Source organism: Streptomyces shenzhenensis (assembly GCF_003688995.1).
GTDB lineage: Bacteria > Actinomycetota > Actinomycetes > Streptomycetales > Streptomycetaceae > Streptomyces > Streptomyces shenzhenensis_A.
In genome coordinates this window covers 1-57671 of the sequence record NZ_PENI01000020.1, presented here as the reverse complement: position 1 = coordinate 57671, position 57671 = coordinate 1, and the positions used below count along the sequence as shown (strand labels likewise).

Sequence of the window (57671 nt, the reverse complement as noted above, 5' to 3'; positions counted from 1 at the left end):
GACCAGCTTGCCGTGCGTGTACGGCACCAGGGCCTCGATCTCGACGGACGGCCTGGGCAGCTCGTTGTCGATGAGCGCGAGCAGTTCGTCGATGCCCCGGCCGGTGCGGGCCGAGACGGCGATGGACCGCTTCTCGACGCGCAGCAGCCGCTGGAGCACCAGCGGGTCGGCCGCGTCCGCCTTGTTGATCACGACGATCTCGGGCACGTCGGTGGCGCCGACGTCCCTGATCACCTCGCGCACGGCGGCCAGCTGCTCCTCCGGGATCGGGTGCGAGCCGTCCACCACGTGCAGGATCAGGTCGGAGTCGCCGACCTCCTCCATGGTGGAGCGGAACGCCTCGACCAGGTGGTGCGGCAGGTGCCGGACAAAGCCGACCGTGTCGGCGAGCGTGTACACCCGGCCGCCCGGGGTCTCGGCCCGGCGGACGGTCGGGTCCAGGGTCGCGAACAGCGCGTTCTCGACCAGGACGCCCGCGCCCGTGAGGCGGTTGAGCAGGGAGGACTTGCCGGCGTTGGTGTAGCCCGCGATGGCGACGGACGGCACCTTGTTCCGCCTGCGCTCCTGGCGCTTGATCTCGCGGCCGGTCTTCATCTCCGCGATCTCCCGGCGCATCTTCGCCATCTTCTCGCGGATCCGCCGCCGGTCCGTCTCGATCTTGGTCTCACCGGGGCCACGGGTGGCCAGGCCGCCGCCCTTGCCGCCGCCCATCTGGCGGGACAGCGACTGACCCCAGCCGCGGAGCCTGGGCAGCATGTACTGCATCTGCGCGAGCGCGACCTGCGCCTTGCCCTCTCGGGACTTGGCGTGCTGGGCGAAGATGTCGAGGATCAGGGCCGTACGGTCGATGACCTTGACCTTGACGACGTCCTCGAGGTGGATCAGCTGGCCCGGGCTGAGCTCACCGTCGCAGATGACGGTGTCCGCGCCCGTTTCGAGGACGATGTCGCGCAGTTCCTCGGCCTTGCCGGAGCCGATGTAGGTGGCCGCGTCGGGCTTGTCGCGGCGCTGGACCACCCCGTCGAGCACGAGCGCGCCCGCGGTCTCCGCGAGGGCGGCCAGCTCGGCGAGGGAGTTGTCGGCGTCCTGCACGGTCCCGGACGTCCACACCCCGACGAGCACGACCCGCTCCAGGCGGAGCTGTCGGTACTCGACCTCGGTGACGTCCTCGAGCTCGGTGGAGAGGCCGATCACGCGGCGCAGTGCCGCGCGCTCGGAGCGGTCGAACTGGTCGCCGTCCCGCTCTCCGTCGATCTCGTGGCTCCAGGCGACGTCCTCTTCCATCAGGGCATCGGCCCGAAGACCTTCGGGGTAGTCGTGCGCAAGGCGCTTGGTGTCCTGGGAAGGGGAAGAAGAGGAGGTCATTGGGTCCTTACGTCGGAAGGGATTCCGTTACGGCGGTCAATATGGAGAACGCACGAGGACGGCGGGAGATTCCCGAGTTCCGTGCCGCGCCGACCTGACGATGGTCGCACGGCACGGCCCGTCTCGTCACCGGCTTATTCCGGGCCTTAGCCCACGGCCCCGTGCGCCGGCGGCGCGGCGCCCTCCTTCGCGGACGATGCCGCAGGCTCCTTCGCGGACGATCCCTGGACGCCCTTCGCGGGGGATTTCCCGGCCTTCTCCTCGGGCGGCGCGGACTTCCAGTCCGAGTGTCCGGGCATCGGCGGGGTCTTCTCGCCGTACAGCCAGCCCTTGAAGAATCCGCCCAGGTCGCGTCCGGCGACGGCCGCGGCGAGGCGTTCGAAGTCGGCCGTGGTCGCGGTGGCGTCCCGGTGCGTCTGCACCCAGGCCCGCTCCAGCCGCTCGAAGGCGGACTGCCCGATCTCCTGGCGCAGGGCGTAGAGGACCAGCACGGCGCCGTCGTAGACGTTCGGCCGGAAGATCCCGATCTTCTGGCCCCGGTTCGGGGGCTTGGGGGCGGCGGGCGGACCGCCGGAGGCGCGCCAGCGGTCGGAGGCCTCGTAGGCGGCCTTGATCCGGTCGACCATGGGCCGGTCGGCCTTCTCCTCCGCGTAGAGGGCCTCGTACCAGGTGGCGTGGCCTTCGTTGAGCCACAGGTCGGACCAGGTGCGCGGGCTGACGCTGTTGCCGAACCACTGGTGCGACAGCTCGTGCACCATGACCGACTCGACGTACCACTTGGGGTAGGCGGGCTCGGTGAACAGTTCCTTCTCGAAGAGGGAGAGGGTCTGCGTCTCGAGTTCGAAGCCGGTGGCGGCCTGGGCCATGAGCACGCCGTATGTCTCGAAGGGGTAGGGCCCGACCTTGCCCTCCATCCAGGCGATCTGGTCGGGGGTCTTCGCCAGCCAGGGTTCGAGGGCCTTGCGGTCGGCGGTCGGCACGACGTCGCGGACCGGCAGTCCGTGCGGTCCGGTGCGGCGCAGCACGGTGGAGCGGCCGATGGAGACCTGGGCGAGCTCGGTGGCCATGGGGTGCTGGGTGCGGTACGTCCAGGTGGTGGAGGGGCCGACCCGGTCCACGCCGGTCGACAGTCCGTTGGCGACGGCTGTGTAGTCGTTCGGGGCGGTGATCCGGAAGGTGAACATCGCCTTGTCGGACGGGTGGTCGTTGCACGGGAACACCAGGTGCGCGGCGTCGGCCTGGTTGGCCATGGCGAGGCCGTCCTTGGTGCGCACCCAGCCGCCGTCCCGGTCCTTGGCGGGCATCGGGTCACTGGTGTGCCGGACGGTGATCCGCAGCCAACTGCCCTGGGGCAGCGGCCGGTCCGGGGTGATGACAAGGTCGTCGCCGGCCCTGGCGAAACCGGCCGGCCTCCCGTCGACCTCCACGGACTTGACAGTGCCGTGCGCGAAGTCGAGGTTGAGCCGGTCCAGTGCGGTCGTGGTCCAGGCGTTGATGGTGGTGACGGCCTTGAGGGGTTTGTCGTTGCTGCCGGGATAGGTGAGGTCGACGTCGTACGACGCCACGTCGTATCCGGGGTTGCCGAGGTACGGGAAGAGCCGGTCGCCGACGCCCAGCGGGGCGGCGGGGGCGCTCGCGGACAGGAGGCACACGGAGACGGCGGCGGCCAGGAGGGCGCCCTTCCGGCGCCGGGCGGCCCGGCGCGGCCGGGTGCGGGGGTTGAGCAGCATGCACCACCGCTACCAGCGCGCGCGTGCCCCGCTGCGGCGACGCGCGCCCGGCCCACTCGAACGGGTTGGTCCTGCGGGCGCCCTGGGAGTCGTGGACCCGGTGCTCGACGCCGACTAGGGGGCCGGCGCCCGGTGCTGACGGTCACTCAAGGAGCAACGCTGCCCTGACGATCACTTCAAGAAGCGACGCCCGTCCCGACGGCCGTTCAAAGAAGCGACGTCCCGTTCTGACGCCATTCAGGAGGCCCAGGGCCAGTGCTGAGGAACGCCCGGGAGGCCAAGGTCCGGTGCCGGGCCCCACTCGGGGCGCATGGCCTCGTGCCGGGCGCCGCTCAGGAGTCCGCGGCCTCGTGTTGTGCGCGGCTCACGTCGTACACGCCGGGCACATTGCGCATGGCCCGCATCAGGGCGAGGAGGCGGGTCGCGTCGGGGAGTTGGAGGGTGTACGTGTGGCGGACCCGCTGCTGGCTGGGCGGTTCGACGATGGCGGAGACGATCTCGGCGCCCTCCAGGGCGATCGCCTCGGTGAGATCGGCGAGCAGATGGGGCCGCCCGAACGATTCCGCGACGAGCGTGACCCGGCAGGCGGAGCTGTCCCCCCAGCGCACATCGACCTCCGCGCGCCCCCCGCGCTTCATGCGCGCCACCGCGGCGCACCGCACGCGGTGCACGGTCACGACACCGCCGCGCACGGAGAAACCGGTGATCTCGTCGGGAGGCACGGGCGTACAGCATCCGGCGAGGCGTACGACGGCGCCCGGACGCTCGACGACGAGGTCGGCGCCCGCGCGCCCGGTGCCGCCGTCGGAGGTCGTGCGGGCGGCGGCCGCGGGCGCGGCCGGGTCGCTCACGCCCGGGTCGCTCACGGCCGTGCGGGTCCGCGGGCCGGGAGCGGCCCCGGCGGCGCTCTCGATGTCGTCGAGGCGCTCGCCGAACCGCGCGCGCTCCCCCGCCGGTCCCTCCACGGGATCCTCCGCCAGTCCCGCTGCCGGTCCCTCCGCCGGATCCTCCGGATGCGCCGCGAGCCACCGCTGGATGGCGATGCGCGCCGCCGGTGTGTGGGCGTGCTCCAGCCACTCCCGCGACGGCTCGGAGGCCAGGTCCTGGCCCATGAGGAGCTGGACGGAGTCGCCGTCCCTCAGGACCGTGCTGAGGGTGGCCAGGCGGCCGTTGACGCGGGCCCCGATGCAGGCGTGCGCGTCCTCGCCGTACTGGGCGTAGGCGGCGTCCACGCAGGTGGCGCCCTCGGGCAGCCCCAGCGTGCCGCCGTCGGGCCGGAAGACGGTGATCTCGCGGTCCTGGGCGAGGTCCTCGCGCAGCGTCGACCAGAAGGTGTCGGGGTCGGGGGCGCCCCGCTGCCATTCGAGGAGCCGGGAGAGCCAGCCGGGGCGGGTCGGGTCGGCGCGCTCGCCGTCGGCCGTCGACGCGTGCTCGTCCGTGGGCGGGGCGTAGGGGTTGCCGAGGGCGACCACGCCCGCCTCGGCGACACGGTGCATCTGGTGGGTGCGGATGAGGACTTCGACGACCTGGCGGTCCGCGCGGGCGACGGCGGTGTGCAGCGACTGGTACAGGTTGAACTTGGGTACGGCGATGAAGTCCTTGAACTCCGAGACGACGGGCGTCATGCAGGTGTGCAGCTCGCCCAGGACGCCGTAGCAGTCCGCGTCCTCGTTGACCAGCACGAGCAGTCGCCCGAAGTCGGCGCCGCGCAGCCGTCCGCGCTTGCGGGCCACGCGGTGCACGGAGACGAAGTGCCGTGAACGGATGAGGACTTCGGCCTGGATGCCGGCGTCGCGCAGGACCGTGCGGGCCTCGTCGGCGATCTCGGTGAGGGGGTCGTCGGGGCGGGCCGCGTTGGCGGCGATCAACTGCCGCGTGTGCGCGTACTCCTCGGGGTGGAGGATGGCGAAGACCAGGTCCTCCAGCTCGGTCTTGAGTGCCTGGACGCCCAGCCGTTCGGCGAGCGGGATCAGGACGTCGCGGGTCACCTTCGCGATCCGGGCCTGTTTCTCGGGGCGCATCACGCCGAGGGTGCGCATGTTGTGCAGCCGGTCGGCGAGCTTGATCGACATCACCCGGACGTCGTTGCCGGTGGCGACGAGCATCTTGCGGAAGGTCTCGGGCTCGGCAGCGGCGCCGTAGTCGACCTTCTCCAGCTTGGTGACCCCGTCGACGAGGTAGCGGACCTCCTCGCCGAACTGGTCCCGCACCTGGTCCAGCGTCACATCGGTGTCCTCGACGGTGTCGTGGAGCAGGGAGGCCGTCAACGTCGTCGTCTCGGCCCCGAGTTCGGCGAGGATCAGGGTCACGGCGAGCGGATGCGTGATGTACGGCTCGCCGCTCTTGCGCATCTGGCCGCGGTGCGAGGACTCCGCCAGGACATAGGCGCGGCGCAGCGGTTCGAGGTCGGCGTCGGGGTGGTGGGCGCGGTGGGCTTCGACGACGTGGCCGATGGCGTCGGGCAGCCGGTCACGGGCGGCCGGGCCGAGCAGCGCGGCCCGGCCGAGCCGGCGCAGGTCGATCCGGGGACGGGCCTTCCTGCGGGGCGCTGTAGGGGCTACAGGACCAGGGGTCGCGGGGTTCGTGGCCTCCGCACTCATGGGCACCTCCGGCTCGTGGACCGGCGGACGGAGCCCCAGGGCATACGCGGCTCAGGGATGGCGACGTTCCCCCGTCCGTGCCGGTGCTTGATGCTATCGAGCCCATCACGCCCGACTGACCCGCTCTCGCCGAGCGTGAAACGGATCACCCATTCGAGCGACGATCTGAAGGTTTACGGTTTTGCGCCAGGCGCTCCGCGGTCGGCCGTGGTTTCGAACCGGCGCGGACCCGGATACCCACGGATCCATGTGTCCAGGGCGGCCGGGGCCGCGATTCGCGTGGTCAGCGGGCCGCGTTTTCCAGCCAGTCGGCCTCGAACTCGCCCTCGGCCACGATCACCGCGGGGCCGGTCATCTCGATCTCACCGTCCGGCCGCTCGGTGATCACGAGGCGCCCGCCGGGCACGTCCACGGTGTAGGTCGCCGGGGCTCCGGTGACGGCCGGGTCGGTGCCGTCGCGGCGGGCGGCGGCCACGGCGACGGCGCACGCGCCCGTGCCGCACGAGCGGGTCTCGCCGGCGCCGCGCTCGTGCACCCGCAGGGCGACGTGCCGGGGGCCGCGGTCGACGACGAACTCGATGTTGACCCCGTCGGGGTAGGCGGCGGCCGGGCTGAACGGGGGCTGGGCGAGCAGGTCGCCCGCGTGCGCGAGGTCGTCGACGAAGGCGACGGCGTGCGGGTTGCCCATGTTCACGTTCCGCGCGGGCCAGCTGCGCTCGCCGACGCTCACCGTCACGGCGCCCTCGGGCAGGCGCGCGCTGCCCATGCCGACCGTGACGTCACCGTCCTTGGCGATGTGCACGGTCTTCACGCCCGCGCGCGTGGCGATCGCGAGGTCGCCTCCGTCCACATGTCCGGCGTGCTGGAGGTAGCGGGCGAACACCCGGACTCCGTTGCCGCACATCTCGGCGACCGAACCGTCGCCGTTGCGGTAGTCCATGAACCACTCCGCTCGGGACGCCATCCCCGCGGCCTCGGGGTGCGCGGCGGAGCGCACCACGTGCAGCACGCCGTCGCCGCCGATGCCGGCGCGGCGGTCGCACAGGGCGGCGACGGCGGCCGGGGTGAGGTCCAGGGCGTTCTCCGGGTCGGGGACGATCACGAAGTCGTTCTCGGTGCCGTGACCCTTGAGGAAGGCGATCCGCGTGCTCATTCCTCGATCGTACGGGGTCGCTACGACATCCCCGCGGGGCCGGTGACCGGTGCGACGGTTCCGCACCCCGCTGCCCGCTCCGGCCCGTCGGCGTGGCCGGGCGGCGGACGCGGCCGGGCGGCCTTCGGTGACCGGCGCGGCCCGGCTCAGTGACGCAGTCGGGCCACGCGCCACACGGCGAGGACCGCGACCACGGCCACGATCAGGACGTAGGCCAGGACGACCCGCCAGTCGGGGCGGCGTCCGGAGCCCCGCGGGGGCAGCCCCGGCAGGGTGTGGCCGACGCGGCGGGCGGCCATCATGCCCCAGCCCGCGGAGCAGGAGCAGATCAGCAGGCCGAGCATCGCGATCACCGCGCCGCTGTCGCCGAAGTCGAAGGCGAGCGGGAAGGCGAACATCAGGGAGCCGACCGCGGCCAGCGCCACGATGGGGGCGAGCTGCCAGATGCGCAGCCGGCGCTGCGGGCGCAGCTCGACCTCGACCTCAGGCCCGCCGGCGAACATCTCCTCGGGCTCGGGGCCGTCGGCGGTCACGCCGCCCGGCGTCTCGTCGGGTCCGTCGGGGCTCAGGCGGTCCTCGCCCTGCTCCGCTTCGCCGCCGTCGGCGGTGACGTGCTCGGTGCCTTGTGCGGTGTCGCGAGGGCCGGCCTCCATCGCCACGCGCCCTCCCAACTCGGACTCCACTTGGTCGATCGAAGCTCGATGATGGCATGGCGCCGGAGGCCCCGATGACCGGCGGCGCATCCCGATGCCATCACGTGATCAGGCTGTGACCGGTCGTTCGAGCAACGCCAGTGCGAGGCGCGGAAGTTCCTGACGGTCCGCCTCGGCCCCACTCAACCAGTGCACCCGCGGGTCACGCCTGAACCATGAATCCTGGCGGCGCGCGAAGCGTTTGGTGGCGCGTACGGTCTCCGACCGCGCCTCCTGTTCGGTGCAGTCACCGGACAGCGCCGCGAGGACCTGCTGGTAGCCGAGCGCGCGCGACGCCGTACGCCCCTCGCGCAGGCCCCGCGCCTCCAGGGCGCGCACCTCGGCCACGAGGCCCGCCTCCCACATGCGGTCGACGCGGTGCGCGATGCGCTCGTCGAGTTCGGGGCGGGCCACGTCGACGCCGATCTGGACGGTGTCGTACACCGAGTCGTGGCCGGGAAGGTTGGCGGTGAAGGGGCGGCCGGTGATCTCGATCACTTCCAGGGCGCGGACGATACGGCGGCCGTTGCTGGGCAGGATCGCGCGGGCGGCCTCGGGGTCGGCGGCGGCGAGGCGCGCGTGCAGCGCTCCGGAGCCACGCAGCGCGAGTTCGTCCTCCAGCCGGTTCCTGACCTCGGGGTCGGTGCCGGGGAACTCCAGGTTGTCCACCGCGCCGCGGACGTACAGGCCGGAGCCGCCGACCAGGATCGGCCAGCGTCCCTCGGCGAGCAGTGCCTCGATCCGGGCGCGGGCCAGTCTCTGGTACTCGGCGACGGAGGCGGTGACCGTGACGTCCCAGATGTCCAGCAGGTGGTGCGGGACGCCGCCGCGCTCCTCGGGTGTCAGCTTGGCGGTACCGATGTCCATGCCTCGGTAGAGCTGCATGGAGTCGGCGTTGATCACCTCGCCGCCGAGCCGCTGGGCGAGGAAGACGCCCAGGTCTGATTTGCCCGCGGCGGTGGGTCCGACGACGGCGATGACTCGGGGGGTGGAGGGTGCACTGCTCACCGCATCAGTCTCCCAAACCCCGCGGCCACGCCTCGAACGGGTTGTGCGACGGTCTGTGCACGGCCCGCCCGGGAGGCTGCACGGCCCGCCCGGGAGGCCGGGGGTCACGCCCGGGAGGCATTCGGTCACGCGGGATCGCGCCCGCGCGGGTACCGTATGGAACGGATGTGGGCACTTCGGCCCGCCTTCTCGCGACTCGGCACAGGGGCCGCGGCGAGGGAGCCGCGGGGGCGGCGGGGGGCGGTGCGGGTGCCCGCAGGCAACCGTCCCGCAAGGAAGGTGGACCATGGGTCTTTTCGACAATGTGAAGGCCAAGCTGGGCCCGGCCAAGGACAAGGTGTCCGACCTCGCGCAGCAGCACGGGGGCAAGATCCAGGACGGCATCGACAAGGCCGCCAAGGTGGTCGACGAGAAGACCAAGGGCAAGTACAGCGACAAGATCCACGCGGGCACCGACAAGGCCAAGGGCGCCATGGACCGGCTCGCGCACAAGGGCGGTTCCGAGACGGACGGCGGCCCGAGCGGAACCGCGGGAACCACGGGGACAACGGAAACGAAGGGGACGACGGGCACGGCAGACACGCCGCCGGAGACGCCTCCGCCGTCCTCCTGATCACGCGGGTCCGCGTCCGGGACGCGGACCCGCCGGCCGTGGACCCAGGACGCCCCGCCCGGGAGACCGGACCCCCGCGGACCGGGAACCGGGCCGCCTCTGGCCGTGAAATCGGGTCGCCGCGGACCGGGTAACCGGGCCGCCGCGGGCCCCGGTCCTAGGACCAGGCAGCCACCAGGTACCCCACGCCGTAGGGGGCGTCGTCGTAGAGCAGTGCGCCCGTCAGGTCCGCGCCCTCGGCGGCGCCCGCGAGGATCTGCCAGGGCACGCGGCCCGACGCCTTCAGCTCCCGCGCCAGCTCGGCGTCCAGTGCCGTGAGTGCCGCCAGGTCCGCCGCCCCCAGCGCACGCGCGACCTCCGCGTCGAACGGTGCCGCCCGCTCGTCCAGATAGCCCGGCGCCTTGAGCGTGCGGCACGCGCTGGCGTCGCCCATCACCAGCAGTGCCGTCCGCCCGGCCCGCGCAGCGATGTCCCTTCCCGCTTCGATACACCGCTCGGGGGCCAGCGGTTCCCCCACGCCGAGCCCCTCGATCGGCGCGCCCGCCCAGCCGGCCCGCTCCAGCAGCCAGGCGGCGACGGCGAGCGACGGCGGCAGCGCCCGCTCGGCGTCCGCGTCGCCGCCCGGCCCCAGCCGGACGTCGAGATCCACGCCGAAGCCGCGGAAGGAGCCCCGGGCGCCCTGTGGGTGGGCGCCGCGCCCGTCCGGCCCGGCGGGTCCGACGACCACCAGGCGCTCGGGGCGGGCGGCGGCGAGCACGCCGAGCGCGTCCGCGCACGCGGCACGCGCGACGTCCAGTTCCGCCGCGGCACCCGCCGCGACCGCGGGCACGAGGAGCGGAGGACAGGGGCAGACTGCGGCGGCGACAAGCATGATCGGCAGCGTACGTCAGTCGCAGCCGCAGGCACCCGTGGCGGCCGGCAGGGGCTCCGGTACACCGATCCGGGGCAGCCCCAGCATGACGCCCGCCGGCTTGGCCGACTCGGCCTGGGTCCGCTTCTCCCAGGCGTCACCCGCGCGCGTGCGGCGCACGGCGAGGGCAGGTCCCTCGGCGAGGAGGTGGTGCGGGGCGGCGTACGTCACCTCGACGGTGACCACGTCGCCGGGGCGCACCGGCTGCTCGGGCTTGGTGAAGTGGACCAGGCGGTTGTCGGGGGCGCGGCCGGAGAGGCGGTGCGTCGCGCCGTCCTTGCGGCCCTCGCCCTCCGCGACCATCAGCTCCAGAGTGCGACCGACCTGCTTCTTGTTCTCCTCCCAGGAGATCTCCTCCTGGAGGGCGACCAGCCGCTCGTAGCGCGCCTGGACGACCTCCTTGGGGATCTGGTCGTCCATGGTGGCCGCCGGGGTGCCGGGGCGCTTGGAGTACTGGAAGGTGAACGCCTGCGCGAAGCGCGCCTCCCGGACGACGTGGAGGGTCTGCTCGAAGTCCTCCTCCGTCTCCCCGGGGAAGCCCACGATGATGTCGGTGGTGATCGCCGCGTGCGGGATCGCGGCGCGCACCTTCTCGATGATGCCGAGGTAACGCTCCTGCCGGTAGGAGCGGCGCATCGCCTTCAGGACGGTGTCCGAGCCGGACTGGAGGGGCATGTGCAGCTGCGGCATGGCGTTCGGCGTCTCGGCCATGGCGGCGATCACGTCGTCGGTGAAGTCGCGGGGGTGCGGCGAGGTGAAGCGCACCCGCTCCAGACCCTCGACGGCGCCGCAGGCTCGCAGCAGCTTGCTGAACGCCTCACGGTCGCCGATGTCGGAGCCGTAGGCGTTGACGTTCTGGCCGAGCAGCGTGATCTCGGAGACGCCCTCGGCGACCAGGGCCTCGACCTCGGCGAGGATGTCGCCGAGGCGACGGTCCTTCTCCTTGCCGCGCAGCGCGGGCACGATGCAGAAGGTGCAGGTGTTGTTGCAGCCGACGGAGATCGACACCCAGGCCGCGTACGCGCTCTCGCGCCGGGTCGGCAGCGTCGAGGGGAACGCCTCCAGGGACTCGGCGATCTCGACCTGGGCCTCCTCCTGCACGCGGGCGCGCTCCAGCAGGACGGGCAGCTTGCCGATGTTGTGCGTGCCGAAGACGACGTCCACCCAGGGCGCCTTCTTCACGATCGTGTCCCGGTCCTTCTGGGCCAGGCAGCCGCCGACCGCGATCTGCATGCCGGGGCGCCGGGCCTTCTGTGGCGCGAGCCGGCCGAGGTTGCCGTACAGCCGGTTGTCGGCGTTCTCGCGCACGGCGCATGTGTTGAAGACGACGACGTCCGCGTCGCCGTCGGACCCCTCGGGGGCGCGTACGTAACCGGCTTCTTCGAGCAGCCCGGACAATCGCTCGGAGTCGTGAACGTTCATCTGGCACCCGTAGGTCCGGATTTCGTAGCTCTTAGATCCTCGAACGTCCACTGCGGGGCTCCGGTCGCTGCTGCTGGTCATTCCTCAAGGGTAGGCGCTCCCGGGAAGGCCCCTGCCGCCATGCCCCGGGAGGCCGGGCCCGGCACGGCGGGGGCGCCGTCAGGCGCCGCCCGGGAGCCAGCCCTGGCGGCGCAGGACCGCGGACACGTCCGGCGCCTCGTAGTGCTCGCCCTTGAGCACCTTGCCGTCGGACCGGCGGGCGACCTGGCCGTCGGGTCCCAGCTTGCTCATGTTGGAGCGGTGCACCTCGGCCAGCACCGCGTCGAGGTCGATCCCGTGGACCAGCGCGGTGCCGTACGCCACATAGACCACGTCGGCCAGTTCGTGCGCGAGCCGGTCGAGGGGGCCGGCCACCGAGACCTCGGCCACCTCCGCGGCCTCCTCGGCGAGCAGCTCCCCGCGGTGCGCGGCCAGTTCGGGGGACACCTCGGCCGGTGTGCTGCGGGCGTCGAGGCCGAGGGCCAGATGGAACTCACGGACGAGGTGGGCGGGCGTGGAGGTCATACGGCGACTGTAACGGCCACCTGTGACAACGCCCGCGGCCTGCCGACCGGGCCGTGACATCGCCCGCGACCTGCCCGACCGGGCGGGTGGCATCGCCCGCGCCCCCGGTATCACCGGGCGGTGGCAGCGCCCGCGCCCCGGCCTGACCGCGACGCCCGACGTGCCCCGCCCGACGTGGCCACAGCACCGAACACGCGCCGCCCTGCCCGGGCATGACATCAGCCGCGCCCCGCCCGACCCGGCTGTGGCCGCCGTCACCCCGCCCGGCCCCGGTCTCGCTCACCACCGCCCGCCCTGGTCAGGACCGTGGCCGGGCTGGCAGGATCGCGCGCATGTCCAAGGTGTTCCCCCGTATCGGCAAGCGCCGGGCGTTGCAGGGCGCGGCCGTCGGTGTCGTCGCCCTCGCCCTGTTGGCGTGGTGGCTGCTGCCCCTGGGCGAGCACCCGCCGACCGGGACGATCGTCTTCAGCACCGGGACCCAGCGCGGGGTGTACCAGGAGTACGGCGAGCGGCTGCGCACCGAACTCGACAAGGACATGCCGGGGTTGGAGGTGAAGCTGCTGAACAGCGCCGGCTCGCAGGAGAACGTGCAGCGGGTGGCGACCGGTGAGGCCGACTTCACCATCGCGGCGGCCGACGCGGTGGAGACGTATGTGCTCGACCACCGTCCCGGCGCAGCGGACCTGCGCGGCGTGGCCCGGCTGTACGACGACTATGTGCAGCTGATCGTCCCGCGCGACTCCGAGGTGCGGACGGTCGCGGACCTGAAGCACAAGCGGGTGGCCATAGGTCCGGTCGACTCCGGGGTGCGGCTGATCGCCGACCGGGTGCTCAGGGCCGCGGGGGTCGATCCCGGCAAGGACATCACGCCCCTGGCCGACGGCATCGACACCGGGCCCGACCGGCTGAGGCGGGGCGACATCGACGCGTTCTTCTGGTCGGGCGGACTGCCCACGAAGGGGCTGTCCGAGGTGGCCCGGACCTTCGGCCTCCGGTTCGTCCCGATCGGGGCGGACCTGGTGGCCCAGTTGCGCGGCCAGGGTGACGTCACCCGCTACTACCGCACCACCAACATGCCCGAGTCCGCCTATCCGTCCGCCCAGCACGGCATGACGGTGGCGACGATCGCGGTCTCCAATCTGCTGATGACCCGCAAGGACGTGGACCCGAGGCTCACCGAGTGGCTGACCCGCACGGTGATCAAGAGCCGTGACGACATCGGCAGCCACGTCCACTCCGCGCAGCTCGTCGACCTGCGCACCGCGATCTACACCGACCCGCTGACCCTGCACGAGGGCGCGCGGCGGTACTACCGGTCGGTCAAACCGTAGGCACGCTCGACGCCACCGGCCCGTGCCTGGGCACGGTCACCGTCACCGTCAGGCCGCGCGGCGCGTGGTGCCCGTACGCGATCGAGCCGCGGCCCGCCGCGAGCAGGGCCCGGGTGATGGACAGGCCCAGGCCGGAGCCCTTGATGTTCTGGTGCCGGCCGCTGCGCCAGAACCGGTCGCCGATGCGGGCCAGTTCCTCGTCGGACAGGCCGGGCCCGGTGTCCGTGACCACCACCGTCGAGGCGTCGCCGTTGGAGGCGACGGCCACCTCCACGGTGCCGTCCTCGGGCGTGAACTTCACCGCGTTGTCGATCACGGCGTCGAGAGCGCTGGACAGCGTGATCGGGTCGGCCCAGGCGGTGGTGGGCGGGCAGTCTCCGACCAGCCGGACGCCCTTGGCCGCGGCGGCCGGCGCCCAGGCCGCCACCCGCTCCGCCGCGACCTGACCGATGTCGGTCAGTCGCAGGTCCGCCTCGGCGTGCTCGGCCAGGGCCAGGTCCAGCAGGTCGTCCAGGACCTCGGCGAGCCGTCTGCCCTCGGTCTGGACGGAGGCGATCTCCTCGTTGCCCTCGGGCAGTTCGAGCGCGAGCAGTTCGATGCGCAGCAGCAGCGCGGAGAGCGGGTTGCGCAACTGGTGCGAGGCGTCCGCGACGAAGGCGCGCTGCTGCTCCAGCACGCTCTCGACGTTGTCCGCCATCTCGTTGAACGAACGGGCCAGCCTGCGCAGTTCCGGCGGGCCGCCGGCCTCCGCCACCCGCGACTTCAGGCGTCCGGTCGCGATGTCGTGGGTGGTGGCGTCCAGGACGCGCACGGGCCGCAGCACCCAACCGGTCAGCCGGAGGGCGGCGCCGACGGCGAGCAGCATCGCGGCGATCTCACCGGCGCCGACGAGCAGCCAGCCGCGCAGCGTCCGCGAACGCATCGCCCCGGTCGGCGAGTCGGTGACCACCACGGCGGCCACGTCACCGTCGCGGATCACCGGCGACGCCACGACGAGCCGGCTGCGCTGCCAGGGCCACACCTGCTCCGGGTCGTGGCTGCGCCGGCTGAGCAGCGCCTCCTCGAAGGCGTCGCGCACCTCGCCCTCCTCGGGCAGCAGCCAGTCACCGGGCGCGTTCGCCATCGGCGAGGCGTTGCGGTAGAAGACGCCCGCGCGGATGCCGTAGACCTCGTAGTAGCTGGTGAGTTCGCGGCGCAGGGTCTCCTTGCGCTCGTCCTCGGTCGAGCGGCGCGCCCCGACGGGCGCGTCGGTGACGAACTGGGCCAGCGCGGCGAACCGGGCCGTGTCGTCGATCCGGTCGACGACCACGGTCTGCTGCTCGGCCGCCGCGCTGCTGACGGCGAGCGGGACGCCGAGCGCGAGCAGCACGGCCGCCATCAGGACGATGAGCAGCGGAAGGAGACGTGTGCGCACCCGTGCCCGCTAGGCGCCCGGGGCGACGAGCCGGTAGCCCACGCCGCGTACGGTCTCGATCAGTGCGGGCATGCGCAGTTTGGCGCGCAGGGAGGCGACGTGCACCTCCAGCGTGCGCCCCGTGCCCTCCCAACTGGTGCGCCAGACCTCGCTGATGATCTGTTCCCGGCGGAACACCACGCCCGGCCGCTGGGCGAGCAGCGCGAGCAGGTCGAACTCCTTGCGGGTCAGCTGGATCACCGTGCCGTCCACCGTGACCTGACGGGTGGGCAGTTCGATGTGCACGGCGCCGAGCCGCAGCGCACTGTCGCCGCTGGTCACGGCGTCCTCGTGGGCGGTGCGCCGGCTGACGGCGTGGATCCGGGCGAGCAGTTCCCCGGTGTCGTACGGCTTCACCACGTAGTCGTCGGCGCCGAGGTTGAGGCCGTGGATGCGGGAGCGGACGTCGGAGCGCGCGGTGACCATGATCACCGGGGTGCCGGTGCGCTTGCGGATCTTGCCGCACACCTCGTAGCCGTCCTGGTCGGGCAGGCCCAGGTCGAGCAGGACCACGCCGAAGCCGGGGCCTTCGGGGACGAGCGCCTGGAGCGCCTCCTCGCCGCTGCGCGCGTGCGTGACGTCGAAGCCGTGCCGTGCCAGGATCGCGGACAGTGCCGCCGCGACGTGGTTGTCGTCCTCGACGAGCAGCAGTCTCATCCCCGCCCCCTCCGGTTCAGCGTTCGTACCGTCGCGGTTCGCAATCGGCCATTAGGAAGGTGCCCGCGCACAAAAAGGTTGCCCCCGCGCGCGTGCACCATGGCAGTGACGCCGATGGATAAGGACGGCGTCAAGAGGGTTCTGGTTACCCACCGCATCCGTTACGCGGCCGATACGTGACCAGGTCGCCACTGCTACGACACGTGTCCGATTGCTATCGGATCGTGATGCTCAGATTCCCCTCAGATGTGATGACGCTTGTCGCATGGGCTCACTACTGTCCTCCGAAACCGAGGAGGACGGAGCCTGAGAGCGATGACCGAAGTATCGGTGGCCAAGGAAGACGTGGCCGCGACCGGCGATCTGGTCGTCCTGAAGAGCGTCAACAAGCACTTCGGCGCGTTGCACGTGCTCCAGGACATCGATCTGACGATCGCTCGCGGCGAGGTCGTCGTGGTCATCGGACCCTCCGGGTCCGGTAAATCGACCCTGTGCCGCACCATCAACCGCCTGGAGAGCATTGATTCGGGCGCCATCACGATCGACGGCAAGCCGCTGCCCGACGAGGGCAGGGAACTGGCCCGGCTGCGGGCGGACGTCGGGATGGTGTTCCAGTCCTTCAATCTCTTCGCGCACAAGACCGTGCTCGAGAACGTGATGCTGGGGCAGGTCAAGGTCCGCAAGGCGGACAAGAAGCAGGCCGAGGAGAAGGCCCGGGCGCTGCTCGACCGGGTCGGCGTGGGCACCCAGGCCGACAAGTACCCCGCGCAGCTCTCCGGCGGGCAGCAGCAGCGCGTGGCCATCGCACGGGCCCTGGCGATGGACCCGAAGGTGATGCTCTTCGACGAGCCGACCTCCGCCCTCGACCCCGAGATGATCAACGAGGTCCTGGAGGTCATGCAGCAACTCGCCCGCGACGGCATGACCATGATCGTCGTCACCCATGAGATGGGCTTCGCGCGCTCGGCCGCGAACCGCGTGGTCTTCATGGCGGACGGCCGCATCGTCGAACAGTCCGCACCGGACCAGTTCTTCAGCAACCCGCGCAGCGACCGGGCCAAGGACTTCCTGTCGAAGATCCTGCACCACTGACGGCGCCTCACCCGCATCCCGGACGACCCGGGCACCCGCATCGACGCCCGCTTCCTCACCACACGAAGGATGTTCACCATGAAGCTCCGCAAGGTCACCGCAGCCTCGGCCGCCGTGCTCGCCCTCTCCCTGGCTGCCACCGCGTGCGGTTCCGACGACAAGAAGGACGACAGCGGTTCCTCCGGCGGCAGCAAGAAGATCACCATCGGCATCAAGTTCGACCAGCCCGGCATCGGCCAGAAGACCCCGCAGGGCTACACGGGCTTCGACGTCGACGTGGCCACGTACGTCGCCGGGAAGCTCGGCTACAGCGAGGACCAGATCGAGTGGAAGGAGTCGAAGAGCGCCGACCGCGAGACGATGCTCAAGCGCGGTGACGTCGACTTCATCGCCGCCTCCTACTCGATCACCCCGGAGCGCGAGCAGCTGGTCGACTTCGCCGGCCCGTACCTGCTGGCCCACCAGGACGTGCTGATCCGCGCGGACGACAACAGCATCAAGGCGCCCGCGGACCTCAACAGCAAGAAGCTGTGTTCGGTGACCGGTTCGACCTCGGCGCAGAACGTCAAGGACAAGCTGGCCCCCAAGGCCCAGCTCCAGGAGTACCCGACGTACTCCGCCTGTCTGACCGGTCTCCAGAACGCGGCCATCGACGCGCTCACCACGGACGACTCGATCCTCGCCGGCTACGCCGCGCAGTCCCAGTTCAAGGGCAAGTTCAAGCTCGCCGGCCTCAAGATGACCAACGAGAACTACGGCATCGGGGTCAAGAAGGGCAGCGACCTCAAGGACAAGATCAACAAGGCCCTCGAGGAGATGGTCTCCGACGGTTCCTGGCAGAAGGTCGTGGACAGCAACTTCGGTCCGGCCAACTACAAGAACGAGCCCGCCCCGAAGATCGGTGACATCAAGAGCTGAGGCAGCGCCCGACTGGTGCGCCGACCTCGCGGCGGCGCACCAGGGCATCCCTACACGCGGAAGCGCGGGAGATCGTGTTCGACTTTCTTGAGGGTTACGACCTGCTGGGCGCCTTCTGGACGACGGTGCAGCTGACGCTGCTGTCGGCCGTGGGCTCCCTGATCTGGGGCACCCTGCTGGCCGCCATGCGGGTGGGCCCGGTGCCGCTGATGCGCGGTTTCGCAACCGCCTACGTGAACATCGTGCGGAACATCCCGCTCACGGTGATCATCCTGTTCAGTTCGCTCGGCCTGTACTCGACGCTGAACATCACCATGGGTTCGGAGGTCGTCAAGACGAGCAACTTCCGGCTGGCCGTGCTCGGCCTGATGCTGTACACGGCCGCCTTCGTGTGCGAGGCGCTGCGGTCCGGCATCAACACGGTGCCGGTCGGGCAGGCCGAGGCGGCTCGGGCGCTCGGCCTCAACTTCACCCAGGTGCTGGGCCTGGTGGTGCTGCCGCAGGCCTTCCGGGCGGCCGTCGGCCCGCTGACGAACGTCCTGATCGCGCTGACCAAGAACACCACGGTGGCGGCCGCGATCGGCGTGGCGGAGGCCGCGTACCTGATGAAGGAAATGGTCGAGAACGAGGCGCAGCTGGTACTGATCTCAGCCATCATCGCCGTCGGCTTCTGCTGTCTGACGCTGCCGACCGGTCTGTTCCTCGGCTGGGTGGCCAAGAAGGTGGCGGTGAAACGATGAGTTCGGTCCTCTACGATGCCCAGGGCCCGCACGCCAAGCGGCGCAACGTCCTGTACACGGCGGTCTTCACCGTCGCCGCGGTCGCCGTCCTGTGGTGGGTGTTCAGCACCCTCGCCGACAAGGACCAACTGGCCTGGGAGAAGTGGAAGCCCTTCCTGGGCGGCACCGAGGCCTACACGGCCTACATCTGGCCCGGTCTGGAGAACACGCTCAAGGCCGCGGCACTCTCCATGATCATCGCGCTGCCGCTGGGCGCGGTCCTCGGCATCGCCCGGCTCTCGGACCACGCGTGGGTGCGCGTCCCGGCCTCGGTCGTGGTCGAGTTCTTCCGGGCGATCCCGGTCCTGGTCCTGATGATCTTCGGGATGGCCTGGTACTCCGAGTACACCGACATCAGCTCGGACAGCCGTCCGCTGTACGCGGTCGTCACCGGCCTCGTGCTGTACAACGCGTCCGTCCTGGCCGAGATCGTCCGGGCCGGCATCCTGTCCCTGCCGCGGGGTCAGTCCGAGGCCGCGATGGCGATCGGTCTGCGCAAGAACCAGACGATGCGGCTGGTTCTGCTGCCGCAGGCGGTCACCGCGATGCTCCCGGCGATCGTCAGCCAGCTCGTGGTGATCGTGAAGGACACGGCGCTCGGCGGCGCGGTCATGACCTTCCCCGAACTGCTCGCCTCGGCCAACACGATGAGCGCCTACTACGGGGCCAACACGATCGCCTCCTTCACCGTGGTGGCCGTGATCTTCGTGGCGATCAACTTCTCGCTCACGTCCTTCGCCGGCTGGCTGGAGCGACGGTTGCGGCAGGGCAAGAAGTCCACCGGTGCGGTGCTCGGCGTGGACGCGGTCGCCGAACTGGCCGCCCCGGGCGAGCACGAAGAGGTGACGAAGGTCGGGTGAGGCCCGCGGGCCCATGAGCACGACGGGCCGGCGGGCACCGCGTTCTTGACGAGCCTCATGTGTCCGAATGTGTCCGATGAGCCTGATGAGCCGATGATCTGACGAGGCGACAACTCCCCGGGGGCAGTGGCATGATCGCCACTGCCCCCGGTCACTTGACGCAAACACCGCCAATGGGTTGCATACGTTCTGTGATCGTGCACCCTGCTTCACCTTCCTGTTCACACGCGTCCGTCCAGGCACAGCTGCGGGCAGGGGGCGCCACGCCGTGGACCCGGTGATCATCGTCGGAGCGGGGCCCGTCGGGCTCACGCTCGCCCTGGCGCTGGCCCGCCAGGACGTGCCGTCCGTCGTCCTGGACGAGGGTCCCGGCACGGACGAACCCCGCGCCGCACGCACCGTCGTGCTGCGCGAGGACACCGCCGCACTCGTGACCCGGCTCACCGGCGTCCCACTCACCGAGCGGGGACTGCGCTGGGCCGGATGGCGGTCGCTGCGGCGCAAGCAGGTGATGGGCGAGATCGAGTTCGACGACGAGGAGCCCGGCCCGCTGCACATCGCGCAGCACGTGCTGACCGGCACCCTGCGCGCCGCGCTCGCCGACGAGCCACTGACCAGGCTGGTCGTGGACAGCCGTCTCGACACGATCGAGCAGGAACGCTCCGGCGTCACCGCCCACACCCGGGGCCCGGACGGCACCTGGTGGCGCGGCAGCTATCTCGTCGGGTGCGACGGACCCCGCTCCACCGTGCGCAAGCTCCAGGACATCCGCTTCCCCGGCCGTACGGCGGTGGAGCGGCATGCCGTCGCCGCGCTGCGCGTCGAACTGCCCCGGCCCGACTGGGCGTTGCTGCACCGGCTGCCGCCGTGGCGGGCGTCCGGGCCGTTCGCCGGGGAGGTGACCGCCCGCCCCCTGCCGGACGGCGTGTGGCGCCTGGACTGGCTGCTGCCGGCGGGCAAGGACCTGATCACGCCCGAGCTCCTGGTGGCCCGGGTCCGCGAGACCCTGGCCGGCTGGACGGGCGGCACCACACCCCCGTACGAACTCCTCGACACCGGCGTCCACACGGTCCACCACCGGCTCGCCCGGCGGTGGCGCGTGGGGCGGGTGTTCCTCGCCGGGGATGCCGCTCATCTGCTCGGCGCGCTCGGCACCCAGGGGCTCGACGAGGGGCTCAGGGACGCCGACAACCTCGCCTGGAAGCTGGCGCCGGCCTGGCACCAGGGCCCGCGCGAGGCGCTGCTCGACTCCTACCAGACGGAGCGGCGCGCCGTGGTCGCCGCGCGGCTGCGCGCCGCCGACCAGGCACTTCCGGTGCTGCGCGGCGGCGGCGGGCTGCGCACCTACGTCCCCGGCTCCGCCCGCGGACACGACACGCTGCTCACGGACGGTCATCTGGGACGGGGGCAGCTCGGCGCCCCGGGGATGTACGCCGACTCGCCGCTCGCGCCCGGCCCCCTCGACGCGGAGGTCCCGGTCGGCACGCCACCGGGCGCGCAGGTCAGCGACGTGCGGGTCACGGCGGAGGACGGCAGCTTCGTCCGGCTGCGGGACCGTCTCGGCCGCGGGGCGCTGCTGGCCGTCCTGATCGCGCCGGGCACGGGCGTGTGGGACCGCAAGCACTGGGTGACCGCCGGGATCATGCCCCGTCTGGCGGCGGCGGTGACCGCACTGCCGCATCCGGCCGAACTGCTGGTCGCCGAGGCATACCCGGGAGCACCCGCGCACACCGTGCTGCTCGTCCGCCCCGACGGGCACCTGGTCACCGCGCTGGGCGGCGTCCGTCCGGCCGACCTGTACACGGCCGCGGCGGCCGCGCTGGGCGGCGCGGCCGAGGAGGAGACCGAGGCGGCGGCAGGGGCGGGCTCCGGCGCGCGCTGACCCTTCCCCGCCCCGTGGCCCGGTCCACATTCCGACGACGAGTTGACCACCGCACTTCCGCAGTGGTGTACTCCGCTTCGTGATCGACACCTGTGTGCGCCTGTGGCGGAGGGTCCATATGGACCTGGTCCGCTATGCGGGCTGCGTGTGTCGCCGCACCTGCTGAATTCGCACCCCTCTCTCCTCCGCGCGCCGCATCTGACCTGCGGCGCGCTCTCGGCGAACGCTCAACAGGACGGTGTACGTGTCTGTCTCTCCCTCCGCATCTGCTCCCTCCGCCGACCCGGCCACCGGCTCCGCCCCGGCCGCGCCCACCCAGGCGGACCTCCTCGACTTCGTCCGGCGGACCGCCGCCGACGCAGAACTGATCGCCTCGCTTCCGCTCGACCCTGAGGGACGCACCTGGGTGCACCTCGACGGTCCCGGCGGCAGTGAGGCCTGGCTGATCGGCTGGCCTCCCGGTACCGGTACCGGCTGGCACGACCACGCCGAGTCGATCGGCGCCTTCCTGACCGCGGTGGGCGAACTGAAGGAGAACTCGTTCGCCGCCCGGCTGCCCACCGACGGCTGGAAGACGCTGGAACTCACCGAGGGCGTGGACCGCGAACGGCGGCTGCCGGCCGGGCGGGGCCGTTCCTTCGGTCAGCACCATGTCCACGAGGTGCTCAACGAGTCCACCGAGCGCCATGCGGTCTCCGTCCACGCCTACTACCCGCCCCTGCCGCAGATCCGCCGCTACAGCCGCAGCGGTCAGGTACTGCGTCTGGAGCAGGTCGAGCGTCCCGAGGACTGGCAGTGAGCCAGCCGTCGGGCGTAGGCGGGGCCGAACGACCGCTGGGCATCGACGAGTTGCTGGCACAGGTGCGTGCGGGCTACCGACGGTTCGAACCCCGTGAGGCGTATGACGCGGCGCAGGGCGGCGAGGCCCTGCTGGTCGACATCCGGTACGCGGCGCTGCGTGAGCGCGACGGGCTGATCCCCGGCGCGCTCGTCATCGAGCGCAACGAACTGGAGTGGCGCCTCGATCCCCGGGGCAGCCATCGCGCACCCGAGGCCATCAGCCACGACCTGCGCGTCGTGGTGATCTGCAACGAGGGCTACGCGTCCAGTCTGGCGGTCTCCTCCCTGCACCGGCTGGGCCTGCGCCGGGCCACGGACCTGATCGGCGGCTTCCAGGCGTGGAAGGCGGCGGGACTGCCGGTGGCGTTCTGACCCGCGGCCTCCACTCCGCGGGGCCATGTTCCTCCCCGGTGCTCCACGTTCCCCCGGTACTTCCCCGGTCCGGTCCCCGTGTCCGGTCCTCCGGGTCCGGGGAGCGGCCGGACCGGGACGGCGCCGGCACCGCTCCTCGGTGACGAGACGGCCCGACGGCGCTACCGTGCTGACCGGCCTCGCCCCGCCCCCGGCGGATCAGAGTTCCTCGCCGCCGAGGAACTCCGTGTCCTCACCCTCTTCCTCCAGCGCCTGCCGGACCACCCGGAGGGCCATGCCCTCGGGGTAGCCCTTGCGGGCGAGCATCCCGGCCAGGCGGCGTATGCGTTTGTCCCGGTCGAGGCCTCGGGTGGAGCGCAGCTTACGGGCGACGAGCTCGCGGGCGGTCGACTCCTCCTGTTCGGCGTCGAGTTGGGCCACGGCCTCGTCGATCAGTGCCGAGTCGACTCCCTTGGTGCGCAGTTCCCTGGCGAGCGCGCGACGGGCCAGCCCCCGCCCGTGGTGCCGGGACTCCACCCAGGCGTCGGCGAACGCGCTGTCGTCGATCAGGCCGACCTCCTCGAACCGCGACAGCACCTCCTCGGCGACGTCCTCCGGGATCTCCTTCTTGCGCAGGGCGTCCGCCAGTTGCTTGCGCGTGCGCGGGGTCCCGGTGAGCAGGCGCAGACAGATCGCCCGCGCCCGCTCAGCCGGGTCCCCCGGAGACTCCTCCTGCTCAGCCCTCGACGAGGAGAACGAGCCTCCGTCTTCGTCGGCGGGTCCCCCGAAGCCACGCCGACGACGCCCGCGCGGGCCGCCGCCACGACGCCCGCCACCGGGCGGTCCGTCCCCCTGTGGTTCCTCGCTGTGGGGCCCACCCCCGTGGGGCCCCACGCCGCGTGGTCCCTCGCCGTGACGGCCGTCCCCGTGCCGCCCCGCCCCGCGGAGCCGGCCGCTGAAGGGCTCGTCACCGTACGAGTCCTGCGGACCGTCGGGGCCGAAACCGTCGGCCCCGACGCGGGATCCGCCCCTGAACAGCCGGTCGTCGTCGCACGCCCCCTCGCCGTCCGTGCCGTCGTTCGCCCGGGCAGGACCGACGCCACCTCTCCCCGTCCGCTCCCGGTGAGCGTCGAGGTGCGCGTAATCGGCCCAGTCGGTTCGTCGTGTCACGGGTCAGCTCTTGGCTGTGGCGGCCTTGGGCTTGGTGGCCTTGGCGGCTGCCGGGGCGGGCACCGACTTGGCCGCGTCGCCCGGAGCTGCGGCGACCGCGGCATCCGCCCCCGGCTCGGCGGCGGGCTCCTCCGGCCGCACGCCGACGCCCAGCTTCTCCTTGATCTTCTTCTCGATCTCGTTGGCCAGGTCGGGGTTGTCCTTGAGGAAGTTGCGCGCGTTCTCCTTGCCCTGGCCGAGCTGGTCGCCCTCGTACGTGTACCAGGCGCCGGCCTTGCGGACGAAGCCGTGCTCCACGCCCATGTCGATCAGGCCGCCCTCGCGGCTGATGCCCTGGCCGTAGAGGATGTCGAACTCGGCCTGCTTGAAGGGCGGCGCGACCTTGTTCTTGACGACCTTGCAGCGGGTGCGGTTGCCGACCGCTTCCGTGCCGTCCTTCAGCGTCTCGATACGGCGGATGTCGATGCGCACCGAGGCATAGAACTTCAGTGCCCGGCCGCCGGTCGTGGTCTCCGGGGAGCCGAACATGACGCCGATCTTCTCGCGGAGCTGGTTGATGAAGATGGCGGTGGTCTTGGACTGGTTGAGCGCGCTGGTGATCTTCCGCAGCGCCTGGCTCATCAGCCGGGCCTGCAGACCCACATGGCTGTCGCCCATCTCGCCCTCGATCTCCGCGCGCGGGACGAGCGCGGCGACGGAGTCGATGACGATCAGGTCGAGCGCGCCGGAGCGGACCAGCATGTCCACGATCTCCAGCGCCTGCTCGCCGTTGTCCGGCTGGGACAGGATCAGGTTGTCGATGTCGACGCCCAGCTTGCGCGCGTACTCGGGGTCGAGGGCGTGCTCCGCGTCCACGAACGCGACCTGGCCGCCCGCCTTCTGCGCGTTCGCCACGGCGTGCAGTGTCAGGGTCGTCTTACCGGAGGACTCCGGTCCATAGATCTCGACGACACGGCCGCGCGGCAGGCCGCCGACGCCGAGGGCCACGTCGAGCGCGGTCGACCCGGTCGGGATGACCTCGATGGGCTCCCTCGACCGCTCGCCCATGCGCATGACCGCGCCCTTGCCGAACTGCCGTTCAATCTGTGCGAGCGCGGCGTCGAGCGCCTTCTCGCGGTCGGTACCTGCCATGGGTTCCACCCGGTTTGCTTGAGTCGATCGCTTCACGTCAAAGACGCTAACGCCTGCCACTGACAATGCGTCCCGACGCCGACCCGGCCTGTGGATAACTCCGGCACTTCTCCACTCGAACCGGGTCGAAGCCCCCGTCGAGAACCTCGCCTGGACCTCCATGAGAATGGATGTTCGATTTTCATGTCAAGCGCACCACGCGGCACTTCCGCACCCTGTCGTCCTGTGCCGTCGAAGCTGGACGGCACAGGGGCGATGTCAGGGCCGGGCCCCAGCGCGAGGAATGCCAGGACGACACAGAGCCCCAGTTGGACCGCCCCGATATATCGATGTCCGAGTCGCAGCAGCATGACGCCCGTCACGCAGACCGCCAGGGCCGATGCGCCGAAGCACAGCGCCGGCGTCCAGTCCGCGGGCGGTGCGCCGGCCGGTGCCGGTCCGGAGCCGGCTCAGCCCCCGCACCGCGAGCACGATGAGGACCAGCGATCCGGCCGCCGTCCCCCTTCTTCCACCGCCGCTTGCACCCCTACTTCCCGCGGCTACTTCCCGCGGCGTACGGCGGGTGTCTCCGGCCGGACGACGACCTCGGGGGACCCGCCCGGGAGTCTTGGCGCATGGATGATCCGCGCCCCGTCGAGCGCCTCTGTCATGCGATCGGCCTGCTCCTCGTCGTCTCCGGCCTCGTGCACCTGGTCGTGTTCGCCATCGACGGCGGCCCCTGGTACGGCCCCGTCTCCTGGCGCAAACCCGTCACGTTCGGGCTCTCCTTCGGCGTGACGCTGATCGCCATCACCTGGGTGACCGCTTATCTGCGCATCGGGGCGCGGCTGCGCGCCGGACTGCTCGCCGTGTTCGCCGCCGACTGCGTGGTGGAGGTCGGCGGCATCACCCTGCAGGCCTGGCGCCGGGTGCCCTCGCATCTCGACATGGAGACGCCCTTCGACACGGCGGTGTCCATGACGCTCGCGGTCGGCGGCGGCGTCCTCGTGGTGCTGCTCACCGTGTTCGCGGTCGCGTCTTTCCTGCACCGGCCGACCGGTCCCGCGGGCATGGCGCCGGCGGTGCGGTCCGGATTCGCCGTCCTGCTCGTGGCGCTCGCCTCGGGTGCCGCGATGATCGCGCGCGGGGTGGTGCTCACCCGGACCGGCCACCAGGAGGCCGCCTACCACTCGACGGCACCGCTCAAGCCGCTGCACGGGGTCAGCCTGCACGCCGTGCTGGTGCTGCCGGCGCTGGCCTGGCTACTGTCCCGCACGTCCTGGAGCGAGCGATCCCGGCGGCGCGTCGTGGCCGCCGCGATCGGCTGCTACGCGGCCGCGGTCACCGCGGCCGGTGTCTGGGCGGTGCTCACGTACTGAGCGCGGCGCCGCCCCCGGTCATCAGGCGGAGCCCTCCTCCGGGGCCTCGGACTCGCCCGGTCGCGGACGCCGCGTCCACTGCGTCCACGCGCGCGTGAAGAGTCCGGGCCCGCTCGTGCCGCGTGTCCGGTGGCCCTGCACCCGGGGGTCGTCCGTCACGTCGTACCGCTTCACGTACGCGCCCAGGAATGCCTGCAGCGTGGCGACCGCGGGGATGGCGATGAGCGCGCCGACGGCGCCGAGCAGCGCGGTGCCCGCGATGACCGACCCGAAGGCGACCGCGGGATGGATGTCGACGGTCTTCGAGGTGAGTTTGGGCTGCAGCCCGTAGTTCTCGAACTGCTGGTAGATCACGACGAAGACCAGCACCCACACCGCGTACCAGGGGTCGACCGTGAACGCGATCAGCATGGGCAGCGCACCCGCGAGATACGTGCCGATGGTCGGGATGAACTGTGAGACCAGGCCCACCCAGACGCCCAGGACGGGCGCGTAGGGCACGCCCAGGGCCTGGAGCAGGATGTAGTGCGCGATCCCGGAGACGAGCGCCATGAGCCCGCGGGAGTACAGGTAGCCGCCGGTCTTGTCCACGGCGATCTCCCAGGCGCGCAGCACCTCCGCCTGGCGCGATGGCGGCAGCACGGAGCACAGGGCGCGGCGCAGGCGCGGCCCGTCGGCGGCGAAGTAGAACGAGAACAGCCCGATCGTCAGCAGCTGGAACAGGCCGCCGAGCACCTGGGCGGACACGTCGAGCACTCCGGCGGCGCTGGTCTGCGCGTACCTGCGCAGCCAGTCGGAGTGGAGCAGCCCCTCCTGGACGTCGACCCGCCTGAGTTCGGTGCGGAACGACTCGTTGATCCAGTTGATGACCGAGTCGAGGTAGTCGGGGAAGCCCTCGACCATCTTGACGATCTGGCCCGCGAGCATCGAACCGAGCAGTGTGACGAACCCCGCCGTGACGATCACCAGGCCGAGGAAGACCAGGAAGGTGGCGAACCCGCGGCGCATGCCGCGCGCGGCCATCCAGCTCACCGCGGGCTCGATGGCGAGGGCCAGGAAGAAGGCGATGAGGATGTTGATCAACAGGCCGGTCAGCTGGTGGAAGGCCCAGCTGCCCAGCTGGAACGAGGCGATGAGGGCGAGCGCGAGCACCATGGCGCGCGGCAGCCAGCGCGGCATACGGGCGCCCGGCGCGGCGCTGTCGGCCGGGGGCCGGGCGGGCGGCGTCGTGCCGGGCTGGGATGCGTGCCGGGTGATCTGCCCGGTGTCGTCAGTGGAGGCCACGGAGCAAGTCTCGCCCACGGCACCGACAACCCGCTGCCCCCTCCGGTCTTCGTGACCGATCAGCGCCTTTCCCCCGGCACGTCCATGACGGTGCAGACCACGCGCCACACGTCCTTGGCGTCCCAGCCGGCGTCCAGCGCCTGGTGCACCGTGCGTCCGCCGAGTTCCGCCATGACGTGATCACGCGCGAACGTGTCGGCGTTGCCCGGACCGAAATGGTCCGCCATTCGCTGCCAGAAGACCGTCAACCGCATGATTCCAGTATCCCGCCCCTGAGAGTGGGCCCTGCCCGGGACCACGTGCCGTGACCGCTTTCCGCCCTACGGTCTGTCGCATGGCCGAAACCGGAGCTTCCGCACTCCCCCCGACGCCGGCGCACTCCCCGCTCTTCCGCGCCGAGCACTTCGTCTGGCTCACCGCGCGCGTGCTGGAGCAGCGCCTGTTCGCGTACCACTTCCTGAACGGCGCCGCCGATCCGGTGGAGACGGCACTGGACGCCTACCGCAACGAGGACGGCGGGTACGGTCACGCGCTGGAGCCCGATCTGCGCGGCCCGGTCAGCCAGCCCCTGCACACCGGTCACGCGCTGGCCGTCCTGGACGCCATCGGGCGGTGCGGCGGACAGCGGGTGGAGCGCGTGTGCCGCTATCTGACGTCGGTGTCCACAGCGGACGGGGCCCTGCCTTCGGTCGGTCCCGGCCGGCGCGGCTACCCGACGGCTCCGTCCGTCCCGGTCGTGGCCGACCCGCCGAGCGATCTCCTCGCCACCGGCCCGGTGGTCGGCCTGCTGCACCGCAACGAGGTGTGGCACGCCTGGCTGTTCCGGGCCACGGACTTCTGCTGGCAGGCCGTGGAGTCGCTGGAGAAGTCCCACCCCCGTGAGATCGCTGCGGCGGTGGCCTTCCTGGACGCCGTGCCCGACCGCCCGCGCGCGCAGGCGCTCGCCGACCGGCTGGGCCGCCTGGTGCGGGCGCAGCGGCTCGCGGCGCTGGATGCGGGCCGCTCGGCGGACCGCCCCGTCGCGCCGGACCAGCCCTTCGCGTCCGGCCCCGCCCCGGGGGAGCCCCACTTCCCGCACGACTTCGCCCGGACTCCGCGTTCGCTCGCGCGCGCGTGGTTCACCGAGGACGAGATGGCGCGCTCGCTGGACTTCCTCGCCGCGCAACAGCAGGAGGACGGCGGCTGGCCGACCCGCCATCCCCGGTGGGCACCCGGCACCGCCCTGGAGACCCGCCCCATGGCCACGATCGAGGCCCTGCGCACTCTGAGGGCACACGGCCGGCACGTGGGTTGAACGACGCGAGCAAGCCACGCGCGGGCGGGGTGCGCGGCCGATCGGGCAAGGCCGGAGTCCGGCGCCCTGTGGTTCCCGGCGTACCGGCATTCTCCACGTGCCCGGCGCCCCGTCGTGCCCGGCGCCCAGCGCCCCGCGCCCCGCGCCGTCAGCCGCCCATGGCGCGCACTCCCGCCGTCACCAGCACGGCCGCGGCGACGACGAGCAGGAACGGGGCCCGCAGCATCAGCACCACGGCGGCCGCCGCGAGCCCCGCCGCGCGGGCGTCCAGCACGAGCGCGTGGCCGTCGGCGAACGTCTGCTGCGCCGTGAGGGCGGCGAGGAGGGCGACGGGCAGCAGGGCGGCGAGCCGCTTGACGAGCGGCCGCTCCAGGGCGCCCGCGGGCACCATCAGCCCGGCGAGCTTGACCGCGTAGCAGCCGAGGGCGGTGGCCCCGATGGCGATCCAGGTGTTCAACGTACTTCCTCTGTCGAGCGGTTCGGTGTCGTCTGATCTGGTGCGCGCGACAGGGCCTAGGGACGAGGGGCGTCGCCACGGGCCCGTCCGCCGCGGCGGCCCTCCACGAACAGGGCGAGCGGCGCCGCGAGCGCGGCCACGAGCACCGGCACGCCGGCCGGCAGGACGGGCAGCAGGCCGAGCCCCAGGAGCACCGCGAGGCTTGCCACGGCTCGCTCGGTCACGGACTTCAGCATGGGCGCGAGCAGCGCCAGGAATACGGCGGGTCCGGCCGCGTCGAGACCCCACGCGTCGGTGTCCCCGATGGCCTCGGCGCCCAACGCGCCGAGCAGCGTCGTGAGGTTCCACAGCACGTAGAGGCTGACCCCGGTGACCAGGAACCCGAGGCGGGCAGCGCGCCGGGTCGGCTGTGCCAGCGACACGGCGGTGGTCTCGTCGATCACCCACTGGGCCGCGAACGGCCGCGCCACGCGCGAGAGGGCCAGCACCTGGGACAGGCGCAGCCCGTAGAACGCGTTGCGCACGCCCAGGAAGAAGGCGCCCGCCGCGGCCGCGACCGGGCCGCCGCCAGCCGCCAGCGCTCCCACGAGCGCGAACTGGGAGGCGCCGGTGAACACCAGGAGGCTGAGCGCACAGGTCTGCAGCACACTCAGTCCACTGCCGGCCGAGGTCACCCCGAAGGCGAAGCCGGACAGTCCTACGGCGACTCCGACTCCGAGGGCGTCCCGGACGACGGCGGAATCGGCTTTCCCTCCGCCTTCGGCGCGTATGTCAGCGAGAGCTGTCTGTTCTGCCACACCTCGGACAGTACGAGCGGCCGCCGTCGTGGGTCTTGTACGTTCTTGCGCTCACGCTGGTACGCCCCGGGAGGCACGCCGACGATCCGGGCGAAGTGGCGGTTGAGGTGCGGCTGGTCGGTGAACCCGACGGTGACGGCGGCCTGGGCCGGTGTCGTACCCGCGTCCAGCAGGCGCCGCGCCCGGCGCACCCGGGCATCGGTCAGCCAGGCGTGCGGCGGCATGCCGTAGGCGTCGCGGAACGCCCGCAGCAGGGCGAAGGGGCCGGTCCCGAGGTCGGTGGCGAGCCGTTCCAGCGTGGGCGGCTCGGTCATCCGTTCCTCCAGCACGGCACGCGCGCGTGCGGCGATCCGGGCTCCGGCCGTTCGCACCTCGTGCCGGGGCATCGGCCCGCCGTTCAGCCGCAGCAGCCGGGTCACCGCCACCCGCAGCAGGGTGTCGGCGGCGAGCGCGTTGCCCTCGTCGGCGGCACGCAGCACCCGGTGGACGAGGCCGACCGCGTACGGGTCGTCAAGGACGGGGCTGACGAAGCCGGGGGTGCCCCGGATCCCGGTGGTCTCGGCGGCTATCGCGGCCATCACGTCGGGCGACGGGTAGACCGCGCCGTACCGCCAGCCCTCGGGGACGCCCGCCCGGCCGGTGTGCGCGGTGTCCGGGTTGACCAGCGCCAGCGCTCCCGCTCCGGCGCGGACGTCCGACCCGCGGTGGTGGAAGACCTCGACGCCGTCGGCGATGGCCGCGATCACGAAGTGCTCGTGGGTGTGCCGGACGAAGGTCTTGCTGATGTAGCGGGCGCGCAGCAGGTCGACACCGGGCAGTTCCTCGTACCGCCAGTGCCGCGCCAGTTCACCCGAACCCGCCATGCGGTCATTGTCCGTCACGCCGCCGTCGGTGCGGTCGCGGCGGCCGCGTACCCGCCGAAGCCCGGCGCAGCTGCGCCCCGCTGCACCATTTGCCCAGGTCAGGACGATTGTCAGTGGTCGGGTGCAGGATGGACGCATGGTCAGCTCCGCACATCGAGCCCTCGGCGGCTTCTCCCCCGCGACCCGCGGCTGGTTCACGGGAGCGTTCTCCGCGCCCACCGCGGCCCAGGCGGGCGCGTGGCAGGCCATCCGGGAGGGCTCCGACGTGCTGGTGGTCGCCCCGACCGGCTCCGGCAAGACGCTGGCCGCGTTCCTCGCCGCCCTGGACCAGCTGGCCTCGACCCCGCCGCCGGCCGATCCGAAGAAGCGCTGCCGCGTGCTGTACGTCTCACCGCTCAAGGCCCTCGCGGTCGACGTCGAGCGCAACCTGCGCAGCCCGCTGACCGGCATCCGGCACGAGTCCGCGCGCCTGGGCCTGCCCGAGCCCGAGGTCAAGGTGGGCATCCGCTCCGGCGACACCCCGGCGGCCGAGCGCCGTGCCCTGTCCACGCGCCCGCCGGACATTCTGATCACCACTCCCGAGTCCCTGTTCCTGATGCTGACCTCGGCCACGCGCGACGCGCTGACCGGCATCGAGACGGTGATCCTGGACGAGGTGCACGCGGTCGCGGGCACCAAGCGCGGCGCGCATCTCGCGCTCTCCCTGGAGCGGCTGGACGAGCTGCTGCCCCGGCCGGCCCGCCGCATCGGCCTGTCGGCGACCGTCCGCCCGGTCGACGAGGTGGCCCGGTACCTCTCGCCGCGCCGCAAGGTGGAGATCGTCCAGCCGGAGTCCGGCAAGGAGTTCGACCTCTCCGTCGTCGTCCCGGTGGAGGACCTGGGCGAACTGGTCGGCTCCCCGGTCGCCGACGGCGCCGAGGGCGCGGAGCGGCCGTCGATCTGGCCGCATGTGGAGGAGCGGATCACCGACCTGGTGCAGGCCCACCGGTCGACGATCGTGTTCGCGAACTCCCGGCGCCTCGCCGAGCGCCTGTGCAACCGGCTCAACGAGATCGCCTACGAGCGGGCGACCGGCGAGCCCCTGGAGGAGCACCACTCCCCCGCCCAGCTGATGGGCGGCTCGGGCGCGGCCCAGGGCGCGCCCCCGGTCATCGCCCGCGCCCACCACGGCTCGGTCTCCAAGGAGCAGCGCGCTCTGGTCGAGGAGGACCTGAAGGCGGGCCGGCTGCCCGCCGTGGTGGCGACCTCCAGCCTCGAACTGGGCATCGACATGGGCGCGGTCGACCTTGTCGTCCAGGTGGAGTCGCCGCCCTCCGTCGCCTCCGGTCTGCAGCGCGTCGGCCGCGCGGGCCACCAGGTGGGCGCCGTCTCCACCGGCGTGGTCTTCCCGAAGTACCGCGGCGACCTGGTGCAGGCCGCCGTCGTCACCGAGCGGATGCGCACCGGCGCCATCGAGTCGCTGAGGGTCCCCGCGAACCCGCTGGACGTCCTTGCGCAGCAGCTGGTCGCCATGACGGCGCTGGACACCTGGCAGGTCGACGACCTGCTGGCCACCGTGCGCCGCGCCGCCCCCTTCGCCTCGCTCCCGGAGTCGGCGTTCACGGCCGTCCTGGACATGCTCGCCGGCCGCTATCCGTCCGATGCCTTCGCCGAGCTGCGCCCGCGCGTGGTGTGGGACCGGGTCGCCGGGACGGTCACCGGCCGCCCCGGCGCGCAGCGGCTCGCCGTCACCTCCGGGGGCACGATCCCCGACCGGGGGCTCTTCGGGGTCTTCCTCGCCGGCGCGGACCCGAAGAAGGGCGGCGGCCGGGTCGGCGAACTCGACGAGGAGATGGTCTACGAGTCACGCGTGGGGGACGTCTTCACGCTGGGCACGAGCTCCTGGCGCATCGAGGACATCACCCGCGACCGCGTCCTGGTCTCCCCGGCGCCCGGCGTGCCGGGCAGGCTGCCCTTCTGGAAGGGCGACCAGCTGGGCCGCCCGCTCGAACTGGGCCGCGCCGTGGGCGCGTTCCTGCGCGAGGTCGGCTCGCTCCCGAAGGACGACGCCCGGCTGCGGCTGCTCGCCGCGGGCCTCGACGCCTGGGCCGCGGACAACGTCCTGTCCTACCTGGACGAGCAGCGCGAGGCGTGCGGTCACGTCCCCGACGACCGGACGATCGTCGTGGAGCGCTTCCGCGACGAGCTGGGCGACTGGCGCGTCGTCGTCCACTCCCCCTTCGGGGCGCAGGTGCACGCCCCGTGGGCGCTCGCGCTCGGCGCCCGCCTGTCCGAGCGGTACGGCATGGACGCGCAGGTCATGCACGCCGACGACGGCATCGTGCTGCGCCTGCCCGACGCCGATCTGATGGGCCTCGACCTGCTCGACCAGGAACCCATGAAGGCGTCCACGGCGTACGACGCCGAGCAGGCGCCGGTCGGCGCGGCGGACGTCGCCTTCGACAGGGGCGAGGTCGACCAGATCGTCACCGACCAGGTCGGCGGTTCGGCCCTGTTCGCCTCCCGCTTCCGCGAGTGCGCCGCCCGCGCGCTGCTGCTGCCGCGCCGCAACCCCGGCCGCCGCACCCCGCTGTGGCAGCAGCGCCAGCGCGCCGCCCAACTGCTTCAGGTGGCGAGCGAGTTCGGCTCGTTCCCGATCGTCCTGGAGGCGGTCCGCGAGTGCCTCCAGGACGTCTTCGACGTCCCCGGGCTCGCCGAGCTGATGGGCGACATCGAGTCCCGCAGGGTCCGCCTGGTGGAGGTCACGACCCCCGAACCGTCGCCGTTCGCACGCTCCCTGCTGTTCGGCTACGTCGCCCAGTTCCTGTACGAGGGCGACTCCCCGCTGGCCGAGCGGCGCGCCGCCGCCCTGTCCCTGGACTCGCGGCTGCTGGCCGAGCTGCTGGGCCAGGCGGAGCTGCGCGAACTGCTCGACGCGGAGGTGCTGACCGAGCTGGAGCGGGAGCTCCAGTGGCTCACCGAGGACCGCCGCGTCAAGGACGTCGAGGGCGTGGCCGACCTGTTGCGGCTGCTCGGACCGCTCACCGAGGCCGAGTTGGCCGAGCGCGGCGCCGACCCGGGGTGGGCCCGGGAGCTGGCCGCCGCCCGCCGCGCCATCCGGGTCCGGATCGCCGGCGCCGACCACTGGGCGGCGGTCGAGGACGCGGGCCGGCTGCGCGACGCCCTCGGCACGGCGCTGCCGGTGGGAGTGCCCGAGGCGTTCACCGAGCCGGTCAAGGACCCGCTCGGCGACCTCCTCGCGCGGTACGCCCGCACGCACGGTCCGTTCACCTCGGCCACCGCCGCGGCCCGCTTCGGTCTGGGCGTGGCGGTCACCGAGGGGGCCCTGCAGCGGCTCGCGGCGGGCGGCCGGGTCGTCCAGGGCGAGTTCCACCCCGCGGGGATCGGCCAGGAGTGGTGCGACGCGGCCGTGCTGCGCCGGCTGCGCCGCCGCTCGCTGGCCGCGCTGCGGCACGAGCTGGAGCCGGTGCCGCCGCCCGCGCTCGCACAGTTCCTGCCGCAGTGGCAGCACATCGGGAAGGGACACGGCCTGCGCGGCGCAGACGGACTGGTGCGCGCCGTCGAGCAGTTGCAGGGCGCGTCCGTCCCGGCGTCCGCCCTGGAGAAGCTGGTCCTGCCGTCGCGGGTGGCGAACTACAGCGCGTCGGTGCTCGACGAACTCACCTCGGCCGGCGAGATCGTCTGGGCGGGAGCGGGGGCGCTGCCCGGCAAGGACGGGTGGGTGTCGCTGTATCTGGCGGACGCGGCCCCGCTGCTCCTGCCGCCGCCCCACCCCCTGGAGCTGACCGCGCTGCACCAGTCGGTGCTGGACGCCCTCTCCGGCGGCTACGGCCTGTTCTTCCGGCAGATCGGCGACCAGGTCCGTGCCACCACCCACCCCGATGTCACGGATCCCCAACTGGCCGACGCCGTCTGGGACCTGGCCTGGTCCGGGCGGCTGACGAACGACACGCTCGCCCCGATGCGCTCCCTGCTGGGCTCGGGCCGCACGGCCGGCTCCACCGCCCACCGGGCCAGGCGCACCGTCCCGCGCGGTCGCTACGGCTCCCTGACGGCCGCCGCCCGTCCCGTCTCCCGCACCGGCCCGCCGACCGTCGCGGGCCGCTGGTCCCTGCTTCCCGAGCGCGAGCCCGACACCACGGTGCGGGCCCACGCCCTGGCCCGCACGCTGCTCGACCGGCACGGTGTGGTCACCCGCGGAGCGGTGGCCGCCGAGGGCGTGGAGGGCGGCTTCTCGGCGGTCTACCGGATCCTGTCCGCCTTCGAGGAGAGCGGCCAGGCCCGGCGCGGCTATGTCGTCGAAGGGCTGGGCGCCGCGCAGTTCGCGATGGACGGGGCCGTCGACCGGCTGCGGGCGGTCGCCAACGCCCGCGAGCGGGGCGACGGCCTGCCCGGCCCCGGCGCGGCGAACGGCGGCCTCCATGGCTTCGCGGGGAGCGGCGCCCCGGGATCCGCCGGTGACGGCACCCCCGGCTTCGGGCACGAGGACTTCCGGGACTTCGGCGCCCCCGGCGGCACCTCGGCCACCGGCTTCGACCCGGCCGCCGCGTTCGACGGGACGGACGGAACCGACTGGGCTGACGGGGGAGACGTCCCCTGGCCGCCCGGCAACCGCACCGCACCGGGCGACTACGTCTCCCCCAAGGACCTCGGAGACCTCGCCTCCCCCGGGCACGGCGGCCCCCGGGGTGGCCCGGCCTCGCCGTACGGCGCGGGATACGGCGACCGCCGCACCCGCGGCTCCGCCGCCGACACCCGGGCGGTCGTCCTCGCAGCGGCCGACCCGGCGAACGCCTACGGCTCGGCCCTCTCCTGGCCCGAGCCGCCGACCGGGGCCGGGCACAAGCCGGGCCGCAAGGCGGGTTCGCTGGTGGTGCTGGTGGACGGCGAGCTGACGCTCTATATGGAGCGCGGCGGCAAGACACTGCTGGCCTGGCCCGCCGCCGCGGACACCGAACCCGCCGACGACCCGCGCCTCCGGGCCGCCGCGGACGCCCTGGCCGCCGCAGCCCGCGCGGGCGCCCTCGGCACGGTCACGGTGGAGCGCGTGAACGGCGCCGCGGCACTCACCTCCCCCGTCGGCGCTCTCCTGGAAGGAGCCGGCTTCGTGGCGACCCCGCGCGGCCTGCGCCTCAGAGCGTGATCCCCACGCACACCGCAGGCGCGCAGCCCGATCCGCGCACACGGTGGGCACCCAGCGTGGTCCACGCAGACGGCACGCCCGCCGCATGCTCCGCGTACGGACGGCCGCCGGCAGCCGCGCCGACGCCGGCAGGACCGTCGTGCCACCCTTGACCCATGCCCGAAGGTGACACGGTCTGGCAGGCCGCGAGACGGCTGCACAGCGCGCTCGCGGGCCGGGTGCTGACCCGCAGCGACCTGCGGGTGCCCAGGTACGCCACGGTCGATCTCACCGGACGCACGGTGCTGGACGTCACCCCGCGCGGCAAACACCTGCTCACCCGCGTCGAGGGCGGTCTCACGCTGCACACGCATCTGCGCATGGACGGAGCCTGGAAGGTGTACGGCGACGGCGAACGCTGGAACGGCGGCCCGGCGCACCAGATCCGCGTCATCCTGGGCACCGGGGAGCACACCGCGGTGGGCTACCGCCTGCCGGTCCTGGAACTGCTGCGCACCACCGACGAGTCCCGCGCCGTGGGCCACCTCGGCCCCGACCTGCTCGGTCCCGACTGGGACCCGGAAGCGGCCCTCGCCAACCTGCTCGCGGACCCCGCCAGGCCCCTCGGCGAGGCCCTGCTCGACCAGCGCAACCTGGCGGGCATCGGCAATGTCTACAAGAGCGAGCTCTGCTTCCTGCTCGGCGTCACCCCGTGGCTGCCGGTGGGCGCCCTGCCCGAGGACCGCGCCGCGCAGCTGCCCGTCCTCGCCAAGAAGCTCCTGGAGGCCAACCGCGACCGGCTGATCCGCACCACCACGGGCCGACGCGGCCAGGACCTGTTCGTCTACGGCCGCGTACCCCGCCCCTGCCTGCGCTGTCGCACCCAGGTCCGGGTGGCCGACCAGGGCGACGGGTCACGGGAGCGGCCCACGTACTGGTGCCCGAACTGCCAGCAGGGCCCCGCCCCGGCACCTGCCTCCGCGCAGGCCCGCGGAATCCGCCCCCGCGGCGGCAATTGACGACCCGTCAGAAACGCTCGTACGGTCCTTTCATGACCGTCGACGCGTACGACCTCACCGGCCGCACCGCATTCGTCACCGGCGCCGCGAGCGGCATCGGCCGGGCCTGTGCCGTGCTGCTCGCCGAGGCGGGGGCGACCGTGCACTGCGCCGACCGGGACGAGGCCGGCCTGCGCGAGACGGCGGCCCTCGCCGAGGCCCGGGGCGGCAGGGCCCGCACCCATCCGCTGGACGTCACCGACCGGGCCCGGCTGCGGGATGCCGTACGGTCCTGCGAGCGCCTGGACGTGCTGGCGGCGATCGCCGGGATCATGCACAGCAGCCCGGTCCTGGAGACCCGCGAAGAGGACCTGGACCGGGTCCTGAACGTCAACTTCAAGGGCGTGCTGTACGCCTGCCAGGAGGCGGCACGGCTGATGCTCGACCGCGGCTCGAAGGGCAGCATCGTCACCATGGCCTCGGGTGCCGTGGACACCGGCGGCCCCGGGCTGCTCTGCTACGGCGCGGCGAAGGCGGCCGTGGTCCAGCTCACGAAGACGCTGGCGACGGAGGTCGGCCGGCACGGCATCCGGGTCAACGCGGTCGCCCCGGGCTGGATCCGCACACCGATGACCACCCGCCACGACGAAGCGGCGCAGGCGCACACGGAGGCCCTGATGACCCGCATGTCGCCGCTGGGCCGGGTCGGCGAGGCGGAGAACGTCGCGCACGCCGTGCTGTACCTGGCGTCCGACGCGTCGTCGTTCACGACGGGCCAGATCCTGCGTCCGAACGGGGGGGTCGCGATGCCCTGGTGACGGCGCCCGCCCGCCAGGCGGCCACCCATCGCTCCGGCCCGACGGCGCCCGCGGCACCCGCCTTCGGCATGCAGTGCACGGGCAGCAGGCTCAATCCCCACCCACCGGCCGCGACGGCGCCCTCCAGCGCCCCCGTGTCCGCCCCCAGCACGATCCGCGCGACGGCCCACGACCACACCGCCCCGAGCCCCAGAGCCGTCCCCCATCGCACTGCCCGCCGCACCATGGCCGTCACCTCCCAGCCGGACGCTAGAACGCCGCCCGACCCGCTGTGGAGGCGCATGGACGGCTCACCGATGCAGCACCGGACCACACCCGGTCGGCCTCCGGGCGGACGAGCCCCCCTGAGCGGCCCGTCACCCGTTCTCCGCCCGGAACATCCGGCGGTGAAGTCTCGGATCACGCATTGACCTGCACCAGAGCACCTTTCCGGGAACGGGATTGCGGTTTCCTTCCGGCCGACGCCGAAAATTCGCCGTCCCTCTGGTGAGTGTCCCCCGACTGGTCCCACGCCGCATCCAGAACGGAACGCGTCCGCCGCATGAGGTTCTTCTTGGCCGAGAACCGAGGGGCCTCACCCACGAGATCGGCATGTGAGCCCGGATGCCCTGCCCAAGTCGACGGTCGGATGTGCCGACGCCAGCATGAGCATGGGTACCGTGCTGGGCCTCGGCGCCTCTCAGGCCCTGGCACGGCTGGCCCATGCCGGGTGTGCCCCTCGCCCGCCGCACGACGCCATGCGGGGGGCACATCCCTCGCCACTGGGCCGAATTCACCTCTGCCTCCCGGCGACACGCGCGTTTGCGCATGCCCGAGATCGAAGTCGCGATACCGAACGATCACAGCCATCCTGGCGGGGAGACATGGCTGGCTTCGCGTGGTCATTGTGCGTCGCGACCGCGCTGCGCAGAGAGGCGGTGGCCATGGCAGCGATACCCGACAAGACACACCGAGAGGACAGCAGCGCCACACTCGGCGGCGCGTCCTTGGCCGCCGGGGCCCTGATGACGCTCAGCGGATCGCTCAGCATCCTCATGGGTGTGTCCGGCGTCGCGCAGGACACCCTGTTCTCCACCTCGTCCCAGTACGCCTACTGGTTCGACCTCACCACCTGGGGCGTGATTCACCTCGCCGTCGGTGTGGTGCTCATCGTCACCGGCCTAGGGGTCCTGGCAGACAAGAGCTGGGGACGCGGGGCCGGCGCAGCGGCGGCGGCAATCAGTCTGATCACCCAGTTCATGTTCGTGCCGCACTATCCGGCGTGGGCGATTCCCATGATGACGCTCGATCTCCTGATCCTGTTCACGCTGACGAGGTTCCCCATCGAAACCAGCAGCGGCCGGTGAACCGAAGGACCATTACCAGACGGGCCGCATGTCGCTGACCTGATCACCCGTTCTCCGCCTGGAACATCCAGTGGTGCTTCTCGAGATCCGCCGTGATGCCGATGAGGATGTCCTGGGTCACCGGGTCCGGCTTCCCGGTCGCGGCGACCCGCTCCCGCATGCGGGTGATCACCGCGGCCAGCGCGTCCACGATCGTCCCCACCGCGTCCGCGTCCCTGACCCAGCCCTCGGGCGTCACGCCGATGCCGCTGCCGGTGGCCACCGTCGCGGCGCGCCCGTCCGGCGGGACGCCCAGCGTGGCCGCCCGCTCGGCCACGGTGTCCGAGTGGGTGCGCGCGGTGGCGACGACATCGTCGAGCTGGAGATGGATCGACCGAAAGCGTGGACCGACGATGTTCCAGTGGATCTGCTTGGCGACCAGTGAGAGATCCAGCAGGTCGACAAGGGCCCCCTGCAGCGCCTCGGCCACGATCTTGAGGTCCGCATCGTCGGACAGCGGACTCTTGACGACGTACATCCACAGCCTCCGTTGGTTCACCCGGTCTTGTCCCTCCACCATGACCGCCCCGCCCGGTACCGGCAAATGGACGCAAAGTGAACCCCGACGGCCCAGGGGGCGTAACACGCGCACAGCACGAAGGCCCCGGCCACGCCCCGCCGGGTCTCCCCGGAGGAGCCCCGGCCGGGGCCTCTCACGTGTCGCGTTACAGGGCCAAGCGCGTGACGGTCACGCGGCGACCACATCCACCGCCTCGGCGGGCGCCTTGATGGTCACCCGTTCCGGTGGCACACCGGTCACCGAGACGGAACCCAGCATCGGCCGAACCGGCGTGGGCACGGACTCGGTGGCGGCGGCAGACTGGGCCAGCTCGGCGAGGGCGAGTTCGTCGCTCACTTCCCGCATGAGCTCGGACATCCGTACGTCCAGCGCGTCGCAGATGGCGGAGAGCAGCTCGGAGGACGCCTCCTTCTGCCCCCGCTCCACCTCGGAGAGATAGCCGAGTGAGACTCGGGCGGACGAGGAGACTTCGCGCAGAGTACGGCCCTGGCGTTGGCGCTGCCGACGCAGCACGTCACCAAGCAGGCGACGGAGCAGAATCATCGGTGGCTCCCTCCTCGGACCGCGTAGCCGCATCCTTCTCGCCCCACCGTACCGCCTAGCGCCGCGGCCGTGCGGGGAGCGATGTCGTGTTCACTAAGGGCTGGAAACATCAAAACCCCCCGTTCTGTTCCGTATCCTGTGCCCGCTCATTCCCGGTCTGTTCGCCCACAAGCTCCTTCAGGAGCAGTGCGAGTACGCTCCGTACACTCTCCATACGGATTTCCGCACGCAGACCGTTCAACCGCAGGGCCTCCACTTTTCCGCCACCGGCAGAACCAGGCCCCGGCCCGAGGGGGCCGTCGACGGCGACGAACACCGTGCCCACGGGCCGGCCGTCCTGCGGTTCGGGCCCGGCCACACCGGTCGTCGCGATGCCCCAGTCGGCGCCGAGTGCTGTGCGCACTCCGGCCGCCATCTGGGCCGCGACCTGCGGGTCCACCGCTCCGTTGCGGGCCAGCAGGGCGGCGTCGACGTCCAGCAGACGGTGCTTCAGGTCGGTGGCGTAGGCGGTGACCGAGCCCCGGAAGACCTTCGAGGCCCCGGCGACCGCGGTGATCTCCGCCGCGACCAGACCGCCCGTGAGTGATTCCGCGACGGCGAGCGTCTCGCCCCTCACGGTGAGTAGTCGCACCACATCCGCAGCCGCGGAATTCACGCTTCCGAGTCCTCCAGCACCGCCGCTCGCTCGGCCATTCCCCGCCTGCGCAGCACAATGGCCTGTCTCACATAGTCGAGGCCGGTCACGACGGTCAGCACGACCGCCGCCGCCATCACCCAGAACCTCAGCGTGGCCAGCCAGCCCGTCAGCGCCAGCACATACATTCCCACGGCCACCCCCTGGGTGAGCGTCTTGAGCTTGCCGCCGCGGCTCGCGGGAATGACGCCGTACCGGATGACGAGGAAACGCAGCAGGGTGATGCCCAGTTCCCGGCCCATGATGACGACCGTCACCCACCATGGCAGGTCGCCGAGGGCCGAGAGACAGATCAGTGCCGCCCCCATGATCGCCTTGTCGGCTATGGGGTCGGCGATCTTCCCGAAGTCGGTGACCAGGTCGTAGGTGCGGGCCAGATGGCCGTCGAACAGGTCCGTGATCATGGCGATGGCGAAGGCGGCCCAGGCGAGGGAGCGCCACACCGGGTCATAGCCGCCGTCGGCCAGCATGAGCGCCACAAAACCGGGGACGAGGAGCAGCCGGAGCATCGTCAGCAGATTGGCGACGTTCCAGACGCTGGCCTGGTTGACGGCCGCCGCTGCCAGCTTCCCGCCGCGCGCGGGCCTCGTCGCGCCCTGCGCGCCGGAGACCGCCGCGCCCGCAGGTCCTTCGGCGGCGGAGCCCGGGGCCCCCTGCGCGCCGGAGGAGCCGCCCGCAGCGGATGCCGGGACTCCCGTCATCTGCCCGCCTCCTCACTCCACGCGAGCGAGCCCTGGAGCGGCTCGGCCACCAGGTCGACACCTTCCGTACCGACCACCTTCGCCTCGACCATACGGCCGACGCTCAGGCCCGCGCCGCTCGTGAGCAGCACCTGGCCGTCGGTCTCCGGGGCCTGGTGCGCGCCCCGGCCGTACACCCCGTCCTCGGTGTCGTCGCCGTCCTCGCCGTCCGGTCCGACGGACTCGACCAGCACGTGCACGGTCTCGCCCACGCGCTCCTCGGCCCGCTGCGAGACGAGCTCCTCGGCCAGCCGGGACACGTGCGCGAGCCGCTCGGCCACGACGTCCTCGTCGAGCTTGCCGTCGTACGTCGCCGCCTCCGTGCCCTCCTCGTCGGAGTAGCCGAAGACGCCGATGGCGTCCAGCCGGGCGTGGTTCAGGAAGCGTTCGAGCTCGGCGAGGTCGGCCTCCGTCTCGCCGGGGAAACCGACGATGAAGTTGGAGCGCGCGCCGGCCTGCGGGGCCTTGGACCGGATGGTGTCGAGCAGTTCCAGGAAGCGGTCGGTGTCGCCGAAGCGGCGCATCGCGCGCAGCACGCCGGGCGCGGAGTGCTGGAAGGACAGATCGAAGTAGGGGGCGATCTTCGGGGTGGAGGTCAGCACGTCGATCAGCCCCGGGCGCATCTCGGCCGGCTGGAGGTAGCTGACCCGGACCCGCTCGATGCCGTCGATCTCGGCCAGCTCGGGCAGCAGCGACTCCAGGAGGCGGATGTCCCCCAGGTCCTTGCCGTACGAGGTGTTGTTCTCGGAGACCAGCATGATCTCCTTGACGCCCTGCTCGGCCAGCCACCGCGTCTCGTTCAGCACGTCGCTCGGGCGGCGCGAGATGAAGGAGCCGCGGAAGGACGGGATGGCGCAGAAGGAGCAGCGCCGGTCGCAGCCGGAGGCGAGCTTGACCGAGGCGACCGGGGATCCGTCCAGGCGGCGGCGCAGCGGCGCACGCGGTCCCGACGCCGGGGCGATGCCCTCGGGCAGGTCCACGGGGCCGTGCCCCGGCAGGGCGACCGAGGCGGCCGACTCCTGGCGCTCGGCGGGGCTGATCGGCAGCAGCTTGCGCCGGTCGCGCGGGGTGTGCGCGGCGTGGATGCCGCCGTTCAGAATCGTCTGCAGACGGTCGGAGATGCTGGCGTAGTCGTCGAAGCCGAGCACGCCGTCGGCCTCGGGGAGGGCCTCGGCCAGTTCCTTGCCGTACCGCTCGGCCATGCAGCCCACCGCCACGACGGCCTGCGTTCTGCCGTGCTCCTTGAGATCGTTGGCCTCCAGGAGGGCGTCGACGGAGTCCTTCTTGGCGGCCTCGACGAAGCCACAGGTGTTGACCACGGCGACATCGGCGTCCGTGGCGTCCTCGACGAGCCGCCAGCCGTCCGCCTCCAAGCGGCCTGCGAGCTCCTCCGAGTCCACCTCGTTACGGGCGCAGCCGAGTGTGACGAGTGCGACGGTACGGCGTTCAGGCATGCGCTCAAGACTACTTCGTCTCACTGACAGCCCACGTCGACGGGGTTGGCGATCACGGCCGACCCCGTCGCCGGTGCGCTCCCGGTGGCCGCCTAGCCGACCTCGGGATCGCCCTTGGTGTACGTGAGGCGCTCCACGGCGCCCGGCTGGAAGTCGTCCTGGATCTTCTTGCCGTTGACGTAGAGCTGGATCGCCCCGGCGTCACCGAGGATGAGGTTGATCTTCGAGCCGTCCTGGAAGGTCTTGGAATCGCCCTTCTCCAGCAGCCCGTCGAACAGCATCCGGCCGTTGTGGTCCTTGGCCGAGATCCAGCTGCGTCCGTCGACGGCGCTCACCTGGACGGTCACCTTGTCCTGCGGGGCGGCCGCGATGGCGCTGTCGGAGGGCGCGGGCGTCCGGTCGGCGGGCTTGGTGTCGGTGGGCTTCGGCGCGGCGGACTTGCTGGTCGCGGGCGTGGCGCCCTCGGCGACCTGCGCCTTGGCGTCGTTCCCGCTGTCGCCGCCCTTGACCGCGGTGAAGCCGACGAAGCCGATCACGGCGACGATCGCGGCGACCATGGCCGCGGTCCAGTTGGGTCCGCGCCGCTCGGGGCGGATACGTTCCGCCTCGAACAGCGGGGCGGTCGGGGTGGGCGCGGGCCGCCCGCCGTGCTCGGCGTCGTACTGCGCGACGAGCGGGGCGGGGTCGAGGTGTACGGCCCTGGCCAGGGTCCGGATGTGCCCGCGGGCGTACACGTCTCCGCCGCACGAGGCGAAGTCGTCCGCCTCGATGGCGTGCACGATGGCGATGCGGACGCGAGTGGCGCTGCTGACGTCGTCGACGGTCAGCCCGGCCGCGATGCGCGCCTGCTGGAGGGCTCGGCCGACGGGGACTCGGGATTCCTCGGACACGTCGTGGAACGGACGCTCGTCTTCGGGGTAGTTGCCGATGGACACGGGGGCGCCTTTCGAGCGTGTAGCCACCTGTGCTGGAAGTTCAGTCTAGGGGGGGTGCGAAAGGGTGGGGCAACCGGGCGGTACGACTTTGTACGCCATCGGAATGGCCGGTCATCCCGATGACGGGCCAGGTCCGGACCCGGTCCGGGATCCGCGCCTGCCCACTCGCTCAACTTGACGTATGTCCAAGGGAAACGGTTGCTCGCCGGCCGCTAACGGGTGGATCACGGTGCTGCCCGACCCGACTCGGTACGACCGCCGAGCGGTCCTTCCCTACCCTTCAGACTCCCCACGTATCACGGCGAGCACGCCGTCGAGTTCGTCGGGTTTCACCAGAACGTCACGGGCCTTGGATCCCTCGCTGGGTCCGACGACGCCGCGGGACTCCATGAGGTCCATGAGCCGGCCCGCCTTGGCGAACCCGACACGCAGCTTGCGCTGCAGCATCGACGTCGATCCGAACTGGGTGGAGACGACCAGTTCGGCCGCCTGGCACAGCAGGTCGAGGTCGTCGCCGATGTCCTCGTCGATCTCCTTCTTCTGCTTGGTGCCGACGGTGACGTCGTCCCGGAAGACGGGCGTCATCTGCTCCTTGCAATGCCGGACGACGGCCGCGACCTCCTCCTCGGTCACGAACGCACCCTGCATACGGGTCGGCTTGTTGGCGCCCATCGGCAGGAACAGCCCGTCGCCCTTGCCGATCAGCTTCTCGGCGCCGGGCTGGTCGAGGATGACCCGCGAGTCGGCGAGCGAGGAGGTGGCGAACGCGAGCCGCGAGGGCACGTTGGCCTTGATCAGACCGGTGACCACGTCGACCGACGGGCGCTGGGTAGCGAGCACCAGGTGGATGCCGGCCGCGCGCGCGAGCTGCGTGATGCGCACGATCGAGTCCTCCACGTCGCGCGGCGCGACCATCATCAGGTCGGCCAGCTCGTCGACGATGACCAGCAGGTACGGGTACGGGTGGAGTTCCCGCTCGCTGCCCTCCGGCGGCTTCACCTTGCCGTCCCGGACGGCCTCGTTGAAGTCGTCGATGTGCCGGTAGCCGTAGGCGGCCAGGTCGTCGTAGCGCAGGTCCATCTCGCGGACCACCCACTGGAGCGCCTCGGCCGCCCGCTTGGGGTTGGTGATGATCGGCGTGATCAGGTGCGGGATGCCCTCGTAGGCGGTCAGCTCGACGCGCTTGGGGTCGACCAGGACCATGCGCACGTCCTCGGGGGACGCGCGCATCATGATCGACGTGATCAGGCAGTTGATGCAGGACGACTTGCCGGAGCCGGTGGCGCCCGCGACGAGGACGTGCGGCATCTTGGCGATGTTCGCCATCACATAGCCGCCCTCGACGTCCTTGCCGAGCGCGACCAGCATCGGGTGGTCGTCCTCGGCGGCCGCAGCGAGACGCAGCACGTCACCGACGTTGACCATCTCCCGGTCGGTGTTCGGGATCTCGATGCCGACCGCGGACTTGCCGGGGATGGGGCTGATGATCCGCACGTCGGGGCTGGCGACGGCGTACGCGATGTTCTTGGTGAGCGCGGTGATCCGCTCGACCTTGACGGCGGGGCCCAGCTCGACCTCGTAGCGGGTGACCGTCGGCCCGCGCGTGAAGCCGGTGACGGCCGCGTCGACCTTGAACTCGGTGAAGACGTTGGTGAGCGAGGCGACGACCGCGTCGTTGGCCGCGCTGCGCGCCTTGCCCGGGCCACCGCGCTCCAGCAGGTCGAGCGAGGGCAGGGAGTAGGTGATGTCGCCGGACAGCTGGAGCTGTTCCGCGCGCGGGGGAAGGTCGCGGAGCTCCTCGGGGGCCGACTTGGTCAGGTCGGGCACGACCGCGTCGGCCCGCAGCTTCTCCTGCTTGGGACGCGCGGCCGGGACCGGGCTCGGGACCGGCGTCGGCGTGGTCTCCTCACGGTCGCCCACGCTCACGCCCTGGGTGAGGTCGGCGACCAGCGGCGAGGGCGGCATGCCGTGCAGCACCGCGCCGTCGAGGTCGGCGGCGGCCGCCGCGGCGATGTCCACGGCGTCCGGCCGCCGGTCCATCGTGGGCTGCGGCACCGCGGAGCGCCTGGGGCGGCCACGGCGCTTGGAGAGCGCCTCCTGCTCGGCCGCGTCTGCGTCGTACACCGGGGAGGCGCCTTGGCGCCTGCGGGGGCGCGCGGGCAGGGCCTCGCGCCACTGTTCGTCGTAGCGCTCGTCGTCCTCGGTGGACCGGTCGCCCTCCGGGTCGTGCAGCACGCCGAGCCGTACCCCGAGCGTCCGCAGCCGCTGCGGGACGGCGTTGACCGGGGTGGCCGTGACGACGAGCAGCCCGAAGACCGTGAGCAGCACGAGCAGCGGCACGGCCAGTACGTCGGTCATGGTGTACGACAGCGGAGTGGCCGCCGCCCAGCCGATGAGACCGCCGGCATCCCTTATGGCCTGCATCCCGTCGCTGCGGGCGGGCGAGCCGCACGCGATGTGGACCTGTCCGAGCACGCCGATGACCAGCGCGGACAGCCCGATCACGATGCGGCCGTTGGCGTCCTGCTGCTCGGGATGGCGCACGAAGCGCACGGCGATCACCGCGAGCAGTATCGGCACGAGCAGATCGAGCCGGCCGAAGGCGCCGGTCACCAGGATCTCGACGAGGTCACCGACCGGGCCACGCAGATCCGCCCAGGTCCCGGCGGCGACGATCAGCGCGATGCCGAACAGCAGCAGCGCGACGCCGTCCTTGCGGTGCGCCGGGTCGAGGTTCTTCGCGCCCTGCCCTATCCCGCGGAAGACCGCGCCGACGGCGTGCGCGAGCCCCAGCCAGAGCGCACGCACGAGCCGGTAGACGCCCCCGGTGGGGCTGGGCGCCGGCTTGGGCGCCGGTTTCTTCGCCGCGGCCTTCTTGGCAGGGGCTTTCTTCGCAGGGGCCTTCTTCGCCGCAGCCTTCGCGGGAGCAGCCGCCTTCTTGGCGGGCTGCTTCTTGGCTGCGGAGGGACGTGAGGCCATGGATGTGAGATTACCGGGAGAGACGACAGTGGACACGTGTGCCGAGCGCTTCACCCGTTCGTGTCGCCCTTGCCGGAGCACGGAACTGACGCACGCTCATGGGCAACTGCGGACCGGACGCACGTCAGTTCGGCGCCGGCAGCGGCGAGGCACCGCTGCCGGTGCCGGGCTCCAGCGCGTCCAGTGCCCGGCGCAACCCCGTGAGTTTGCGTTCGAGATGGGCGGCCGTGGCCACCGCCGCCGCGTCCGCGGACTCGTCGTCCAGCTGCTTGGACAGCGCCTCGGCCTGCTCCTCGACGGCCGCGAGCCGCGCCGACAGCTCGGCGAGCAGCCCCGCGGACTCCTTGCCGGGGCCGACCGCGCCCTTGCCGCCGCCCTCCAACTGGAGCCGCAGCAGCGCCGCCTGCTCCCGCAGCTGGCAGTTCTTCATGTACAGCTCGACGAACACCGAGACCTTCGCGCGCAGCACCCACGGGTCGAAGGGCTTGGAGATGTAGTCGACCGCGCCCGCGGCGTACCCCCGGAAGGTGTGGTGCGGGCCGTGGTTGATCGCGGTGAGGAAGATGATCGGGATGTCCCGGGTCCGCTCCCGCCGCTTGATGTGCGCGGCGGTCTCGAAACCGTCCATGCCCGGCATCTGGACATCCAGCAGAATGACCGCGAAGTCGTCCGTGAGCAGTGCTTTGAGCGCTTCCTCCCCGGACGATGCCCGCACCAGTGTCTGATCGAGCGCAGAGAGGATGGCCTCCAGCGCCAGCAGATTCTCCGGCCGGTCATCGACCAGGAGGATCTTGGCCTTCTGCACCATGGCCCGCCCTCCTCGCCCCGGCGGTACACCGGGCGCCGCCCCAGGGGACGACTCCCTTGCGCCGCCCGTCCTTGTGCCGGTCATGGTAGCCGCACCCCGCCCGTCACCACACCCTGTCACCGCGATGTCACTGTGCACATAGCAAAAACGTGGCGGGGAACCGGAAGGTTCCCCGAAACCCGCACCGTCACACGGCCTCCCCGTGCATCCACTGCCGCATCACCGCCAACAGATGGTCCGGATCGACCGGCTTCGTCACATAGTCGGACGCCCCCGACTCGATCGCCTTCTCCCGGTCGCCCTTCATCGCCTTCGCGGTCAGTGCGATGATCGGCAGCCCGGCGAACTGGGGCATCCGGCGGATCGCGGTCGTCGTCGCGTACCCGTCCATCTCGGGCATCATGATGTCCATCAGGACGACCGCCACGTCGTCGTGCTGCTCCAGGACCTCGACGCCCTCGCGGCCGTTCTCGGCGTACAGCACGGACAGACCGTGCTGCTCCAGAACGCTGGTGAGGGCGAAGACATTGCGGATGTCGTCGTCGACGATCAGCACCTTCTCACCGCCGAACCGCACCCCGCGGCGCGACTGCGTGGCCGGCTCCGCGGCCGTCCACTGCTCGGGCCCCTGTTCGACCTCCGGAGCGCCCTTGCGCCGGCGCCGGAAGAGGGCCGCGGCACCGTTCTGCGTCTCCTGGTACGACTTCACCTCGGCCGGCGTCTCGATCTCCACGCCGGCCAGCGCGGACAGCGGCTGCTTGGCGGCGACCAGTTCACCCGCCACCGGCGCGGGCGCCGACTGCTGGTAACCCTGCGGCGGCAGTTCGCTCGGATGCAACGGCAAATACAGCGTGAACGTCGAGCCACGCCCCGGTTCGCTCTGCGCGTGGATCTCACCGCCGAGCAACTGCGCGATCTCCCGCGAGATCGACAGTCCGAGGCCCGTGCCGCCGTACTTGCGGCTGGTCGTGCCGTCCGCCTGTTTGAACGCCTCGAAGATCACCCGCATCTTGCTGGCCGCGATGCCGATCCCGGTGTCGGTCACCGAGAACGCGATCAGCTCCGCGTCCGGGTCGGTGAGCGAACCGGCCTCCAGCAGCTGCTCCCGGACGCCCACCGGGACATCCGCGCCGGCCGGCCTGATCACCAGCTCGACCGATCCGGAGTCGGTGAACTTCACCGCGTTCGACAGCAGGTTCCGCAGCACCTGCAGGAGGCGCTGCTCGTCCGTGTGGAGCGTGGCCGGCAGCTCCGGGGAGACCCGTACGGACAGGTCGAGCCCCTTCTCCGCGGTCAGCGGCCGGAAGGTGGCCTCCACGTAGTCCACCAGCTGGACGAGGGCGATACGCGTCGGCGAGACGTCCATCTTGCCCGCCTCGACCTTCGACAGGTCCAGGATGTCGTTGATCAGCTGGAGCAGGTCGGAGCCGGCCCCGTGGATCGTCTCGGCGAACTCGACCTGCTTCGGGGTGAGGTTGGAGTCGGCGTTGTCGGCGAGCAGCTTGGCGAGGATCAGCAGCGAGTTGAGCGGGGTGCGCAGCTCGTGCGACATGTTGGCCAGGAACTCGCTCTTGTAGCGCATGGAGACCGCGAGCTGCTCGGCGCGCTCCTCCAGGACCTGCCGCGCCTCCTCGATCTCGGTGTTCTTGACCTCGATGTCCCGGTTCTGCTGGGCGAGCAGCTCGGCCTTCTCCTCCAGCTCCGCGTTGGACGCCTGGAGCGCCTTCTGCCGGTTCTCCAACTCGGCAGAACGTTCCCGCAGTTGCTCGGTCAGCTCCTGCGACTGCTTCAGCAGCACCTCGGTCTTGGTGTTCACGGAGATGGTGTTGACGCTGGTCGCGATCATCTCGGCGATCTGGTTGAGGAAGTCCTTCTGGATCTGCGTGAACGGCGTGAAGGACGCCAGTTCGATGACACCGAGCACCGTGCTCTCGAACAGCACCGGCAGCACGATCACCTGCGCGGGCGGCGCCTCGCCGAGCCCCGAGGAGATCCTCAGATAGCCGCTGGGCGCGTTCTCCACCAGGATCGTGCGCCGCTCCTTGGCGGCCGTCCCGATCAGCGCCTCACCGGGGCGGAACGACGTCGGCATGGAGCCCATCGAGTAGCCGTACGAACCGAGCATGCGCAGCTCGTACGCGTCCTCGTGCTCGGCGTTCATGTCCTTGCCGTCGACCAGCGGCATCGCCAGGAAGAACGCGCCGTGCTGCGCGGAGACCACCGGCGTCAGCTCACTCATGATCAGCGAGGCGACGTCCGCCAGGTCGCGGCGGCCCTGCATCAGCGCGGAGATGCGCGCGAGATTGCCCTTGAGCCAGTCCTGCTCCTTGTTGGCGATCGTGGTGTCGCGCAGGTTGGCGATCATCTTGTTGGTGTAGTCCTGCAGCTCCTGGATCTCGCCGGACGCGTCGACGTCGATCTTCAGGTTCAGGTCGCCCCGGGTCACCGCGGTCGCCACGCGCGCGATGGCGCGCACCTGCCGGGTCAGGTTCCCGGCCATCTCGTTCACCGACTCGGTCAGGTCGCGCCAGGTCCCGTCCACGTCACGCACGCGTGCCTGCCCGCCGAGCTGGCCCTCCGTGCCCACCTCGCGGGCGACCCGGGTGACCTCCTCGGCGAAGCTCGACAGCTGGTCGACCATGGTGTTGATCGTCGTCTTGAGTTCGAGGATCTCGCCCCGGGCGTCGATGTCGATCTTCTTCGTCAGGTCGCCCTTGGCGATGGCCGTCGTGACCATGGCGATGTTGCGCACCTGACCGGTCAGGTTGGACGCCATCTGGTTCACCGACTCGGTGAGGTCCTTCCAGGTGCCGGCCACGCCCGGGACGTGCGCCTGACCGCCGAGGATGCCGTCCGTGCCCACCTCGCGGGCCACCTTGGTGACCTGGTCGGCGAACGAACTCAGCGTCTTGACCATGGTGTTGATGGTGTCGGCGAGCTGCGCCACCTCGCCGCGCGCCTCGATCGTCACCTGGCGCGTCAGGTCGCCGTTGGCGACGGCCGCCGAGACCTGGGAGATGTTGCGCACCTGCATGGTCAGGTTGTTGGCCATCAGGTTCACGTTGTTGCTGAGGTCCTTCCAGATGCCCGTGACACCCGGCACGTGCGCCTGACCGCCGAGGATCCCCTCGGTGCCCACCTCGCGGGCCACGCGGGTCACCTGCTCGGCGAAGGACGACAGCTGGTCGACCATGGTGTTGACCGTGGTGACGAGTTCGAGGATCTCGCCCTTCGCATCAACGGTGATCTTCTTCGACAGATCGCCCTTGGCGACCGCGGTGGTGACCTCGGCGATGTTGCGGACCTGGATGGTCAGGTTGTTCGCCATGAAGTTCACGGACTGCGTGAGGTCCTTCCAGGTGCCCGCGACCCCCTGGACCTCCGCCTGACCGCCCAGCATGCCCTCGGTGCCCACCTCGCGCGCGACGCGCGTGACCTCTTCGGCGAACGACGACAGCTGGTCGACCATCGTGTTCAGGGTGTTCTTCAGCTCCTGGATCTCGCCGCGCGCGTCCACGGTGATCTTCTGGGACAGGTCGCCCCGCGCCACCGCCGTGGCCACCTGGGCGATGTTGCGGACCTGGGCGGTGAGGTTGCCTGCCATGCCGTTCACGGAGTCGGTCAGGTCGCGCCACACGCCCGCCACGCCCGGCACCTGCGCCTGCCCGCCGAGCCGCCCCTCGGTGCCCACCTCGCGGGCCACCTTGGTCACCTGGTCGGCGAAGCCGGAGAGCTGGTCGACCATCGTGTTGATGGTGTTCTTCAGCTCCAGGATCTCCCCGCGCGCGTCGACGTCGATCTTCTGGGACAGGTCGCCCCGCGCCACCGCCGTCGTCACCTGGGCGATCTGCCGCACCTGGGAGGTCAGATTGCCCGCCATGAAGTTGACGGAGTCCGTCAGCTCCTTCCAGGTGCCCGAGACGCCGTCCACCTGGGCCTGACCGCCCAGACGGCCCTCCGTGCCCACGTCCCGGGCCATCCGGGTCACCTGGTCGGCGAAGCTCGACAGCTGGTCCACCATCGTGTTCACGGTGTTCTTCAGCTGGAGCATCTCGCCGGAGACGTCGACCGTGACCTTCTGCGACAGATCGCCGTTGGCCACCGCCGTCGTCACCTGGGCGATGTTGCGGACCTGACCGGTGAGGTTCCGGAACGCGGTGTTCACCGAGTCCGTCAGGTCCTTCCAGGTGCCCGCCGCGCCCGGCACCTGCGCCTGGCCGCCCAGCTCGCCCTCGACCCCGACCTCCCGCGCCACCCGCGTGACCTCGGCGCCGAACGCGGAGAGCTGGTCCACCATGCCGTTGACGGTGTTCTTCAGCTCCAGCATCTCGCCGGCCACGTCCACGGTGACCGTCTGCGACAGATCGCCGCTCGCCACCGCCGTCGTCACGGCGGCGATGTCCCGCACCTGGGTGGTCAGGTTCCGGAACACCGTGTTCACCGAGTCCGTGAGGTCCTTCCAGGTCCCCGCGGCGCCCGGCACGTTCGCCTGCCCGCCGAGCCGCCCCTCGGCGCCGACCTCGTTGGCCACGCGCGTGACCTCGTCGGCGAAGATCCGCAGCGTCTCGGTCATCTGGTTGATCGTCTCGGCGAGCTGCGCGACCTCGCCGCGCGCCGGGACGGTCACCTTCTGCGACAGGTCACCGTTGGCGACCGCGGTGGTGACCTGTGAGATTCCGCGCACCTGGGCGGTGAGGTTGCCCGCCATGGTGTTGACCGAGTCGGTCAGTTCCTTCCATACGCCGGCCACCCCGGGCACCTGCGCCTGGCCGCCCAGGATGCCCTCGGTGCCGACCTCGCGGGCGACCCGCGTCACCTCGGACGAGAACGCGGACAACTGCTCCACCATCGTGTTGACGGTGTTCTTCAGCTCCAGCATCTCGCCGGCCACGTGGACGGTGACCTTCCGCGACAGATCACCGCGCGCGACCGCGGTGGTCACCAGGGCGATGTCCCGGACCTGCGCGGTGAGCCGGTTGGCCATCGTGTTGACGGACTCCGTCAGGTCCTTCCACGAACCGGACATGCCACGCACCCGGGCCTGCCCGCCCAGCTTGCCCTCGGTGCCCACCTCGCTGGCCACGCGCGTGACCTCGTCGGTGAAGGTGGACAGCTGATCGACCAGATTGTTGACGGTCCGCCCGACCCGCAGGAACTCGCCGCGCAGCGGGTGCCCGGTGCCGTCCGGCGCGTGCGTGCGCAGTTCCATGCGCGGCGACAGATCGCCCTCGGCCACCGCGGTCAGCACCCGGCCGACCTCGGAGACGGGCCGTACGAGGTCGTCGACGAGCGCGTTGGAGGCGTCGATGGCGGCGGCCCAGGAACCCTCGCTGGCCCCTGCCTCCAGCCGCTCCGTGAGCTTCCCCTCGCGGCCCACCACGCGCCGCACCCTCGACAGCTCACCCGTCAGATGCAGGTTGCGGTCGGCCACCTCGTTGAAGACCGCGGCGATCTCGGACATCACGCCGTCGCCGGACACCGTGAGCCGCTTCCGGAAGTTCCCGTCGCGCATCGCGACGAGCGCCGCCAGCAGCCGATTCAGGGCAGCGGTGTCCACCGTGGTGGTGCCGCCCTGCTTTCCCAGGGAGCGTCCGCCTTTCGCGCGCGTCTTCGTGGCCCGCGTCGCCGCGCCAGACTCCACTGTGTCCCTCCCGCAGGGGTCGACCGTCACTGCTGTGCTCGGATACTGCCGACCGGCGTACCGGTTACTCCGGCGTGCCGGTTACTGCTGCGTATTTTCTTTCAGATGCGATCCGGCCACACCAAGAGCTGCTGCCCCCCGTGCACAGAACACACTCAGCGCATCCGGACCTTCACAACATGCTTGCCCAGTGTTTCACCCCTGCCGAACCAGGCCATAACAGTTCGGCAGCTTCGCACATCGTCCGCACACCCTGGGGGCGTAAAGACCGGCGACCGGCATCCGTCCGGACGGTGAAGGTAAGTAACCTTGCATGCGGCTGTCCAGCCGCACCGGTCCGTCCGGCCTGGGCGGTGGCACGAGCACGAGCGGGCATCGGAGGGGCGGCCGCACAACCATGACCACCGGACTGATCCCCGGGGGACAGCCCCCGGACCGGCCGAAGGGCACGCGGATGCCGCAGCAGCGGCGCGAGCGGGTCGGCCATGCAGCCCTGCCCGTCGACAACCGGCCGAGGAGTTCTGTGATCACCGCGCGCGCGGCCGCCAGCTTCGAGCCCGTCGGACGGTCCGTCGCGACCGCCCGGTCCTTCGTCCGCGACACCCTCCAGGGGTGGGGCTTCGCCGACGTCGTCGATGACGCCGTCGTCCTCACCAGCGAACTCGTCACCAACGCGGTGGTACACGCGGGCACCCACGCCGACGTGCTGTGCCTGCGCACCGAGGACGGCGTACGGATCGAGGTCGCCGACCGCTACCCGGAGCGCGAGGTGCCCGTGCAGAGCGCCGCGGTCAACATGGGCAGCCCGGACCGCGAGGGCGGCCGCGGACTTCAGCTGTGCGCGGCCCTGGCCGCCCGCTGGGGCGTCGAGTACACGTCGACGCACAAGAAGGTCTGGTTCCAACTCGACCTGCCCGAGCGCCCGGTCGGCACCCGCGCGGCCGGCCCTGCGCTGCCCGCCGACCTCCTCCCGCTCGCCGACGGCCGGGTCCGCGTGGCGGTCGTCCAGATCGACCGCGAGGGCGCCATCACGTCCTGGAACGAGGACGCGGATGACCTCTTCGGCTACACCGCCGACCAGGTCACCGGCAAGCCCCTGACCGACCTCGCGGCCTGGCCGCACACGCCCGGCACCAGCACCGGCATCGTGGAGGCGCTGCGCCTGTCGCGCTGGGAGGGCAGCTACGGCATCCGCGGCGCCGACGGCCGGGTCACCCCGGTGTACGCCTCGCACCTGCGGGTACGCGACACCGGCGGCGAGCCCTCCACCGTCTGCCTGCTGGTGCGGGACCATGAACGCGCCGTGCTGCAGACGCCGTTGCGCGTCCCGGCCTCCGACACTTCCCAGGTCTCCGACGGCCAGAGCGCCGACCCCTTCGAGGTCTTCATCGGCTCCCCCGCCCCGGACGACCTCGACGGCCTCCTCCAGCGCACCGTGGAACGCGCCCGCGACATGCTCGACAGCGACTCCGCCTTCCTGCTCCTCGCGACCGACGACGAGACGGAGTTGGAGGTCCGCGCCTCCACCGGCCTGCCCTCGGCCCGGCAGCGCTTCGCACGCGTGCCCGTCGACGCGGGCCCCGGCCGGTACGGCTCGGCCCGCATGCCCGCCGTCCACGAGGACCTCACGGCCGTGCCGGGCGCCGTACCCCTGCTGGGCGGCACCGGCATGCGCTCGGTGGTCACGGTCCCGCTCAAGGTGGAGGGCCGCCTCACGGGCTCCCTGGGCGTCGCCGCCGAGGCGCCCGGCCGGTACTCCAACGAGGAGGCGCTGCGCCTGCAGTTCGCCGCCGACCGCATCGCCCTGGCCGTGGAGTCGGCCCGCCTGGGCGAGCTGGAGCGGCTGCGCCGCGGCTCGCTGAGCTTCCTCGTCGAGGCCTCGGACCTGCTCGCCGGCACCCTGGACCGGGACCAGACGCTCGCCCTGATGGCCCAGATGACGGTGCCCACCCTGGCCACCTGGTGCGCCGTCTACACGATCGCCGACCAGGCGTCGGACCCGTACCTCTCGTACGTCCTGCACGAGGACGAGGAACTCATCGACGGCATCAAGTCGTTGCTGTCGAAGATCTCGCCGCCGGACCCGGTGCCCACCCCGGGCGCCCGGGTCTGGACGGCCCCCGCCGAGGTGGCCCACCAGGCGGCACTGCGCACCTCCATGCGCAGCCTCGGCCTGACCGGCGGGCCGCCTCACCAGATCTCCGCCGGTATCGGCCCGACGCTCGCCACGGCCTCTGCGGTCGGCGGCGAGACCGTGGTCCTGCCGCTCGTCGCCCGCAACCGCGTCATCGGCATGCTGACCCTGGGCAAGCCGACCGACGAACACTTCCGCCAGGAAATCCTGGAACTGGCCGAGGACTTGTCCCGGCGGGCCGCCCTGGCCCTGGACAACGCCCGGCTGTACTCGGAGCGCACGGCCATCAGCCAGGCCCTCCAGCGCAGTCTCCTGCCCCCGGGCACCCCGCACATCGAGGGCGTCGAGGTCGAGGTCATCTACCGTGCGGCCGGCGAGGGCAACGAGGTCGGCGGCGACTTCTACGACGTCTTCCCGATCAGCGACGGCGCCTACGGCTTCGCCATCGGCGACGTCTGCGGCACGGGCCCCAACGCGGCGGCGGTGACCGGCCTGGCCCGGCACGCGCTGCGTCTGCTGGCCCGCGAGGGCCTCAGCGGCCCCGCGGTCCTGGAACGTCTGAACTCGGCCATTCTCGACGAGGGCGCCCGCAGCCGGTTCCTGACTCTCCTGTACGGCGAGATGCGCCCGCGGGCGGACGGCAGCGCGGAGTTGAAGGTGGTGTGCGCCGGTCACCCGCTCCCCCTCCGGCTGCGCCAGGACGGCACAGTGGAGGCGGCGGCCGAGCCCCAGCCGCTCCTCGGTGTCATCGAGGACCTGGAGTTGTACGAGGAAACGGTCACCCTCGACCCGGGCGACGTGCTCCTCTGTGTCACGGACGGTGTCACCGAACGCCGGGAGGGCACCCGCATGCTGGGCGACGACGGCCTCGCGGACGTCCTCACCACCTGCACGGGCCTGACGGCCGGCGCGGTCGCGGCCCGCATCATGCGCGCGGTCGAACGTTTCGCGTCCGACGCGCCGTCCGACGACATGGCCATCCTGGCCATGCGCGTCCCGGAACTGCAGAAGGACTGAAGAACCGGGGAAGAATCCGGAAGAATCCAGGCATGAGAAAGGGCCCCACCCGACCGGGTGAGGCCCTTTCTTGTCGGAGCCCCCAAACGGAATCGAACCGTTGACCTTCTCCTTACCATGGAGACGCTCTACCGACTGAGCTATAGGGGCCTGTCACCTTTTTGAGGTTTCCCTCGCGGCAACGGATCAGAGCATACCCTGAACGAAGCCGTGCTCCCAAACTCGTTCTGCGCGCGGTCAGAAGGCGGGCTGAAGCAGTCCGCCGAGCACATTGCACGCGGAGACGATCCGCTGCATGTCCCGTTTCGTCAACGCGGCGTCCACGGGCAGTGCCAGCGTCTCTTCGGCGGCCCGCTCGGTCTCCGGCAGGGACACGCACCGGCGGAACTCGGGCAGCCGGTGCACGGGCGTCTTCACCGGCACGCGGCACTCGACTCCCCTGGCCCGTACGGCTCGTGCGAAGGCGTCCCGGTCCGGCCGGCCGTTCCCGGGCACGCGCACGACGTACTGCTGGAAGGTGTGCCCGTCACCGCCGTCCGGGGTGCGCACACCGCGCAGCTTGGCATCGAGGTAGGCGGCCCGCTGCCGCCGTTGGGCTATCTCGTCGTACGGCACCTCGGACTCGGCCTGCTCCAGCACCAGGAGCCCGTGCCGCTGCCCTGTGCCGTGCAGCCGCGCCATGTCCGCCCGCCGCCCGAAGCGGTGTACGACAACGACCGCCGCGGTACGGGAGGTTACGGCCGCTTCGACGGCGGAGGCCTCCAGGCAGTACGTCACCGGGTCTATGTCGGCGAACACCGGGAGCGCGCCGGCGAGGGTCACGGCCTCGGTGACCTCGACGTTCCCGAAGGCCGGCACGACGACCTCGTCACCGACTCCGACACCGGCGGCCCTGAGCATGGCAGCAGTACCCATGTGCTGGATGCTGAGCGCGCAACGTGAACGTCACGTTACGACAAACAAAAAAGGGTCGGACCCCGAACCGAAGTTCAGAGTCCAACCCTTTTGAATGATTGTTCGGCGGTGTCCTACTCTCCCACAGGGTCCCCCCTGCAGTACCATCGGCGCTGTAAGGCTTAGCTTCCGGGTTCGGAATGTAACCGGGCGTTTCCCTCACGCTATGACCACCGAAACACTACGAAACACACAACCGGAAAACGGCTGTTCGTGGTTTCAGAACCAACACAGTGGACGCGAGCAACTGAGGACAAGCCCTCGGCCTATTAGTACCGGTCACCTCCACACGTTACCGTGCTTCCAGATCCGGCCTATCAACCCAGTCGTCTACTGGGAGCCTTACCCCATCAAG

45 protein-coding genes, 1 tRNA gene and 2 rRNA genes (1 of these 48 running past the window's edge) are annotated in these 57671 nt (G+C 71.6%); 17 read left to right on the top strand and 31 right to left on the bottom strand.

What is annotated here, in order from left to right; genetic code table 11:
* From hflX to miaA, 6 genes are all read right to left on the bottom strand, one after another.
* Positions 1–1365: the 5' portion of a GTPase HflX gene (gene hflX, locus CTZ28_RS27550; RefSeq protein WP_121892410.1), read on the bottom strand. 129 nt of this gene lie to the left of the window's left edge; only the first 1365 of its 1494 coding nucleotides appear in the window; its start codon is at positions 1363–1365; its stop codon lies beyond the left edge, outside the window.
* Positions 1366–1511: 146 nt separating this feature from the next.
* Complete coding sequence (locus CTZ28_RS27545) at positions 1512–3095, bottom strand: M1 family metallopeptidase (protein ID WP_121892409.1); 1584 nt, start codon at positions 3093–3095, stop codon at positions 1512–1514.
* Positions 3096–3427: 332 nt separating this feature from the next.
* The gene (locus CTZ28_RS27540; protein ID WP_121892408.1) at positions 3428–5695 is read right to left on the bottom strand and encodes a RelA/SpoT family protein; all 2268 of its coding nucleotides are present in this window, start codon (positions 5693–5695) and stop codon (positions 3428–3430) included.
* 283 nt (positions 5696–5978) lie between these two features.
* A complete protein-coding gene (gene dapF, locus CTZ28_RS27535; protein ID WP_121892407.1) occupies positions 5979–6848 on the bottom strand; it encodes a diaminopimelate epimerase in 870 nt (289 codons plus the stop codon).
* Positions 6849–6994: 146 nt separating this feature from the next.
* A complete protein-coding gene (locus tag CTZ28_RS27530; RefSeq protein WP_121892406.1) occupies positions 6995–7501 on the bottom strand; it encodes a hypothetical protein in 507 nt (168 codons plus the stop codon).
* 108 nt (positions 7502–7609) lie between these two features.
* Positions 7610–8548, bottom strand: a complete 939-nt coding sequence (gene miaA / locus CTZ28_RS27525; protein WP_121892405.1) for a tRNA (adenosine(37)-N6)-dimethylallyltransferase MiaA — start codon at positions 8546–8548, stop codon at positions 7610–7612.
* 286 nt (positions 8549–8834) lie between these two features.
* Between miaA and CTZ28_RS27520 the strand changes: the two genes are divergently transcribed.
* Positions 8835–9161, top strand: a complete 327-nt coding sequence (locus tag CTZ28_RS27520) for an antitoxin (RefSeq protein WP_121892404.1) — start codon at positions 8835–8837, stop codon at positions 9159–9161.
* A 157-nt stretch (positions 9162–9318) separates the two neighbouring features.
* Here the strand turns inward: CTZ28_RS27520 and CTZ28_RS27515 are convergent, their stop codons facing one another.
* The 3 genes from CTZ28_RS27515 to CTZ28_RS27505 form a co-directional block, all read right to left on the bottom strand.
* A complete protein-coding gene (locus tag CTZ28_RS27515; RefSeq protein ID WP_121892403.1) occupies positions 9319–10032 on the bottom strand; it encodes a class III extradiol dioxygenase subunit B-like domain-containing protein in 714 nt (237 codons plus the stop codon).
* 15 nt (positions 10033–10047) lie between these two features.
* On the bottom strand, positions 10048–11574 hold the full coding sequence (gene miaB / locus CTZ28_RS27510; protein WP_121892402.1) for a tRNA (N6-isopentenyl adenosine(37)-C2)-methylthiotransferase MiaB: 1527 nt from the start codon (positions 11572–11574) through the stop codon (positions 10048–10050).
* 78 nt (positions 11575–11652) lie between these two features.
* Entirely contained in the window at positions 11653–12057 is a 405-nt protein-coding gene (locus tag CTZ28_RS27505) for a pyrophosphohydrolase domain-containing protein (RefSeq protein WP_121892401.1), read from the bottom strand.
* 332 nt (positions 12058–12389) lie between these two features.
* On the opposite strand from CTZ28_RS27505, the gene CTZ28_RS27500 reads away from it, so the two are divergent.
* Entirely contained in the window at positions 12390–13388 is a 999-nt protein-coding gene (locus CTZ28_RS27500; RefSeq protein ID WP_121892400.1) for a TAXI family TRAP transporter solute-binding subunit, read from the top strand.
* On the opposite strand, the gene CTZ28_RS27495 is transcribed toward CTZ28_RS27500, so the two are convergent.
* Positions 13378–14802, bottom strand: coding sequence for a sensor histidine kinase (locus CTZ28_RS27495; RefSeq protein ID WP_121892399.1), 1425 nt, complete (start codon positions 14800–14802; stop codon positions 13378–13380). The two genes, CTZ28_RS27500 and CTZ28_RS27495, sit on opposite strands and share 11 nt — an antisense overlap.
* 9 nt (positions 14803–14811) lie before the next feature.
* The gene (locus CTZ28_RS27490; protein WP_121892398.1) at positions 14812–15498 is read right to left on the bottom strand and encodes a response regulator transcription factor; all 687 of its coding nucleotides are present in this window, start codon (positions 15496–15498) and stop codon (positions 14812–14814) included.
* Positions 15499–15813: 315 nt separating this feature from the next.
* Between CTZ28_RS27490 and CTZ28_RS27485 the strand changes: the two genes are divergently transcribed.
* From CTZ28_RS27485 to CTZ28_RS27455, 8 genes are all read left to right on the top strand, one after another.
* Entirely contained in the window at positions 15814–16590 is a 777-nt protein-coding gene (locus CTZ28_RS27485) for an amino acid ABC transporter ATP-binding protein (RefSeq protein ID WP_121892397.1), read from the top strand.
* Between the two features lie 78 nt (positions 16591–16668).
* Positions 16669–17508 (top strand): glutamate ABC transporter substrate-binding protein, encoded by an 840-nt coding sequence (locus CTZ28_RS27480; RefSeq protein WP_121892487.1) that lies wholly within the window; start codon positions 16669–16671, stop codon positions 17506–17508.
* Between the two features lie 74 nt (positions 17509–17582).
* A complete protein-coding gene (locus CTZ28_RS27475) occupies positions 17583–18248 on the top strand; it encodes an amino acid ABC transporter permease (RefSeq protein ID WP_121892396.1) in 666 nt (221 codons plus the stop codon).
* Positions 18245–19147, top strand: coding sequence for an amino acid ABC transporter permease (locus CTZ28_RS27470; protein WP_121892395.1), 903 nt, complete (start codon positions 18245–18247; stop codon positions 19145–19147). Before CTZ28_RS27475 ends, CTZ28_RS27470 begins: the two co-directional genes overlap by 4 nt.
* Positions 19148–19415: 268 nt before the next feature.
* A complete protein-coding gene (locus CTZ28_RS27465) occupies positions 19416–21029 on the top strand; it encodes an FAD-dependent monooxygenase (RefSeq protein ID WP_121892394.1) in 1614 nt (537 codons plus the stop codon).
* 118 nt (positions 21030–21147) lie between these two features.
* The gene (locus tag CTZ28_RS49665; RefSeq protein ID WP_351741692.1) at positions 21148–21195 is read left to right on the top strand and encodes a hypothetical protein; all 48 of its coding nucleotides are present in this window, start codon (positions 21148–21150) and stop codon (positions 21193–21195) included.
* Positions 21196–21273: 78 nt separating this feature from the next.
* Entirely contained in the window at positions 21274–21828 is a 555-nt protein-coding gene (locus tag CTZ28_RS27460) for a cupin domain-containing protein (protein WP_121892393.1), read from the top strand.
* Positions 21825–22241, top strand: a complete 417-nt coding sequence (locus CTZ28_RS27455; RefSeq protein WP_398656826.1) for a rhodanese-like domain-containing protein — start codon at positions 21825–21827, stop codon at positions 22239–22241. The genes CTZ28_RS27460 and CTZ28_RS27455 overlap by 4 nt, the downstream gene beginning before the upstream one ends.
* A gap of 198 nt (positions 22242–22439) precedes the next feature.
* Here CTZ28_RS27455 and recX read toward each other — a convergent pair whose 3' ends face one another.
* On the bottom strand, positions 22440–23390 hold the full coding sequence (recX, locus tag CTZ28_RS27450) for a recombination regulator RecX (RefSeq protein ID WP_121892391.1): 951 nt from the start codon (positions 23388–23390) through the stop codon (positions 22440–22442).
* A gap of 3 nt (positions 23391–23393) precedes the next feature.
* Entirely contained in the window at positions 23394–24521 is a 1128-nt protein-coding gene (recA, locus tag CTZ28_RS27445; protein ID WP_121892390.1) for a recombinase RecA, read from the bottom strand.
* Positions 24522–25135: 614 nt separating this feature from the next.
* On the opposite strand from recA, the gene CTZ28_RS27435 reads away from it, so the two are divergent.
* Entirely contained in the window at positions 25136–25879 is a 744-nt protein-coding gene (locus tag CTZ28_RS27435; RefSeq protein WP_121892389.1) for a hypothetical protein, read from the top strand.
* 21 nt (positions 25880–25900) lie between these two features.
* On the opposite strand, the gene CTZ28_RS27430 is transcribed toward CTZ28_RS27435, so the two are convergent.
* Together CTZ28_RS27430 and CTZ28_RS27425 are read right to left on the bottom strand one after the other, a co-directional pair.
* Positions 25901–27163 carry an AI-2E family transporter gene (locus CTZ28_RS27430; protein ID WP_259471832.1) on the bottom strand — a complete coding sequence of 421 codons (1263 nt, stop codon included), beginning with the start codon at positions 27161–27163 and terminating at the stop codon, positions 25901–25903.
* A gap of 59 nt (positions 27164–27222) precedes the next feature.
* Complete coding sequence (locus tag CTZ28_RS27425) at positions 27223–27417, bottom strand: DUF3046 domain-containing protein (protein ID WP_121892388.1); 195 nt, start codon at positions 27415–27417, stop codon at positions 27223–27225.
* A gap of 80 nt (positions 27418–27497) precedes the next feature.
* Between CTZ28_RS27425 and CTZ28_RS27420 the strand changes: the two genes are divergently transcribed.
* Positions 27498–28457, top strand: coding sequence for a hypothetical protein (locus tag CTZ28_RS27420; protein WP_121892387.1), 960 nt, complete (start codon positions 27498–27500; stop codon positions 28455–28457).
* 148 nt (positions 28458–28605) lie between these two features.
* Here CTZ28_RS27420 and CTZ28_RS27415 read toward each other — a convergent pair whose 3' ends face one another.
* The 3 genes from CTZ28_RS27415 to CTZ28_RS27405 are packed head-to-tail and all read right to left on the bottom strand — an operon-like array spanning position 28606 to position 30574.
* Positions 28606–28914 carry an AzlD domain-containing protein gene (locus tag CTZ28_RS27415; protein WP_121892386.1) on the bottom strand — a complete coding sequence of 103 codons (309 nt, stop codon included), beginning with the start codon at positions 28912–28914 and terminating at the stop codon, positions 28606–28608.
* 56 nt (positions 28915–28970) lie between these two features.
* Complete coding sequence (locus tag CTZ28_RS27410) at positions 28971–29711, bottom strand: AzlC family ABC transporter permease (RefSeq protein WP_121892486.1); 741 nt, start codon at positions 29709–29711, stop codon at positions 28971–28973.
* A complete protein-coding gene (locus CTZ28_RS27405) occupies positions 29612–30574 on the bottom strand; it encodes an AraC family transcriptional regulator (RefSeq protein WP_121892385.1) in 963 nt (320 codons plus the stop codon). Before CTZ28_RS27405 ends, CTZ28_RS27410 begins: the two co-directional genes overlap by 100 nt.
* Before the next feature lie 136 nt (positions 30575–30710).
* On the opposite strand from CTZ28_RS27405, the gene CTZ28_RS27400 reads away from it, so the two are divergent.
* The 4 genes from CTZ28_RS27400 to CTZ28_RS27380 all read left to right on the top strand — a co-directional run bounded on the left by CTZ28_RS27400 (position 30711) and on the right by CTZ28_RS27380 (position 38858).
* Complete coding sequence (locus CTZ28_RS27400; protein ID WP_121892384.1) at positions 30711–35717, top strand: ATP-dependent helicase; 5007 nt, start codon at positions 30711–30713, stop codon at positions 35715–35717.
* Between the two features lie 155 nt (positions 35718–35872).
* Positions 35873–36715 carry a DNA-formamidopyrimidine glycosylase family protein gene (locus tag CTZ28_RS27395; protein WP_121892383.1) on the top strand — a complete coding sequence of 281 codons (843 nt, stop codon included), beginning with the start codon at positions 35873–35875 and terminating at the stop codon, positions 36713–36715.
* Between the two features lie 32 nt (positions 36716–36747).
* A complete protein-coding gene (locus CTZ28_RS27390) occupies positions 36748–37512 on the top strand; it encodes an SDR family NAD(P)-dependent oxidoreductase (protein ID WP_121892382.1) in 765 nt (254 codons plus the stop codon).
* A gap of 863 nt (positions 37513–38375) precedes the next feature.
* Positions 38376–38858, top strand: coding sequence for a DUF7144 family membrane protein (locus tag CTZ28_RS27380; RefSeq protein WP_259471831.1), 483 nt, complete (start codon positions 38376–38378; stop codon positions 38856–38858).
* Between the two features lie 43 nt (positions 38859–38901).
* On the opposite strand, the gene CTZ28_RS27375 is transcribed toward CTZ28_RS27380, so the two are convergent.
* The 9 genes from CTZ28_RS27375 to CTZ28_RS27335 form a co-directional block, all read right to left on the bottom strand.
* Complete coding sequence (locus CTZ28_RS27375) at positions 38902–39375, bottom strand: Dps family protein (RefSeq protein WP_121892381.1); 474 nt, start codon at positions 39373–39375, stop codon at positions 38902–38904.
* A 210-nt stretch (positions 39376–39585) separates the two neighbouring features.
* Positions 39586–39960: a helix-turn-helix domain-containing protein gene (locus CTZ28_RS27370; RefSeq protein WP_019981938.1), complete on the bottom strand. Its 375-nt coding sequence runs from the start codon at positions 39958–39960 to the stop codon at positions 39586–39588.
* Positions 39961–40069: 109 nt separating this feature from the next.
* Positions 40070–40615 carry a CinA family protein gene (locus tag CTZ28_RS27365; RefSeq protein WP_121892380.1) on the bottom strand — a complete coding sequence of 182 codons (546 nt, stop codon included), beginning with the start codon at positions 40613–40615 and terminating at the stop codon, positions 40070–40072.
* Positions 40612–41355, bottom strand: coding sequence for a CDP-diacylglycerol--glycerol-3-phosphate 3-phosphatidyltransferase (pgsA, locus tag CTZ28_RS27360; RefSeq protein ID WP_121892379.1), 744 nt, complete (start codon positions 41353–41355; stop codon positions 40612–40614). Before pgsA ends, CTZ28_RS27365 begins: the two co-directional genes overlap by 4 nt.
* On the bottom strand, positions 41352–42848 hold the full coding sequence (gene rimO / locus CTZ28_RS27355; protein ID WP_121892378.1) for a 30S ribosomal protein S12 methylthiotransferase RimO: 1497 nt from the start codon (positions 42846–42848) through the stop codon (positions 41352–41354). The genes pgsA and rimO overlap by 4 nt, the downstream gene beginning before the upstream one ends.
* 92 nt (positions 42849–42940) lie before the next feature.
* Positions 42941–43783 (bottom strand): helix-turn-helix domain-containing protein, encoded by an 843-nt coding sequence (locus CTZ28_RS27350; RefSeq protein ID WP_121892377.1) that lies wholly within the window; start codon positions 43781–43783, stop codon positions 42941–42943.
* Positions 43784–44056: 273 nt separating this feature from the next.
* Entirely contained in the window at positions 44057–46762 is a 2706-nt protein-coding gene (locus CTZ28_RS27345; RefSeq protein WP_183154611.1) for a DNA translocase FtsK, read from the bottom strand.
* 124 nt (positions 46763–46886) lie between these two features.
* Positions 46887–47570, bottom strand: a complete 684-nt coding sequence (locus CTZ28_RS27340; protein WP_121892376.1) for a response regulator — start codon at positions 47568–47570, stop codon at positions 46887–46889.
* Positions 47571–47757: 187 nt separating this feature from the next.
* On the bottom strand, positions 47758–53211 hold the full coding sequence (locus tag CTZ28_RS27335) for a HAMP domain-containing protein (protein ID WP_121892375.1): 5454 nt from the start codon (positions 53209–53211) through the stop codon (positions 47758–47760).
* A 397-nt stretch (positions 53212–53608) separates the two neighbouring features.
* On the opposite strand from CTZ28_RS27335, the gene CTZ28_RS27325 reads away from it, so the two are divergent.
* Positions 53609–56362: a SpoIIE family protein phosphatase gene (locus CTZ28_RS27325; protein ID WP_121892374.1), complete on the top strand. Its 2754-nt coding sequence runs from the start codon at positions 53609–53611 to the stop codon at positions 56360–56362.
* A gap of 77 nt (positions 56363–56439) precedes the next feature.
* Here the strand turns inward: CTZ28_RS27325 and CTZ28_RS27320 are convergent.
* From CTZ28_RS27320 to CTZ28_RS27305, 4 genes are all read right to left on the bottom strand, one after another.
* Positions 56440–56512, bottom strand: a tRNA-Thr gene (locus tag CTZ28_RS27320).
* A gap of 87 nt (positions 56513–56599) precedes the next feature.
* A complete protein-coding gene (locus CTZ28_RS27315; protein WP_121892373.1) occupies positions 56600–57262 on the bottom strand; it encodes a DegT/DnrJ/EryC1/StrS family aminotransferase in 663 nt (220 codons plus the stop codon).
* A 115-nt stretch (positions 57263–57377) separates the two neighbouring features.
* A 5S ribosomal RNA gene (gene rrf, locus CTZ28_RS27310) occupies positions 57378–57494 on the bottom strand.
* A gap of 71 nt (positions 57495–57565) precedes the next feature.
* Positions 57566–57671 (bottom strand): 23S ribosomal RNA (locus CTZ28_RS27305); the annotation flags it as partial.

Coding starts and splice junctions, on each gene's coding strand:
- CTZ28_RS27370 (WP_019981938.1), bottom strand. CDS start 39,960: ATGATTCTGCTCCGTCGCCTGCTTGGTGACGTGCTGCGTCGGCAGCGC.
- CTZ28_RS27530 (WP_121892406.1), bottom strand. CDS start 7,501: ATGGAGGCCGGCCCTCGCGACACCGCACAAGGCACCGAGCACGTCACC.
- recA (WP_121892390.1), bottom strand. CDS start 24,521: ATGGCAGGTACCGACCGCGAGAAGGCGCTCGACGCCGCGCTCGCACAG.
- pgsA (WP_121892379.1), bottom strand. CDS start 41,355: ATGACGGGAGTCCCGGCATCCGCTGCGGGCGGCTCCTCCGGCGCGCAG.
- CTZ28_RS27340 (WP_121892376.1), bottom strand. CDS start 47,570: ATGGTGCAGAAGGCCAAGATCCTCCTGGTCGATGACCGGCCGGAGAAT.
- rimO (WP_121892378.1), bottom strand. CDS start 42,848: ATGCCTGAACGCCGTACCGTCGCACTCGTCACACTCGGCTGCGCCCGT.
- CTZ28_RS27520 (WP_121892404.1), top strand. CDS start 8,835: ATGGGTCTTTTCGACAATGTGAAGGCCAAGCTGGGCCCGGCCAAGGAC.
- CTZ28_RS27485 (WP_121892397.1), top strand. CDS start 15,814: ATGACCGAAGTATCGGTGGCCAAGGAAGACGTGGCCGCGACCGGCGAT.
- CTZ28_RS27325 (WP_121892374.1), top strand. CDS start 53,609: ATGACCACCGGACTGATCCCCGGGGGACAGCCCCCGGACCGGCCGAAG.
- CTZ28_RS27380 (WP_259471831.1), top strand. CDS start 38,376: ATGGCTGGCTTCGCGTGGTCATTGTGCGTCGCGACCGCGCTGCGCAGA.
- CTZ28_RS27435 (WP_121892389.1), top strand. CDS start 25,136: ATGGATGATCCGCGCCCCGTCGAGCGCCTCTGTCATGCGATCGGCCTG.
- CTZ28_RS27505 (WP_121892401.1), bottom strand. CDS start 12,057: ATGACCTCCACGCCCGCCCACCTCGTCCGTGAGTTCCATCTGGCCCTC.
- CTZ28_RS27315 (WP_121892373.1), bottom strand. CDS start 57,262: ATGCTCAGGGCCGCCGGTGTCGGAGTCGGTGACGAGGTCGTCGTGCCG.
- CTZ28_RS27395 (WP_121892383.1), top strand. CDS start 35,873: ATGCCCGAAGGTGACACGGTCTGGCAGGCCGCGAGACGGCTGCACAGC.
- CTZ28_RS27515 (WP_121892403.1), bottom strand. CDS start 10,032: ATGCTTGTCGCCGCCGCAGTCTGCCCCTGTCCTCCGCTCCTCGTGCCC.
- miaB (WP_121892402.1), bottom strand. CDS start 11,574: ATGACCAGCAGCAGCGACCGGAGCCCCGCAGTGGACGTTCGAGGATCT.
- CTZ28_RS27390 (WP_121892382.1), top strand. CDS start 36,748: ATGACCGTCGACGCGTACGACCTCACCGGCCGCACCGCATTCGTCACC.
- CTZ28_RS27470 (WP_121892395.1), top strand. CDS start 18,245: ATGAGTTCGGTCCTCTACGATGCCCAGGGCCCGCACGCCAAGCGGCGC.
- CTZ28_RS27500 (WP_121892400.1), top strand. CDS start 12,390: ATGTCCAAGGTGTTCCCCCGTATCGGCAAGCGCCGGGCGTTGCAGGGC.
- CTZ28_RS27375 (WP_121892381.1), bottom strand. CDS start 39,375: ATGTACGTCGTCAAGAGTCCGCTGTCCGACGATGCGGACCTCAAGATC.
- CTZ28_RS27490 (WP_121892398.1), bottom strand. CDS start 15,498: ATGAGACTGCTGCTCGTCGAGGACGACAACCACGTCGCGGCGGCACTG.
- CTZ28_RS27345 (WP_183154611.1), bottom strand. CDS start 46,762: ATGGCCTCACGTCCCTCCGCAGCCAAGAAGCAGCCCGCCAAGAAGGCG.
- CTZ28_RS27400 (WP_121892384.1), top strand. CDS start 30,711: ATGGTCAGCTCCGCACATCGAGCCCTCGGCGGCTTCTCCCCCGCGACC.
- CTZ28_RS27540 (WP_121892408.1), bottom strand. CDS start 5,695: ATGAGTGCGGAGGCCACGAACCCCGCGACCCCTGGTCCTGTAGCCCCT.
- CTZ28_RS27545 (WP_121892409.1), bottom strand. CDS start 3,095: ATGCTGCTCAACCCCCGCACCCGGCCGCGCCGGGCCGCCCGGCGCCGG.
- CTZ28_RS27425 (WP_121892388.1), bottom strand. CDS start 27,417: ATGCGGTTGACGGTCTTCTGGCAGCGAATGGCGGACCATTTCGGTCCG.
- CTZ28_RS27405 (WP_121892385.1), bottom strand. CDS start 30,574: ATGGCGGGTTCGGGTGAACTGGCGCGGCACTGGCGGTACGAGGAACTG.
- dapF (WP_121892407.1), bottom strand. CDS start 6,848: ATGAGCACGCGGATCGCCTTCCTCAAGGGTCACGGCACCGAGAACGAC.
- CTZ28_RS27480 (WP_121892487.1), top strand. CDS start 16,669: ATGAAGCTCCGCAAGGTCACCGCAGCCTCGGCCGCCGTGCTCGCCCTC.
- CTZ28_RS27420 (WP_121892387.1), top strand. CDS start 27,498: ATGGCCGAAACCGGAGCTTCCGCACTCCCCCCGACGCCGGCGCACTCC.